The following is a 57,671-nucleotide window of genomic DNA, read 5'->3' as shown; positions in this document are numbered from 1 at the left end:
TTGAAAAGAGCTTTGGTGACCGTACCATATTTACGTTACCATCACTAGAAATTCACGCACACGATCGCATAGGAATCGTTGGAGTCAACGGAGCTGGAAAATCTACGTTGTTGCAAATATTAAGTAAAGAAATAGAAGCTGACAAAGGGACAGTAACTCATCATAGTTCTATCGCCATCATTCCACAGCTTAGCGATACAATACTGGAAACCGCTTCTTCTCTTGCAAAAGGAAAATGGAGTATTTCAAACGTCGCAAATTCAATGAGCGGCGGCGAACGAATGCGCCTAAAGATTGCCCATGCTCTCGAACAAGATGCAGGCATTTTATTCGCTGATGAACCAACGAGCCACTTAGATATGGCTGGTACAGAGCAATTAGAAAAAGCACTTTTATCTTATAAAGGGGCACTTGTTTTAATATCGCACGATCGTGATTTTTTAGATAATATATGCACAAAAATCATTGAAATTGAAGACGGCATGATTCAAGAGTATAAAGGAAACTATTCCAACTATCGAAAGCAAAAAGAACGTGAACGAATACAAAAGCAAGCAGAGTATGAGCAATATATACAAGAAAAAAATCGTTTAGAGCAATCAATTTCACAAAAAAAACAACGTGCTTCTAGCATGACAAAAATCCCAACTCGGTTCAGTTCATCTGAATCTAAACTTTATAAGTTAAGCGGGGCTCATGGGCAAGAACAGGTTAGCAAAGCAGCCAAAGCATTAGAAACACGTCTCGAAAAACTAGAAAAGAAAGAAAAGCCAAAAGATCTTTCTCAGGCTCAGTTTGACGTGCAATACCATACACCCATTCATAGTAAAGTGGCAGTACAGTTCAATAAAGCAACAAAGAAAATAGGCGACCGCACACTATTTAAAAATATGAATGGAACTATTGCCCCTGGTGCAAAATTAGCTATTTTAGGAGCAAACGGAAGTGGCAAAACAACTTTGTTCAATATGCTTCTCACAAACGAGCGTGGCATTCAGCTTTCAAAAAGTTGTAAAATTGGATACTTTGAACAAGCACTATCCATTTTAAAAACAGATAAAACCATTTTAGAGAACGTTCTAGAAGAAACCAACTATACAGAAGCATTCGTTCGCACAATACTTGCCCGGCTTCTATTCCGTCGTGAAGATGTTCATAAACCTGTGCACGTTCTAAGCGGGGGTGAACGAATGAAGGTTGCACTCGCAAAAGTATTTTTAGGAAACTATAATATGCTCCTGCTCGATGAACCGACGAACTATTTAGATTTAACAACACAGGAAGAATTAGAAAACATGTTACAAGAGTATCCTGGCACTATACTCTTCATTAGCCATGACCGTGCCTTTATTCGTTCTGTTGCAGACCATATTCTACAAGTAGATGAGAGCGAACCAAGAATATTCTATGGCAATTACGAGCAATACATTAAAAGAACCACTCAAGCTTCCGTAAACGTTACTGAACAAGAATTATTGCGATTACAAACGAAATTAACAGAAGTCATCAGCCGGATTTCTATACCCAATCATCAGGATGACATCACATTTCTTGAACAAGAATATGAAAAATTATTAGTTCAAATTCAGCGGTGTAAAGAAGCGCTCTAATGTCTTCCCTATATATCGACGGGGCCTTCCACATTTCCCAAGAAATATCGCGGCTTCGACATAAAGATAATATTAGACATCACAATAACAAAAAGCCGTGCACCAGCACGGCTTTTCACTTTATCTTGCTACTTGTGGGCATTAAATGCCCAGTTTGTGATGGCTAATAACTAGCCGGGATGCCCCCACTGATTAAAGTTTCACTTTATATACGGACAGCAGTCCCACTCACCGCAACCATTAGCATTCCTTCGCGAACTACTTCGTAATCCACGTCAATACCAACGATGGCATTCGCATTTTTTTGCCTTGCGAATGTTTTCATCTCTTCCATTGCGATGTCGCGCGCTTCTTTTAGTTTGCTTTCATAAGCGCCTGCACGGCCGCCGACAACGTCACGGACAGATGCGAAAAGGTCACGAACAATATTCGCACCCATAATCGCTTCTCCATTCACGATATCAATATACTCAATAATTTCTTTCCCTTGAATTGTAGATGTTGTTGTTACAATCATGCTTTATAGCCTCCCATATAAGATTTCCACTTACTTATGGTGCACGAATTCAGCAGAAATTATATTTACGAACTAAACTGTGCTTCGTATAATCGGCTATACCCTCCGCCTCGCTCAATTAATTCCTCATGCGAACCTTGTTCTGCAATACCATCTTTATTTACAACGACGATACGATCCGCATTTTTAATAGTTGCAAGCCTGTGAGCAATAACTAATGTTGTACGACCGACAGCTAGTTCTGCAAGTGATTTTTGAATAGCAAGTTCCGTCTCTGTATCTAATGCAGAAGTCGCTTCATCTAATATTAAAATTGGCGGGTTTTTCAAGAACATACGAGCAATTGCTAGACGCTGCTTCTGTCCCCCGGAAAGTTTCACACCACGCTCACCGATAACTGTATCTAAACCGTCTGGTTGCGAGTAAATTAAATCCTCCAACTGGGCACGTTTTACCGCCTGCCAAATTGCAGCCTCTGAAGCCTGTAAATTTCCATAAGCGATATTTTCGCGAATCGTTCCTGAGAATAAGAATACATCTTGCTGTACAATTCCAATTTGTTTACGAAGTGACGATAAAGTCATCTCTTTCGTATCAATGCCATCAATTTGGATTGACCCAGATTCCTGCTCATAAAAGCGTGGTAATAAACTACATAACGTTGTTTTCCCTGCCCCTGATGGCCCAACGAACGCAACTGTTTCACCTGCGTGTATTTTCAAGCTAATATCATTTAAAATCGGTTCTTTATTTTCATATCCGAACGTAATGTTGTTATAGTGAATATCACCGTGTACATGCTTTACTTCTATCGCATCTTTAGAATCCACAATATCAGGCTCTGTTTCAAGAAGTTCTACATACCTTTTAAAACCTGCGATTCCTTTCGGATAACTTTCAATAACTGCATTAATTTTCTCAATTGGTCGGAAGAAAATATTCGTTAATAAGACGAATCCGATAAATCCACCATACGTTAACTCACCTTGCAGAACAAACCATGTGCCACATATTAATACGAAGAGCGTTACGAGACGCATGAGCATATAACTAATGGATGAGTTTAGCGCCATAATTTTATACGCCATTAATTTCGTTGTACGGAAACGAGCGTTGTTCACAGCGAATTGGTCTTTCTCAAACTTTTCATTTCCGAATGCTTGTACAACGCGAATACCACCGACGTTATTTTCGATACATGCATTAAAATCAGCAACATCTGAGAATAAACGTCTAAACGTACCCGTCATTTTTTTATTGAAGTAAAGCGCCAACCATAATAGGAATGGAATTACAAAGAATGTTAGAAGTGCTAACTTCCAGTTAATCATCATCATAAATGAAAATGCCCCAACTAAAGTCATTACGGCGATGAATAAATCTTCTGGCCCGTGGTGAGCAATTTCTCCAATTTCCATTAAATCGTTCGTAAGACGTGAAATTAGATGACCTGTTTTATTATTATCAAAAAATCTGAATGATAGCTTTTGAATATGATCAAATAATTTCTGCCTCATATCTGTTTCAATGTTAACTCCTAGCATATGCCCCCAGTAGGTAACAACATATTGTAAACCTGCATTTAACATATAAACTGCAAGTAAACCAAAACAAGCCCATAAAATAAGCGTCCAGTTTTGTCCTGGTAATAACTTATCAATAAATTGATTTACGATAAGCGGGAAACCAAGTTCCAGTAATCCTGCGATAACCGCGCAAGAAAAATCGAGTATAAATAAACCTTTATACGGTTTATAGTAAGAAAAAAATTTACGTAGCATATATTTCCTCCCTTTTCCAAATTAAAAGACTCCCTAAATGATAACCATTATCAAATAATTATTCAAGTTATTCGACTACGAAACTGCAAATAAGGTTTGCGATATTTGTTGTTTTTTTCCAGAAAGTCGATATATTTTAATAATCGCCGATATAAATTTCATGTACTGCTGCTCCCAATCAAACAAAAAGGGTGTCACCTAGTGGTAACACCCTCATTTTTATTACATCGCTTCCGAATCCCACTCGTGCTCTTGCTGAACAAATACAACGCCTAACTCATGATGTCCTCCAGCATATAATGCTGTTTGAGCAAGACGAAGCTCACCATTTGTATCTACCACTTCTAATTTACAAAAAGCTCCTGTTGTTTTGGTTTGAAGTGCATCATAAAATTCTTCGGCACTCCTTGGAACGACTCCATTTACTTTCGTAATTATTTCTCCAGGCAGTAAATTCAGCTCGGCCCCAATTGTATTTGGAATTGTATCTAACACAACAAGTCCATCATTGCGTGCAGCGAAATATGCTGGTCTTGTCTCATCTACAATTTTTTCTTGCATCGAAATCGTAAAACGTCCAAGCATTGCGACTCCCATTGCAATAATAGCAAGTACGTGCCACCAATAACTCGCGACCCCTAAAACAAGTACAAGACCAGCTAATCCATAAACACGTCTTCCTGTAAAGAGTAAAGCTTCCGTCGGCTCATAACTTCTAATCTTTCGCATAAATCCAATTAAAAATGGAACGAGGAATAAAGAATATGTATTTGCCCCTATTGAAACGACAGGCCACCATGAAATAAACTGGGTTACCGCATCACCTGGTACAAGAATAAAAATCGGCACGATCCATAAACGCTTCGATTCGTGTAAACCAATCTTGAGCCCACGTTTCCCCTTCCTAATCCTCGGTGTAGAATATCTTACCGCGTTTTTAGAAATCAATAAGCCCTCCACAACAAGCATGATGCCTAGTAAAATAGCAAGAGATACAATCGTACCCTCTTCACCTTCTCCAAGCTGTAAGAAGGAAACTGGCAGCTTAGAAGATAATAAAACACATACAATTGCGATACTGAACGTATAAGCTGCCGATAAATATCGATACATAGCAGTTAATCCAAATAATAATGTCCAAAATAAAATGGCCCATAAGCTCGCCTTGGAAACAACAAGTCCAAGCCCAATCGTAATAATAGATACGATTAATCCATATCCAAGCCCTGCAAATAGAGATGTTCGCAATTCAAACCAAATATCATAAACTTTAAAAGAAAAATCTTTTCGTTCTCGTAATATACGTAAATATCCAACGAAGATACTACTTATTAAAAATACATAGACAGCAGGGTGCAAGAAAAAACGTCCAACTGCCCGCATTATTTCAAAAATCCATGCCTCCACGAACTCATTCACCACCATTTATATCATTCTTTCTTTTTATATTATCATAACTGGACAAACGTTTGTTTAACACAAAAAAATACAGGCAATAAAATGCCTGTATTTCTTCTTATTTCGCTATTAATTTTAATGCTGCCTGTAATTGTAGATCATTTTCTCCAGAACGGATTTTTTCAATGATTTTAGTTTGAATTGCCTCGGCTGTCTTTTTATCAAGCTGTCCTGTCGCTTCCATCTCATTCGCATTTTGGAATGCTTTCAGTGCTGATTCTGTCTCTTTACTAAAGTAGCCATCTTCACGCCCCGGTACATAACCTAAGCTTTTCAGCATCTCTTGCGCATGCTTCACTTGCACATCATTTGAATTGTATGAAAGTGTTTTTTCAATTTGAATTGGCGTCGCATGGTAGTAATCTGGTTGTTTCACTTCTACAGTTGGCTTGATTCCCTTTTTATGAATCCAGTTTCCATCTGGAGTTAACCATTTGAACATCGTTAATTTAATGTTACTGCCATCTTTAAACGGAACGGCTTGCTGAACAGTTCCTTTACCAAATGTTGTTTCACCAATTAGATCGTAACCTTCTCCTTCTTTCAATGCGCCAGCTAAAATTTCCGAAGCAGAAGCACTTCCTTTATCAATCAATACTGAAATTGGATATGGCTTCCTCTCTTTCAGCTCTGTAGAGATTTGCTTTTTCTCACCATTTCGCTGCTCTACTTGTAGCATCGGCTTTTTGTTCGTCATAATTTCTCCTAGTATATCTTCTACACTATTTAAATAGCCACCAGGATTACCACGAACGTCAATAACTAAACCTTTTATGTTTTTCTTCTCTAACTCTTTTAACTGATCCTTAAATTCTTTCGCTGTATTTTCAGCAAAAGAAGTAATTTGCATATAACCGATATCTTTTCCATTCTCTTGTTTCACAGTACTAACTACCGTGAAGATTGGGATTTTTTCACGCTTAATTTTGAATACAATCGGATCAGTTACTCCTGCACGTTTAATTTCAATCGCGACAGTCGTTCCCTTTTTACCACGAATTTTTAATACAGCTTCTTCACGCGATAAGTCTTTTACACTGTTTCCATCTACAGATAAAATTTGGTCATTCGGCTTAATTCCAATCTTTTCTGCTGGTGAACCTTTAATTGGCGATACGATAATAAGCTTACCGTCTGTTTTGTTCACCTCAGCCCCAATCCCCTCTAACTCAGGATCAAGTGATTCACTAAACTGTTTGGCTGTTTCTTTATCCATATACGTGGAATAAGGGTCCTTCAGCGTAGACAACATGCCTTGTATTGCACCTTCAACTAACTTGTCATCTTTCACGTCTTCCACATAACGTGAATCAATTAGTCCATATGCCTCATTAATTTTTGCCAAATTCCCTTGCGTCGTGCTAGCGTTCCCACTCGAAATTGTTTGCGTTACTTCTGCTGGGTTAACCCCAAATACAGACATTCCTGCAAACATTCCGCCAGCACCAATTAAAAATGCAACAACCATTCCAATAATTGCAACTCTACGTTTCAATGCGGAATTCCCCTTTCCAAAACACACAGGTGGTGTAGCAAAAGGCATCACACAGCGTGTGATGCCTTTACCTATTTCTACTATATGATAAGCTTGTACGAATTATGTTTGCAACTTTTTATACTTTTAAGAAGCGACGAATTGACATTACACTTCCCCACATACCGATTAACGCACCGATTAACACTAATAAACCAGCTAATTGGAATACGAATGGGCTGTATGGTAAAAGCTCGAAAATTGTTCCGCCAAGTTTTTCATTAAACACACTTTGCAGTGAATTATACGTAACTAGAATTAGACCAATTGGAATAATTGATCCTAATACTCCTAGGAATAATCCTTCTAGCAAGAACGGCCAACGAATAAACCAGTTTGTTGCACCTACAAGTTTCATAATTTCAATCTCAGTACTACGAGCATAAATTGTAATTTTAATTGTATTAGAGATTAAGAACATCGCTGTGAATAAAAGACCTGCAATTAATGCAATCCCGATATTACGTCCTGTTTTTACAGTATCAAATAATTTTTCAACTTGACCTTTACCGTATTGAACGTTACTTACAAACTGCATTTTTTCAATCTTTTTCGCAATTTGTGCTGTATCAGTTGGCTCTTTCGCTTTTACAATAAATACGTTTTTCAGTGGGTTATCTTGCTCAAATAACTCGAACGTTTTTCCACTATCGCCTAAACTTTTAATTAAACGTTTCAATTCTTCTTCTTTAGAAGAGTATTTAATAGAATCTACTTTCGCGACCTTACTCATATCTTCTTCTAATTTCTTTTGATCAGCTTCTTTTGCTGCTGGATCAATGTGTACACGAATTTCTACATCTTGCTCTACTTTTGTAGCAAAATGGTTCATATTCATAATCGCTGTTAAAAAGACACCTACAAGTAATAATGTAACTGTTACTGCACTTACAGAAGCAAATGTCATCCATCCGTTACGGGATAGATTTTTTACACCTTCTCGCAAATGTCGACTAAGGGTTTTAGCCTTCATATCCGTATCCTCCCTCAATCTCGTCTCGAACAATTTTTCCGCCTTCAATCGCGATTACACGATGACGGATTGTATTTACGATATCTGCATTATGCGTCGCCATAACAATCGTTGTACCACGCTCATTAATGCGTGTAAAGATCTTCATAATATCAAGAGCTGTTTCAATATCTAAATTACCAGTTGGCTCATCGGCAATTACAACCTTTGGTCTATTAACAATCGCTCTTGCAATAGCCACACGTTGCTGCTCTCCACCTGAAAGTTCACTTGGAAGTGCGTCTGCACGATCGTCTAGACCTACTAGTCCTAACACTTCAGTAACACGCTCACGAATCGCATCTGGTTCTTCTTCAATTACTTCTAAAGCAAACGCAACATTCTCATATACCGTTAATTTAGGTAATAATTTAAAATCTTGGAAAATCACGCCTAATTGACGACGGAAATATGGAACATCTCTTTCTGCCAATGATTCGATAGTAAGTCCATTTACATTAATAGATCCTGTAGTTGGCTTTTCTTCACGATACATCATTTTAATAAATGTAGATTTTCCGGCTCCACTCGGTCCAACTACGTATACGAATTCACCTTGTTTAATGTTAACTGTGAGACCAGCAACGGCTTTCATACCATTCGGGTACTCCTTATAAACATTCGTCATTTTTATCATTATTTATCACCCAATGCTTAATGATTTTTTTTTCGAAATACTTTTCTGTACATGTGAAAATAAAAAGGAATCCTTTATTTTCATTTAACCATTCTTGTTGAAGGCAGCTTACTTACATGCTTTTTATTCGCACCGCTACTCTATGTAATATATTTCAGCAAAATTCTACAAACCTCATTGTAACATCAAACGGTTTCCAGTTCGGATACATTTTTGTTACAGTTATGTTACATCCCAGAAAAAGGAGACGAGTTGTTATAACTCTTATCCAAAGTCATTTTTAGATAAGATTATATAATCAACTCGCCCATTTTTCTCTTTTTATTTATGTTCAGCTAACCACTCAGCTACTTTTTTCGCATCTTCACCTTGAATAATTCCCGGTGACATTGAACCGCGACCTTTTTCAATAATCTTTTCAATCTCTGCTGCATCATATTTCTGCCCTACTTTTCGTAAATCCGGTCCAGTTGCTCCTGATAAATCTTTCGCATGGCAGCCTATACAACTTTTTTGATAAATTTGCTCTGGGCTATCTGTGCTTGCAGATTGTTTCGAAGGCTTACTCTCTTCTTTATTTCCACATGCTCCTAAAGCAAAAACGACTGATGTACCTAGTGCAATAGCCAACAATTTCTTTTTCAATTCTATCGCTCCCCATTGTTGATATTCTTTTCATTCCTAACACACTCATTTTTATTATAAGCATTATCTTTATATAGAAAAACTAAGGTATATTTCATATTCTTGAAAAATACAGTGAGAACCCTGATAAAATAAAGCTTCCATAATTTGTTTCAATTCTGTGAACAACGTAAAAACTTCTATAAAGAATCTTTTTAAAAGGCAAATCAAAAAAGTTCTTTATAAAATCTTACTCTATTGCCGCTCTGTTTTACTATTCTCTACTTTTTACAAAACAATATACAACATTGTATTCTGCATATAACCCCATCAAAAAGAGAAGTTGTCGTTTCCAACTTCTCTTCCCCTGTACTTCATCCATATAAATAAAACGTTGTATATCCTCTATTTTCTCAGCATGGGCCAACAATTTTGTTGGCTTTTTCTCTTATCCCACTATTTACTGGGTAGTAAGACCCCTACCTCAAAATTCAACAAAAGCAAAGAAGTTAGGTGAGGGTCGGGCTGCCCGTAAAAGTCAGATTTGTTAAAGCTAATAATCAGTGGGGATTCCCCCACTGGTTATTAGATGCGAGAACGTAAGTAAGCATCAATAAATGGATCAATTTCTCCATCCATAACTGCTTGTACGTTACCAACTTCTGTATTTGTACGATGGTCTTTTACAAGAGAATACGGGTGGAATACGTAAGAACGAATTTGGCTACCCCATCCAATTTCTTTTTGTTCCCCGCGGATTTCATCTAATTGTGCTTGTTGCTCTTCTAATTTCTTTTGATATAATTTTGCTTTTAACATTTTCATCGCATGCTCACGGTTTTTAATTTGAGAACGCTCCGACTGACACGTTACAACCGTATTTGTCGGTGTATGTGTAATACGAACTGCTGAATCTGTCGTATTAATGTGCTGTCCACCAGCTCCACTTGCACGGTACGTATCAATTTTTAAGTCTTCTGTACGCACTTCAATTTCAACTTCATCATTGAACTCAGGTACAACTTCACAAGATACAAATGATGTATGACGACGGCCTGAAGAATCGAACGGTGAAATACGTACAAGACGATGTACACCTTTCTCTGCTTTTAAATAACCGTAAGCGTTATGACCTTTAATTAATAAAGTAACACTCTTAATACCAGCTTCATCACCTGGTAAGTAGTCAACTGTTTCTACTTTAAATCCACGTTTTTCAGCCCAGCGTGTATACATACGTAATAACATAGAACCCCAGTCTTGTGACTCTGTTCCACCTGCACCTGGGTGTAATTCTAAAATCGCATTATTTTTATCATAAGGATCACTTAATAGTAATTGAAGCTCATACTCATTCATTTCTTGAATTAAGCCTTTTACTTCCGATTCTAATTCCTCATGTAAATCTTCATCATATTCTTCTTTTAAGAGTTCATGCGTTACTTCTAAGTTTTCGAACGTCTCGTCTAACTGACGGAACTTTCCAACCATATCTTTTAACGCATTTGCTTCGTTAATTACAGTTTGAGCGCCTTGTTGGTCATCCCAAAATCCTGCGCCCATCATTTTTTCTTCTAATTCTGCAATTTGTTTCTCCTTAGTAGGGAGGTCAAAGAGACCCCCTAAAAGCCGCTAATCTCTTAGCCATTTTCTCTAATTCCTGTCTAATTTCTACTAATTCCATTTCCTTCACCTCTATGTAATTGCTATTACTTTCGTATGAAAACAAGGGAAACTCTCTCCACTTATTAGGGAGAGAGTTTAATCCTTTTTATTATAATTTGCAAAACAAGCTGAATTCAACAGCCGCAGTTTTTATTAGCTTACAATGCCACAGCAGTTTTTATATTTCTTGCCACTACCACATTTGCATAAATCGTTACGGCCCACTTGATCACCTTTTACAACAGGCTTTTTCTTCGCTTCTTCGCCATCGCTAGATGGATGAACAGCTTCACCTTGAACAACTTCTTGACGCTCTAAGTTTTGTTCAATTTCAGCTTTCATAATGTAACGAGAGATTTCCTCTTCAATAGAAGCAATCATTGACTCGAACATTGCGAATCCTTCCATTTGATACTCACGAAGTGGATCGATTTGACCGTAAGCACGTAAATGAATACCTTCACGAAGGTGGTCCATCGCATCAATATGCTCTGTCCATTTCGTATCTACTACACGGAATACAACAACTTTTTCGAACTCACGCATTTGCTCTTCTGGCATAAGCTTTTCTTTGTCGTTGTAACGCTCTATTAATTTCGCGATAATCGGCTCGCTCATTTCTTCTGGAGCAAGACGACGTAATTCTTCTTCTTTTATATCGCCTTCTTGCAGAAGGTTTGTATTTAAGTAGTCAACAAGACCTTTAATATTCCAATCTTCTTCAATTTCCTCTTGTGTATGAAGCGCAACAGCACGTTCTACTGTAGATTTCATCATACCTTCAATAATACTACGTAAGTTCTCAGAATCCATTACTTCTTGACGCTGTTTGTAAATAACTTCACGTTGCTGACGAAGCACATCATCGTATTGTAATAACTGCTTACGTGCATCATAGTTATTTCCTTCTACACGTTTTTGCGCAGATTCTACTGCACGAGAAACCATTTTACTTTCAATCGGCTGTGAATCATCCATACCAAGACGATCCATCATCGCTTTCATATTGTCAGAGCCGAAGCGGCGCATTAGTTCATCTTCCATTGATAAATAGAACTGCGTTACACCAGGGTCCCCTTGACGACCAGCACGACCACGTAACTGATTATCAATACGACGGCTTTCGTGACGCTCTGTACCGATAACCGCTAGACCGATATTTTTAATATCATCGCCTAATTTAATATCCGTACCACGACCAGCCATATTCGTCGCAATTGTTACAGCACCTTTAATACCAGCTTCTGCAATGATATCTGCTTCACGCGCATGGTTTTTCGCGTTTAAAATATTATGGCGTACACCTTTACGTGTTAACATTTTTGAAATAAGCTCTGACGTTTCAATTGCAACTGTACCAACAAGTACAGGTTGTCCTTGTTTATGACGATTTACAATATCCTCAACAACTGCATTGAATTTACCTTCCATTGATTTGAAGATTAAATCAGCACGGTCATCACGAATAATATCTTTGTTCGTTGGAATTACGATAACATTCATATTATAAATATTACGGAATTCTTCTTCTTCCGTTTTCGCTGTACCAGTCATACCAGATAACTTTTCGTACATACGGAAGTAGTTCTGGAACGTAATTGTCGCAAGCGTCATGCTTTCATTTTGAATTTCTACGCCTTCTTTTGCTTCAATCGCTTGGTGTAAACCTTCGCTATAACGACGCCCTTTCATAAGACGACCAGTGAATTGGTCTACAATTACGATTTCACCTTCTTGTACAACATAGTCTGTATCACGGTGCATAACAACATGCGCACGAAGTGCCTGATTAATATGATGAAGAAGTGCAACATGTTTTAAATCAAATAAGTTTTCAATATGGAAAGCTTTCTCTGCTTTCGTAATACCATCTTCAGTTAACATTACATTTTTCGTTTTCACATCGAATGAATACTCTTTTTCATTTTCTAATGTACGAACGAATGCATTTGCAAACATGTATAGCTCTGTTGATTTTTGAGCTTGTCCCGAAATAATAAGCGGCGTACGTGCTTCATCGACTAAAATAGAATCGACTTCATCGATAATAGCAAAATGAAGTGGACGCTGAACGCACTGCTCTCTATATAAAACCATATTGTCACGTAAGTAATCGAATCCAAGCTCATTATTTGTGCTATACGTAATATCAGCAGCATAAGCCTCTTGCTTCTCTTCGCGTGACATACTATTTAAGTTAATTCCTACTGTTAAGCCAAGGAACTCATGAAGTTGTCCCATTTCGCTCGCATCACGTTGTGCTAAGTATTCATTGACTGTAACAACGTGAACACCTTTTCCTGTTAAAGCATTTAAATATACAGGTAATGTAGATGTTAACGTTTTACCTTCACCCGTTTTCATCTCAGAGATATTCCCTTCATGTAAAGCAATACCACCCATTAACTGCACGCCATACGGACGCATTCCAAGAACACGAGTCGCAGCTTCGCGAACAACCGCAAAAGCTTCAGGAAGTAGATCATCTACTGTCTCACCTTTTGTTAGACGTTCTTTAAACTCAAGCGTCTTTCCTTTTAATTGTTCATCTGTTAGTGGCTTAATAGATGATTCTAATGCATCAATTTGCTCAACTGTCTTCTGCATACGTTTAATTTGGCGTTGATTTACATCAAATACCTTTTTTAAAATACCGATCATAGGAAATACGCTCCTCTTTTTTATTAAAATAAAACTTCCGATTGTTTTTTCTTTTTCTATTACAATCAGTCGTTATAAAAATCAAATGTATGTTATGCCAATTTTTCTCCTAATTAAAAAAACTAAAATGTATATACCTAATGATAATTGTAACACTTGTCTTATAACTATGACAACAATCGGCCGAATGTCTCGTTCTAAATTAGGAAAAGTTTTTTAAAAATCTATTTTCAGCAAAAAAAGCGCAGCCTCTTTCGGCTGCGCTTTCGAATTATTATTTAGTTTCGATTAAACCATATTTTCCGTCTTTACGGCCATATACAACATTAGTTTCATTTGTATCAGCATTTGTGAAGACGAAGAAATTATGCCCTAGCATATCCATTTGCAAGATCGCTTCTTCAACGTCCATCGGTTTTAAATCGAATCGTTTTGTACGTACAAGTTCTAATTCATCCTCTTCTACCTCATCCAGAACAGCTACTGCTTCTGGAAGAATAAAGTTAGTTTTCACAGAACCTTTCTCACGTAACTTACGATTTACTTTTGTTTTATGTTTACGAATTTGTCGCTCAATTTTATCAACTACTAAATCGATAGCAGCGTACATATCGCTATTAGTTTCTTCTGCACGAAGTAATAAATCAGTAAACGGAATTGTTACCTCGACACGTTGCTTGTCAGAGTATACTTTTAAATTAACTTTAATCTCTGGGAATGTATCAAAATAACGCTCTAACTTACTTAGTTTTTTCTCTACATATTCCTTTAATGCTGGAGTTACTTCAATATTTTCACCACGAATGTTGAATTTCATAGATGAATTCCTCCTTTCAAGCCTATGTACTATAATTTCGACATCGGCTTAAAAACTCCTTCTAACTTTTTTAAAAAAATTAGTGGAATTGCGATTTTTTTATCGTTTTTTGTTGAAATGAAAAGATGCATCGTTTCTACCTTTATTTTATCCTATTAACATCGTGAGTAACGAATATAACTGTGGACAATTCGTTACAGAAAAGAAACAACTTTTTGACAATTCACCCCATAACAAAAACCTCTTGCGAAAAACAAGAGGTTCTACTATATATAACGTTGCCACAAACGCAGCTTTCTCTTCCCAAAAACAATATCCCTACAGTTTCACAACATTAGCTGCTTGTGGTCCACGTGCTCCATCTACAATATCAAACTCCACTTGTTGCCCTTCTTCTAATGACTTATACCCATCTTGTTGAATAGCAGAAAAATGAACAAACACATCCTCACCATCTTCACGCTCAATAAACCCAAATCCCTTTTCTGCATTGAACCATTTCACTTTTCCTTGCATGTTCATTCCATTCCCTTCACTCTAAAAATCAGGGCATTCGCCCCATATTCTGACTATAACGAATGACAACTTACGAAGTCAAAGAAGACTTATCGTCTTTTTATTATCTCTTTCGACAGTTACAGATTAACTTCTACAGAGCGTCAAACTAGAAACTTCATTTGCCCCTCTATCATATAAAAGACTCCCAATTTGCCTAACTGTAATACCTGTCGTATACACATCATCAACGAGTAAAATATGTTGCCCATGAAACATCTCTTCACCCTGAAAATAAAAAGGATTGCTTCCCAACATCCTTTCTTTGCGCGTCTTCTTACTTTGTTTTTCTGTTTCCCTTCTTCTTAATGACGGATAAGAAAGACCAACAGGCAAACAAGCTGCTAATAGCTCAGCTTGATTAAAACCACGTTCATATTCCCTTTCCTTACTAAGCGGAACAGCGATAACGGTTGAAACGTTAGCAAAATACTGTTGAAATAAACTTCGAAAAGGAAGATGAAAAATACGAACTAACTCAGCATCACCACGAAACTTAAACTGCGCTAGTATTCCTTTCATCTCATTATCGTACATGTATAATGAACGATTTTTTAAAGGTCGATAACTCTCCACATTCATCCATCGTACACAATCCTTGCAAATGTCACCTTCTTTATATTCAGCTGGCAATGGATCTAAAGACCGTCCGCACTCTCTACAAATCTCTCCTATAATATAGGAAATCTTTTGCTCACATCTATCACATATATACTTTTTGTGAGCCTTAACAAAAAAATTGCACCAACTAATCGCGTATGAAATATCCTCCTCACAAAGTAAGCAATGCATTAATCGATCAACCCTTGTTCTTTCGCATTTTTGTTCATACTTCGAATGTGTTTTTTCGCGCGCACCATCGCCTCTGTCTTACCATAATGAAAATAAATGACCTCTCCATACGGCTCTTCAAAACTACGACCTACCCGGCCTGCAATTTGTACGAGTGCACTTTCTGAAAATATTTCTTCTTCCGTCCCTAAAACCGCAACTTGCAAATTTTTCACCGTTACTCCTCTCTCCAAAATCGTCGTTGTAACTAATAAAGGAATTTCTCCCTTTCTGAAAGCTGCAACTTTTTCTTTTCTCATTGGATCTTCTGCATGCACACCGGCAACTCTATCGTCTAACAGCTTCAATAACCGACTCATTTTTTCTATATATCGCACATGGGGAACAAATAAAAAAATGGGGTGCTTTTTATTTAAGTATACTTTTAACCATTGTAGTAAAACTTGAGGAATTCTTTTATTGATGAGGCTTTTCTTCCAGTTTCCGCAACAGCAAAATTTGGGGACTGGCAACGGATGACGGTGATACCGTCCAGAAACAACGATACCTTTTTGTTTCCCCTTTCTAAGGTTACGCTTCCACTCTTCATCTGGAGTTGCAGTTAAATAAATACATGCCGCCTTCTCTTTCATCGCTTGTTTTACCGCATACTGCAACATTTGATCTGCATGGTATGGAAAGGCATCTATTTCATCTACAATCATGACATGAAACGCTCTATAATAACGCAATAGCTGATGGGTGGTCGCAACGACTAACGCTGCATCTTTTTCCCGATCTAAACTTCCACCGTATAAAGCAGCTACATTTATATTCGGAAATACTTCTTTCAATCTCGGTGCTAATTCAAGTACAACATCCGTTCTCGGCGTTGCGATACAAACTCTTTCTCCTTTTTGAAGTGCCTCTGCAATACCATAAAACAACATTTCTGTTTTTCCAGCGCCGCACACAGCCCAAATAAAAAACGATTCTTTCTGTTTAACAGCCTCCATAACACCTTGCGCAGCCAACTCCTGGCCAGTAGATAAATTTCCTTTCCACTGTAACGGATTTACATCCATTTCTCCTTCTTTTTCGGCAATTCCGCGAACAAGTACAGCACATTCACTAACTCTCCCCATCGTTATGCACTTCCGGCAATATGTGCAGACTTTACTACACCTTTTACACAAAAATGACGAAAAGAGTCTTTGTGCTATATTTCCGCAACGCTGACACATATATGTAGAAGCCTTATTTTTTACACCTTGTACACATACGACCTCTCCCTTCTTCTTCAAATCATCTAAATTATCCCGTACGTCTGTAGAGAGTTCTTCTAATAATAACTGTTTCCCAGATAACATGGACCATCACCTCTAGCACACTATAAACCTTTCCCGTAATTTCGTAAAAACACAAAAAAGCCGATAACCTACTTATAAAATAGTAAGCTATCGACTTTATACACGTGTTTTATTCGTTTATAAATCCTAGAATCGACCGTATCCTAAGAAATGTTTTTTGTTGTATGAACTGTTAATATCACCGTACGCAATTCCTTTATCACTAGCATGAATCATTTGGCCATTACCAACGTAAATACCGATGTGAGATGGACCTGCTTTATAAGTACCTTGGAAGAATACTAAATCTCCAGGTTGTGGGCTACTTACTTTAGAAACTGAGTTCCAGTAACCGTTAACGTCTTGACGACCTACACCAAAGATGTAAGAAATGAATCCACTACAATCAAAACCACCTTTTGATGGAGATGCACTTCCCCAAACATATGGCATACCTAAGTATTGTTGTGCTTTACCAATTACGCCACCCGCATTTGAAGCTGGAGCTGGCTCTGGTTGTTTCTTCTCTTGTTTAGGTGTTTCTTGTTTAGGTGTTTCTTGTTTAGGTGCTTCTTGTTTAGGCTCTTCTTTTTGAGCTTGTCCACCGTTGTTCGCTGGTGCAACTTGTTGAGCAGGCGCTTGCACTTCTTTAGCAGCTTGTTCTGCTTGTTTTTGAGCAGCGGCTTCTTGTGCAGCTTTTGCTTGTGCTTCCTGTTCAGCCATACGTTGTAATTGTAATGCTTGTTTTTCAAGCTCTTTCAATTGATCTTCCGTACTTGTCATCGTCGTTACAACTGTATCCATTTTACCACTTAAATCGTTTACTGCTGTTTCTTTTTTCGCTTTTTCAGCGTCAAGTTCTTTCTTAGCAGTTTCAATTTGAGCTTGTGCTTCTTTTAATTCTTTTTGTTTTTCTTTTACTGTTGCAACATCCTTTTTCACGTTCGCTTGATCTTCTTGTTGTGTTTTCATGATATCTTCGTCAGACTCAAGAATTTTAGAAACAGAAGTTAAACGATCAACTAAATCTGCAACGTTTTTAGAGTTTACAAGAACTTCTGTTACAACGTTCGTATTCGGCTGTTCTTGAAGCGCAACTAAACGTTTTCTTAATAAGTCTTCACGTTTTGCGATTTTCGTTTGTAGTTCCGCAATGTCTTTATTTTTCTTTTCGATTAATTGCTCAGTATCAGCAACTTTTTTCGTTGTTTCATCAAGCTTTGAAGAATTTTCTTGAACAGACTTATCTAAACCTTGAATTGTTTTATTTAATTCGTTCATTTGTTTTTGTAATTCATCACGTTCTTGTTGTTGTTTATGTAAAGTGTCATTTTGTGTATTAATTTGTGATTTCACGTCAGAAATATTATCTTCTGCAAATGCATTTGGTGTTAATCCTGAAAACATTAACCCTGCAACTAATGCGCAAGACGCCATTTTTAGCTTTTTCATTTTATTTTTTACACCGCTTTCTTTTTCTTTTTTCCGTATATAACCTATAAAATTTATACCATAATTCGGGATTTTTTTTGCCAATGTTACGTTTTTGTAAAACAAATGTAATATTATATGTGCATCTAGCGCAAAATACGTATATTTTTGTATGTATGTGTAGAATTTTTTAATTTTTCCTCAATGTTATAAACAAAGAAAAAACGCAAGGTGTCCCTTACGTTTTATTAAATATGCAAATGCAAATATAAATGAAATTGAAACGCTATTTCATCCATTTCTCAGCCCAATTTTGGACTTCATCCATAACACTTTCTAACGCTTTTCCTTTGTCAGTTAAGCCATACTCGATTCGAACTGGTACTTCTGGATAAACATTACGAACTACAATGCCTTCGCTTTCCAATTCCTTTAAACGCTCTGACAACATACGATCGCTCATATTCGGTATAATATCTGCGATTTCTCTAAAACGTTTCGGCTCTTCTAGCAAAGATTTAATGATTAAGCCAGTCCATTTTTTACTAAGCAAAGTAAAAGCTGACTCAAACTTTGGACATAAACAAGAATTATGCTCCATATGTTTCACCTCTCTTCTATTATAATATAGTTTCTTGTAAAAAGTAAGTTATAAAACTTTCCTCATATTTTATTTTACGTACATTTTATCATTTCCAAATATTAACTTGTCAACTATACGTAACATTTCCGTAAAAAAACCCTCTTCAAAAAGAGAGCCTTTTCTATCTTATTACTTCGTATACCATCCAAGACCAAGTGCACCTTCACCTAAATGCGTACCAATTACAGCACCAAAATAACCCGTGCGAATTGCGACATGAGGATATTTTGCTTCTAATTCTTGCTTCCATTCATTCGCTTCCTCTTCACGTTGCGCATGAATGATAACTGCTTCCATAGGTACACCTTTACTTGCTTGTTCATCAAAAATTTCAACGATACGTTTTAGCGCTTTTTTACGTGTACGAATCTTTTCAAATGGAATAATGACTTTCTCTCTAAAATATAAAACTGGCTTCACTTGTAGCAAGCTACCGATGAAAGCTTGCGCACTATTTAATCTTCCACCACGTTGTAAATGATGTAAATCATCCACTACAAAATATGCGTCCATCGTTTGCTTCATTTCATCAAAACGAGCGGTAATTTCTTCTGGTGTTTTTCCTTCACTTGCTAATTTCGCGCCTTCACGTACATAAAATCCTTGTACTTCACAACTAATTTCAGAGTCATACGTATATACTTCAATACCCTCTACCATCTGTCCAGCTGTCGTCGCTGTTTGGTATGTACCACTAATTCCACTTGAAAGATGAATACTAATAACTGCATCATATTCTTTAGATAATTCTTCGTATAACTCTAAAAACTTTCCAATCGCTGGCTGCGAAGTTTTCGGAAGTTCTTCCTGCTCACGTACTTTTACATAAAAATCATCTACTGAAATTTCAGCTTCTTCTTGATAAGATTCTGTTCCAAATACAACGTTTAATGGAATCATATATATATTTAGTTCGTCACGAATATGCTTCGGTATATATGCTGTACTATCAGTAACAATAGCTGTTTTCATTCTCGTACCTGCCTTATAAAAAATTTTTATCCCCTAATTTTACACGAAAACTAAAAAAGGTGCATCCATACATAAAAATACCGGTTGAAAATTATACTCAGCATCTCGACAAATTACAACAAAAAGATAAAATACCCATCAAAAATTTCAGCTTATTTATAAAAAATGTTTGAATATAAAAACGCCCGCTTTTAAAATGTAAAGTACTAGTCATTTTGACAGATAGGGGCGTATACCATTGTTATTACAATATTTAACAATAAAAGACTATGGCGAACACGAAATTGTCATTCAAAAATCAAGATTTATTTGTTATGTAAATAGAGCTACAACTGAAGAAGAAGCGCAAGCGTTTATACAAAAAATAAAAAAACAGCATTGGAATGCAACACATAACTGTTCAGCGTATTTAATTGGCGAACAAGATCAAATTCAAAAAGCGAACGATGACGGTGAACCGAGCGGCACAGCTGGTGTACCTATGTTAGAGGTATTAAAAAAACGAGGTTTAAAAGATACTGTTGTTGTCGTTACACGCTATTTTGGTGGCATTAAACTCGGTGCAGGTGGATTAATTCGCGCATACGGAAAATGTACAAGCGAAGGTATTAATCACGTCGGCATTGTCGAACGAAAACTAGTGCGGGTTATACAAACCGGGATTGATTACACTTTACTTGGCAAGTTAGAAAATGAATTACGCCATTCAAAATATGTCATTAAAGATATACATTATTTAGAAAATGTCACATTTGATACGTTTGTAGAAGAAGATGGGAAACAAGCATTCACAGATTGGATGATTGAATTAACAAATGGGAAATGTACAATTACAGAAGGAGATATGTTGTACTTAGAGCAAGATCTTATCTAAGAATAATGAAATTATCACCTTTAAAGATTAATGTAGTGAAGAACTTCTCTACAATGAACTAAGGAGATTATATATGGAAGAACGTTATCATCATCTCCAAAATCGCAGAATAAAAAAGAAGCGAAGAAGAAAACTTTTCTACTTCTTTATTTTCGCATTTTTATTTGGCAGTGTAGGAGTCTATATATTAAATTCCTACACTTCTCTTATGGGGATGTATAGTGGATTTAGTCGTGAAAAATCAGATTTAAGAACTAAAGATGTAGAAATTACAAAGGAACCTTTTACAATCCTCATTATGGGTATAGAAGATTATGCAACAGATGGTCAAAATGGGCGTACAGACTCATTAATGTTTGCGACAGTCAATCCGAAAACTCAAAGGATTTCACTTATGAGTATTCCTCGGGATAGTCGCGTTCCAATTGTCGGAAAGGACAAAGAAGATAAGATTAACGCTGCGCATGCTTATGGTGGAGAACAAATGGCAATCAAAACTGTCGAAGGTTTTCTAAAAGTTCCTGTAGACCATTATATTAAAATTGATTTCCAAGGCTTTAAAGGTATCGTTGATGCTGTTGGCGGTGTTACCGTTGATGTCCCTTTCGATTTTTGGGAGCGCTCTGACGTGGATTACTACAAAAAAATCCAATTTAAGCAAGGGCAACAAAACTTAAACGGTGAAGAGGCACTCGCTTACGTCCGTATGCGAAAGCAGGATCCAAACGGCGATTATGGCCGAGCCGCTAGACAAAGACAATTGCTAGCCGCTGTTGCTCAAAAACTGAATTCTGCCTCTACTGTATTTAAAATTAAAGATTTAACGACTGTCGTTGGAAAATATATAAAAACCGACATTCCTATTTCAGACGGACTTGCTCTTTACAATAAACTTTCTGGTTTTGATCCTTCTACAATACAAACGTTAAAACTTGAAGGAGAAGACAAAAAAATAGGCGGTATTTATTACTTCCTTCCGGATCCAATCGGTGTAGAGACGGTACGTAATGAAATAGAAAAAGAACTAGGGGAAAAAGCAAAAACTCCAACAAATCCAAATACAAAAACCGATTCATCAAATCCTGACTCAAATTCTAACTCTAACGAAAAAGCAAAGAAAGAAACAAACCCGAACAAAACACCAACTGAGCCGCCCCCTTCCACAAATGCTCATGCAGAGTGGATTATGAGAAATCAGGAATAACAAAAAGAGCCAACTCTTATACGATTTGGCTCTTTTTTATTTACTTATTAAAGTGTTGTAAAATTGATTCAACAATACGCTCTGATGCACGACCATCACCGTAAGGGTTAGATGCTTGCGCCATCTTATCATGAGCTTCTTTATCAGATAGTAACTCATCAGCAAGATTAAAGATTGTCTCTTCATCTGTTCCTGCTAATTTTAACGTACCTGCTTCAATACCTTCTGGGCGCTCTGTTGTATCACGTAGAACAAGAACTGGCACGCCAAGTGATGGTGCTTCTTCTTGAACACCGCCAGAATCAGTTAACATTAAGTATGAACGAGCTGCAACATTATGGAAATCAATCACATCTAGCGGCTCGATTAAATGAATACGGCTATGTTCTCCTAAAATATCATTTGCTGTTTCACGAACAACAGGGTTCATGTGAACAGGGTACACAACTTGCACATCTTCATGTTTATCAACAAGGCGCTTAATTGCACGGAACATATTACGCATTGGTTCACCTAAGTTTTCACGGCGATGCGCTGTCATCAGTACAAGGCGATTATTTCCAAGCTTCTCTAGTACCGGATGACTATATGTTTCTTTTACAGTCGTTTTCAGTGCGTCAATCGCTGTATTTCCTGTTATGAAAATGCGTGACTCATCTTTATTTTCTCTCTGTAAGTTCGTTGCTGATTTCGCTGTCGGTGAGAAATGAAGGTCTGCCATTACACCTGTTAATTGACGATTCATCTCTTCTGGATATGGAGAATACTTATCCCATGTACGAAGTCCAGCTTCAACATGACCTACTGGAATTTGATTATAAAAAGCAGCTAAGCTAGCAATAAATGTTGTTGTTGTATCACCATGTACAAGGACGATATCAGGCTTTGCTTCTTTCATTACTTTGTCTAAACCTTCTAAACCGCGCGTTGTAATATCAATTAAAGTTTGACGATCTTTCATAATATTCAAATCGAAATCTGGCGTAATTCCAAAGATGCTTAATACTTGATCTAACATTTGACGATGTTGTGCTGTTACAGTCACAATTGATTCGATTTTTTCTGGATGCTTTTGCAACTCTAATACAAGAGGTGCCATTTTAATTGCTTCTGGACGTGTCCCGAAAATTGTCATTACTTTTAAACGTTCAGTCATTTTATTGCCTCTTTTCTCTCACTAGTTACAGTTTCTATTATGACGTATAAGAATAAACAAGGAACTTGCTCTTTTTATCGAATAGTAGCAACATGATTATTACAAACATTCTTTCGTCCCACTGAGTAGTAATCTATCCCTTGCTTTCTAGCATCCTCATTAGTATAACAATTTCTCCCATCAAATAGAATAGCCTCCCCCATAAGTTGTACATACTTTTCTAATGGATATGTTCGAATAGATTCCCATTCCGTTACGATAAAAACTGCACTCGCGCCTCTAATCGATTCATCTATACATTCAGCATATTGTATCGTCTTTCCAAATGTTTGTTGTACATGCTGAATTGCTTTCGGATCGTATACAACTACATCCGCACCTATATTAATCAATTCTTGTATGATAATAAGAGATGGTGCTTCTCTAATATCGTCTGTATTCGGTTTAAATGCTGCTCCAAGAACTGCAACCCGTTTCTTATTCATATTTATTACTTTTTTCGCTTTTTCAACTAATAACAACTGCTGCTTATTATTCACTTCAATGACCGCTTTTAACAAACGAAAATCATGAGAAACATTTCCTGCCATTTGCACAAGTGCTTTCGTATCTTTCGGAAAACACGATCCCCCATATCCAATGCCCGCCTGTAAAAAATGGGTACCAATTCTCTTATCCATCCCCATTCCTTTTGCTACATCTAATACATTTGCTCCTACCTTCTCACATATATTTGAAATTTCATTAATAAAGCTAATTTTTGTAGCCAAGAATGCATTAGACGCGTATTTAATCATCTCTGCACTCTTAATATCTGTAATATACGTTTGCAAGCATAATGCGCTATACAAATCCTCTACTTTCCGTGCAACTTTCTCATCATCCGCTCCAATTACAATACGATCACCATGGAAGAAATCATAAATACCGGAACCTTCTCGTAAAAACTCTGGATTCGATACGACATGTAATTTGTGCCTCCCTTGTAACTTCGCCTCAATCCATCCCTGCATCGCTTCATTTGTACCTACAGGAACTGTACTTTTCGTAACAACAATAATATCGTTATGCACGTATGTCCCAATATCCTCACACGCACGCTTAATATACGTTAAATCAGCTCTCCCATTTGCTAATGATGGTGTTCCAACCGCAATAAATATAAATTCAGCATTTTTAAAAGCTTTTAATTTACTTGTTGTAAAAGTTAACTTTGCACACTTATACGCATCATGTATTAATTCATGTAAGCCACATTCATAAATAGGTAAATCCCCTTGTTTTATCCGTTCAATTTTTTCATAATCTGTATCAAAACATGTGACCGAATGTCCCAGTTTTGCCAAACCTACTCCTGTAATTAATCCAACATATCCAGTACCAATTATCGTAATTTTCATTTCCCCTTCGCACAGGAATATACAATAGAAAATATACGAATACATAGAATTCCCCTGTGCTTCCTCCTCTCATATTAAAAATGAGAAAACATTTTACTTCTCTATTATATGAATTACCTTTTCCATACTTTTTTAAGTTTTTGTAAAATTACATAAGAGAATATAAATTACCATATTTTAACACGAGACTTACTCATTTCTACGTGTAACACTTATAATACTGAAATAAAAATACTCACTATAGGAGAGGCGCGAAAATGGTCTATTATAAATACCAACAAACGCAACCTTCTTAAATGAGCTAACATTCCATATACAATTGTCATATCTTCTATTCACTTCCACTTACTACAAAAAGAAAAAAAGATTGAATTCTAATCTTTTTGTGATACCATATGTTATGAGCCTGCAAATAAACATCATAATTTTCAGATAAATAAACTAAAAAATTATGTTAGACTATAAAAAGGTGGGGTATTAATGGACTCACAAGTGATTTATGCCATTTTGGCATCTTTCATCACTGTACTCGTCGTTACTCCTTTAGTTATTAAATTAGCTTTTAAAATAGGAGCAACAGATAAGCCAAATGCGCGTAAAGTACACCAAAAGATTATGCCTCGTCTTGGCGGATTAGCAATATTTATCGGTGTAGCTGTAGGATTTGTTGTTGGCGGGTTATATGAACAAAGAATGTTATCGATAACATTAGGTGCGATTATCATTGTAATCATCGGGATTTTAGATGATATGTACGAACTATCTGCGAAGGTAAAATTCGGTGGACAACTATTAGTTGCAGCTATGATTGTAAAAAGTGGATTATTAGTGCAAGTATTATATATTCCAATCCTCGGGGATACTGAACTTGGATGGCTTGCTTATCCAATTACAGTGTTTTGGATTGTAGGTATTACAAATGCAATCAACTTAATTGACGGATTAGATGGATTGTCCGCTGGAATTTCATCTATCGTACTTGCAACGCTGGCATATATGGCCTTCACTAGCCCATGGGGTACTGGAACAGCTATCATTTTGCCTCTAGCACTAATTGCACTTGCAAGTACACTTGGATTTTTATTCTATAACTTCCATCCAGCAAAAATTTTCATGGGAGATACAGGAGCACTATTTTTAGGATACTGTATTTCTGTCATATCGTTACTTGGATTATACAAAAGTGTAACGTTATTCAGCTTCATCGTTCCAGTTATCATTTTAGGTGTACCTGTATTTGATACGGCATTCGCAATTATCCGCCGTATCGTAAATAAAAAACCTATTTCAGCACCAGATAAATCGCATTTACATCACCGTTTGCTTGCAATGGGATTCTCTCATCGTAAAACGGTACTAATTATATACGCATTCGGTATCTTCTTTAGTGTAAATGCCATTATTTTCACTAGTGCAACATTATGGTTATCCATTATTCTTCTTTTCATTTTAATCTTCTTCACAGAAATCATTGCTGAAATAATCGGCCTTGTACACGAACGTTACAAACCAATTATTTCCTTCTATAAAAAAATGAAAAAACGCGAAGACTAATTGTAGTATAGCCTTTACAATTATGAAATATTCAAATAGCATCCTCTTTCTTTGAAGAGGATGCTATTTTTTATTTTTTTACTCCTTATTTGACATTTCCAAAATATAGATTGTTTGAGAGTCCCTTTATTGGAGAAAGATATACATAATAAAAAAAGTATCAAATTTTATTTTTTACATCTTGATTGTCAAACTGAGGGTGAATGTTATGATCAAGCGAGTATTTCAATGTATCATTTTATTTTTCACAATTACTATATACACGTCATCTAATCCTGAAGCAACTACAATTATTCCTGCTGAACATCATCCAAATGCTGAAACGACCTCTCCTACACAAAAGATTGCGTATTTAACATTTGATGACGGACCAAACAAATATACGATGCAAATTTTAAACATTTTAAAAGAAAAGAATGGAAAAGCAACCTTCTTTGTTATTGGCGGAAAAGTACCGCATTACCAAAAGACGATGCAGCGATTAATTAAAGACGGACATTATATTGGACTTCATAGTATGTCACACGATGTAAAACGCCTTTATACTGGCGATCCTTCCACTTTAATTACAGAAATGGAACAAACTCAAAACATTGTCCAGCAAGTTACAAAATTAAATACACACCTCGTCCGCGTTCCATACGGTAGCATGCCTTACTTAAAAAAAAATTATCGTGATGCTCTTGTATCAGCTCGATATAAAATGTGGGATTGGACAATTGATACATATGATTGGAAAAGCTATGACAATCCTTCTGCCATACTAGAAAGAGTACGTAATCAAAGTGATGAACAAGTCGAAGTTATTTTAATGCATGATTCAAGTGTCACTGTACAAATACTGCCAAAAGTAATCGATTATTTACAGTCACAAGGATACAAACTTCTTCCTTATAATCCCTCTTCCCATCTCGAAGTTAATTTTTGGAAAGACACAAGATTGTAACAGCTTTAGTTCCTATATGCTAAAGCTGTTTTATTTTTCTCTTCCCACCCTTCTCATTTTTGTGTAAAATTTTAAATAGTGATGAAGTTTCGAGGTGAATAGAAATGAAACGAATAGATCTCATTTTTAACGCAATACAAGAAGGAAATTATACAGAAGGTATAACCGCATTAGAACTCGCTACCCTGTTGCAACTAGATCGTGCCAATGTAAGTAGCGACTTAAACAAACTTGTAAAAGATAAACGTTTATTAAAAACAAATACGCGCCCTGTTCGTTTTTATATAGAAACGAACACTCCGTTGGAAACGCATTCAAAAGACGTGACTTCACTAGATACATTTGCAATTGAAAATACGAGCCTTAAAATCGCAATTGAAAAGGCGAAAGCTTCTATTCTCTATCCTCCAAACGGTATGCATACTTTACTGCTAGGAGAAACAGGAGTCGGAAAATCTATGTTTGCTTCTTTAATGCACGAATATGCAATTGAAGTTGAACAGCTTCCAAAAAAGGCACCATTTATCGTCTTTAACTGTGCTGATTATGCAAACAATCCACAGCTACTACTAGGACAGTTATTTGGGATCAAAAAAGGAGCTTACACAGGTGCGAATGATCAAAAAGGGTTAATTGAAAAAGCACATGAAGGAATTCTTTTCTTAGATGAAGTACACCGCCTTCCTCCAGAAGGACAGGAAATGCTCTTTACTTTTATTGATCGCGGAGTATATCGCCGCCTAGGAGAAACAGAAAACGAGCGTAAAGCACAAGTATTAATCATTACTGCAACAACAGAAGAACCAAATTCATTTTTATTAAAAACATTTACAAGACGTATACCGATGACTGTCACGCTTCCACCACTTCGTGAGCGTACACATAAAGAACGCTTTGCTTTACTACAACTATTTTTCACAAATGAAGCAATTCGGCTAAGGAAAGAAATTCACGTTAGCCCGAACGCAATGCGTGCTTTCGTCTTTTACAATTGTCCCAATAACATCGGTCAATTAAAAACAGATGTACAAATCGCCTGTGCGAAAGCTTATTCTGATTTTGTAACAAAGAAACGTGATTCTGTCTATGTTTCAAGTACAGATTTACCTTGGTATATGAAAGAAGGGCTATTTATTGAAAGAAAGAGCCGTCACCTATACCAAATACCAAATGAAACATTTGTATTTACGGGAGATGAAGGTTGGAGTCAACATAAAGCAGAAGATGAAAAACGGTCTTCTATTTACGACTATATTGATTATAAATATGAAGAACTTCAAGCACGCGGTATTGAAGAGGAAGAATTAGAATTACTAATAGAAAATGATATTCAAAGCTTTTTCGTACAATATTTTAACCAAATGTCCAAAAAGACAAGTCATGAAAATGTTTTTAAAATTGTTGATCGTAACATCGTTTCCGTATGTGAAAAAATTGCGGAGCTCGCTGAAAAACATTTATCTAAGACGTTTGATGAAAAAGTCTTTCTCGCATTAAGTTTACATGTACAGACAACTCTACAACGTTTACAAAGCGGGAAGCAAATTCATCACCCACAATTGAATCAAATTCGTACGAAATATAAAGAAGCTTTTTCCGTAGCTATGCAATGCATTCAACTACTGGAAGAAGAATTACAAATAACCATGCCCATGGATGAAGCTGGCTTCTTAACAATGTTCTTCGTTGTTGATCCAATTCCTGCTTCCCAAACAGAAGTAAAAGTATTAATATTAGCGCACGGTAATGGCATCGCAACAGAAATGGCAAACGTTGCAAATGAACTCCTCGGTATTGATGAATTGACCGGTATTGATATGCCGCTACATGAATCACCGAAAGATTTTTTAGAACGGGTTAAAGTGTATATGAAAACACTTCAAAATGTAAACGGGCTTCTCTTACTTGTTGATATGGGGTCTCTTGCCTATATCGGTGATATATTAGAAACTGAATTCAAAATTCCTGTACGTGTCCTTTCCATGACAAGTACTCCACACGCACTAGAAGCAGCTCGAAAAGCTCAGCTCGGTTATTCATTAGATGCACTATATGAAACAGTAAAGAACTTAACGCCGTTCTATTTAAATGTACAAGAAGAAAAGAAAAAGCCACTATCACCAATGAAGTCTGTTATTTTAACAGCTTGTTTAACTGGTGAAGGAAGTGCCTTAGCTATTCAAAAAATGTTAGAGAACTATTTACGATTTGATAAAGACTTAATTGAGATTATTCCAATTAGTATCGTCCATGAAAAAGATTTAACGAAAATGATTGAGAACATAAAAAAAGAGCGTAATATCATTTGTATCGTTACAAATTTCGATGTGCAAGTTCCATGTTTAACATATCATTTCCAAGATATTGTGAACTACACAGCGATTCAGCCAATTCAAGAATTAATTACGTATGAAGAAACATATGCGAAAATGGCCGATATTCTTGAACAACAAATGCAGCGTAACGACGGGGCATTACTAATTAAAACAATTCGTTACGCACTAAATACAATTCAAGAATTAATTTCCTTGCAGCTAACTCCTGATAGCTTAATGGGTGTTATTTTGCATATGAGCTGTATGGTTGATCGTCTTCAAAAAGGAGAAAAACTTCTTCCTCATCCTGATAAAGAAAAAAGAAGACAAGATGAGTACTGGATGTATATGAAAGTGAAAAAAGCATTACAACCAATTGAAAATACATTTGAAATACAAATACCAGATGATGAAGTATTTTATATCATGGACTTCTTTATTAAAAATCAGCCTGTTAAAAGTTAAACAAGTAACCTTTAGCGACACTCCTTCGAATAAAGTGAAGGCTTTTACGGGCAGTTAATGCAGGATAAATTTATATCGACGATTTTCAAAATATATGAATGTATCGTCAATACACATCATCCTATCTAATTCGAAAAGGCTGTTCCAATTTTTTGGAGCAGCCTTTTCATTTACTTCTTTACCTTTCTAATCCGCCCTCTTATTTCTCCTTTTTTATGTGATTTCGTATGAATATTTACATATACATTAGCTTGAATAATTTCTTGGAGAAAATGAACAAGGGATTTTCCTTGTAAAGGCCCTTCGAATTCCTCCACATTTACGGCACCAGTAATGCTTCCCTCATTCAAACTAATCCCTTGCTCTAGCGGACCGTATAAATAGAAAACAACGGGACCAATTTGACTGGACTTCCCTAAATGAATTTGACACGATGTGACCTTTTCTATATTTTTTAATATTACCCTGTAATGCAACTTCGTTAAATCATCACTAAAAATAAACTCTGCTACCCCAAAAGCTTCTGTATTTACAGGAGGCAATTCCCTCTTCCCTGTTAACCTAGCAAAAAAGTGTGTTGTCATAGGGCATTCTCCTTATATCAATTTCCCAGCACTTCTTTTACTACTTTATGGTTTACACATAATCATTTATGACTTTTTCAACTTTTAATTACGAAGAAAAGATTCACAAAATCTTTACATAAGAATCATTTCTTTTGCTTTACCGCCTCTTGTATAATGCACATAGAAAAAACTTTCTAGGAGGTTACTTTGAAAAATAACAACTATTCTTTTCGATTATTAGTCGAGATTTTTCTCGTCTCATTTAAATTAGGACTTACTTCATTCGGCGGTCCTGTCGCTCATCTTGGTTATTTTCATCATGAATACGTGCAAAAAAGAAAATGGATGGATGAAAAAAGTTACGGAGACTTAGTAGCACTGTGTCAATTCCTTCCTGGTCCCGCTAGTAGTCAAGTCGGTATGGGCGTTGGATTATTAAGGGGCGGGCTATTAGGAGCAATTATCTCTTGGATTGGTTTCACCCTTCCCTCTGTTCTCGTTTTAGTCTTTTTTGCTTCATTCCTTAATCAATTCGAAATTGGAAGTACAGGATGGATTCATGGACTCAAACTTGTAGCAGTCGCAATTGTCGCTCATGCAATATGGGGAATGGCTCAAAAGCTAACTCCGGACCGAAACCGTGCAACAATCGCCATTGTAACTGCCGCGATTGCCTTGTTATGGCCAAGTAGCTGGACACAAATCATTCTCATTTTACTTTCAGGGCTGATCGGCTGGCTTTTATATAAAACTCCTCAAAACGCCCAAGTCTATAAAATACAAATTTCTATTTCAAAAACGATGGCTAGTTCTTGTCTCATTTTATTTTTCGGACTATTACTATTGCTACCAATACTGCGACCGCTCTCTCCTCATATCGCATTATTTGATAGCTTTTACCGTTCTGGTTCTCTCGTATTTGGCGGAGGGCACGTCGTACTCCCTCTTCTTGAAAGTGAGTTTGTACAGAACGGGCTGATGACAAAAGAACAATTTTTAGCTGGATACGGATTAACACAAGCGGTGCCAGGGCCTCTCTTTACATTTGCTTCTTATATAGGGGCAGTGCTAAACGGAACCACTGGAGCAGTAATCGCAACAATCGCTATCTTCCTTCCTGCCTTTTTGCTCGTTATTGGTGTTTTACCATTTTGGGACAGTGTAAGAAAGGTACCCGCTATACAAGGCACATTACTCGGTGTTAACGCCGCAGTTGTCGGTATTTTAATTGCCGCTTTTTACGATCCAATTTGGACGAGTACAATTATGAATGCTTCAGATTTTGTCTTTGCATCTCTTCTTTTTGGCTTACTAACTTTTTGGAAAACACCGCCTTGGATTATCGTTATACTCGGGGCTTTTGGTGGATATGTTATATCTATTTTATAAATATAAAAAACGACGGCCACTTAGCCGTCGTTTTCCTATTAAAACTTCACAAGCTCTATTCCTTCAGGTAACTCACTCTCCGTTAAAATACGCAATTCTTTCACACGATCCATTACGTAAGAAGAACGTTTCACAAGCTCTGGATCAATATACGCTGGATGTACCATAATTTCTATCGTTTGTTCATCCTTCACTCTTCCTTTTAACTTGGAAAAGTAATCTTCCGTCACACCATCCGCGTAAAAATCGCTATAAAACACATCAGAAAATGGGCGCACTGCTCTATCTTCCTCACAACGACGAATCGGAACGTTATATTTACTTGCTAACATCTCAAGAACATCGTGTAAAACCTTTAATCCATGCACATGATGATGACTATCTAAATGAGTTGGTGTTAATCCGTAAGATAAAAATTTCTCAATTTGAGCAGTCCATTCTCTCTCAACTTCTTCAGGATTTATATTCCCTTCCCTTACAACACGTTGTTTATGGAACGCCCCATCTTTCCCTACAAGGGATGGTACATCCTTTAAAAGTGGTTCTCCTGCCGTTAATACGAGATGCACACCTACTCCTAACGTTTTATAATCTTTCGCTAAGCGTACGGCATGTTCTGTTCCTGGCATATTCATCATCATTGTCGTTGAATTTACAAGTCCATTTATATGTCCATCAATAATACCATAATTTGTACCTTCTGTAAGACCGAAATCATCTGCATTTACAATCAACTTAATCATCATAATACCTCCTAATAGAATAAAAAAAGCGGGCTAAATAGCGCCGCTTTTTACTTCTCTACCTTTTTAAAGAACTGTGGAAGATATTCTTTATGTGCTTCCAACATTTCATCTAAAATTTGTTTTGCAACTTTATCTGACGGTACAAGTGGATTAATTGTCATAGCAAGCAGCGCCTTATGATAATCCCCTGTAACAGCAGCTTCAATTGTTGTGCGCTCGAATGATTTAATTTGTTGTACTAAACCGCGAACTGGTACTGGAAGATCTCCCACTGCAATTGGTTTTGGACCTTCTTTCGTAATAATACAGTTCACTTCAACAGCAGAATCATGTGGTAAACTTGCAATTGTTCCGTTGTTTCTTGTATTAACAGGCTGGATATCGCCTTTATTATTGTAAATAGATGTAATTAAGCTACATGCTGCATCACTGTAATAAGCTCCGCCACGTTTTTCTAATTGTGGTGGCTTAATATCTAAATTCGGGTCTTTATATAACTCGAATAAATCATTTTCTAATTGTTTTACTACTTCTGCACGTGTACCTTTTTCAATTGAAGCTTCTTTCTCTTCTTCTAACATTTCACGTGTTTTGTAGTAATAACGATGATATGGACATGGAATTGCGCGAAGACCGCGAATAAAGTCTGGCTCCCAATTAAGAGCAGCGATATTTTCCATCGTAATTTGCTTTTCTGGATCTGTTACAAGCTCTAACACTCGATCCATTACACTTACGCCATCTAAATATACGTCTAATCCGTATACCATATGGTTTAAACCTGCGAAATCAACATGTACACGACTTGCATCTACTTCAAGTAATCTCGCAAGACCCATGCGAATTCCGATTGGAACGTTACATAGACCAACTACTCTTTGAATATTTGTATAGCGAAGGACAGCTTCTGTTACCATACCTGCTGGGTTAGCAAAGTTAATTAGCCATGCATTTGGACAAAGTTCCTCCATATCTTTACAAATATCTAAAATAACAGGAATCGTTCTCAGCGCTTTAAATAAACCACCAGGACCATTCGTTTCCTGACCGATTACATCATATTTTAACGGAATTGCTTCATCTTTTGCACGTGCTTCTAATAAACCAACGCGAAGTTGTGTTGTTACGAAGTCAGCATCTTTTAATGCCTCACGGCGATCAAGTGTTAAATGCACTTCGATTGGTAAACCTGATTTTTTCACCATACGTTTCGCTAAATTACCAACGATTTCTAACTTTTCTTTTCCTGCCTCAATATCTACTAACCAAATTTCACGAACAGGAAGCTCATCATAACGTTTAATAAATCCTTCAATTAACTCTGGTGTATAACTAGATCCACCGCCGATTGTAGCAATTTTAATTCCAGTCATGCTTTATTCCCCTTTCGCTTCAAGCTTTTTATAAAGATCGATAAACTCTGCTGCTAATTCTTTTACTGTAATCGCATTCATTAAATGATCTTGTGCATGGATTAAAAGAACACTAATCTCTGTTTTTTCTCCTCTTGCTTCTGATTGTATGAGCTCTGTTTGGAAATGATGCGCTTCATTAATCGCTTCTTTCGCCTTTACCATCGCTTCATCTGCTTCTGCCATTTTCCCCTGTTTGGCAAATTGAAGTGCCTCCATTGCAAAGCTTCTTGCATTACCACTATTTAAAATCAATTGGAATGGAATTTGTTCTGCTGTAGTCATCATAATTACCGCCCTCTCTATTATGGTTCAACCGATTTAAATACCCCTTCAGTTTGAACATGTCTATTAAATTATTATTTTATGAATGATAGTTTGGTGTTCTTATAGATGTTTTTCATCTTTTTGAACATGATATAAAGGTAATTGTTCTGACGAGCTATACAAACTCGTCAGAACAACACTTTTTAAAGTGATACTGAATTGTCGTTTCCTTTTGTTTCAGCTTTCGCAGCCTGTACATACGTACGGTCACACATTAATACGAATGGATAGTAAATAACTACCGCAATTGCAAAGTTTACAAGCTGTAGTACAGCACCAGCAATACTTCCGCCCGCTACAAGATAACCACTAAAGATTGGTGGCATTGTCCATGGAACTAAAGCAACTGTTTTTGGTACCCATCCTAAAGAAATTGCTGTATAAGAAGTAATTACTAATACAACTGGTGTAAGTACGAATGGAATGATTAACGCTGGGTTTAATACAATTGGTGTACCGAAAATAACTGGTTCGTTAATATTGAAGAAACCAGGACCGATAGATACGCGACCTACACCACGAAGTTGCGCACTTTTTGCAACAAGCATTACCGCTACTAAGAATGCTAATGTTGCACCTGATCCACCGATGTATACGTATACATCAAAGAATGGCTTTGTGAAAATGTGCGGTACATCATATGCAGACATACCATCGTTAAATAATTTAATGTTCTTTTCTAGTGCTGGTAAATAGATTGGGTCGATAATACCACCGATAATATTAGGACCATGTAATCCGAAGAACCATAATACGTGAATAAGTAATGCGATAATAATTGCACTTGGTAACGTACCTGCTAAACCTTGTAATGGTAATTGAATTGTTTCAAATACGATTTTATGAATACTTGTTCCCGCTAATTTCACAGCTAATTGAATACTTGCTGTTGCGATTAAAATAACGAATGCTGGAACTAATGCTGCGAAGGATTTCATTACTGCTGGTGGAACACCATCTGGCATCTTAATTGTAATATCTCTTTGAACAAAGAACCTGAATACCTCGGTTACAAGAAGAGCTACAATGATAGAAACGAATAAACCTTGTGATCCTGTCCAAGCTAAATCAATACCGCCTTCTTTTGGCGTTGTCGGAGATATAATAATTAATGCACCGAATGTAATAATTGCTGCTGACAACGCGTCTACACCGTAAGATTTCGCTAAATTATAACTTATTCCAACTGCGGCTATGAGAGCTAATATTGCAAAGGACCCTGTCCACATACCACCGCCGATATCTTTCCAAACATCCCCAAATGCACCCTTCATAAGTTTTTGGAATGCATCAACTGGTAGATTATTTATAAGTACTGCAAACGATCCAACTAAAATAAGAGGCATAACTGCGATAAAACCATCACGGATTGCAACTAAATGACGCTGCGATCCGATTCTTCCTGCGACTGGAACTAAATATTTCTCCATAAATGCAATAAATTTTTGCATTTCGCTTCCCCCCTAATTATTTTTTAAGTGTTAGTGCGTGATCTAAAACTGCTTCTCCATTCATCATGCCGTAGTGCATTGGATTAATAACATCAATTCCAACGTTTTTCTCATCAGCAAGCGTTTTCATTGAAGAGAGCATGTAACGAACTTGTGGTCCTAATAATAGTACATCTGCTTGATCGATATTGTTTTTTACTGCATCCCCAGATACAGCCCAAATCTTTCCTTCTAAACCGCGAGCTTTTGCAGCCGCTTCCATTTTTGTAACTAGTAAACTTGTAGACATCCCTGCTGAGCAACATAATAAAATATTCATTTGAAAATCCCCCTTGTGTAGTATAAAAAGTTTATGTTATTTATTTTTCTTTACGCTATTTATTAATGCAATTAGCGTGCCAACTTTTTAAAATCACTAAAATCAGCGCTTTTTCGAGCATTTTCTTTGTGTGTTAACGCTTTCAATTAGTGTGTCCCCCAAAATAACACACAGTGTGTTATAAAACAACACACTTTTAACACATAACTGTATGAAAATAGATTAGTGTTTAGTTGTCTAGTTGTATTTAAAATAAAAAAACACTAAAAAATTTTTTCAGCTTGAAAATCCAGTAAAAAAATAAACCTCTCTTGAACACACTCTTCTATCTATTGTCCAAGCAAACTCTACTAGATTACATAGAATAAAATAAAATAACACAATTCGAAAGGGGATTCCTATGCCAAAACATAGAAAACAAAGCAAAATAAAGATTTATAGAATAACAAGCTATAAAAAAGACGAGCGCTCTGAATTAGACTCTGACAAATTTGAACTAGAACAGCAGGAAATAGAAAATAAGCAGGACAAGCACGACAAACAAGACAAACAGGACAAACAGGACAAACAGGACAAACAAGATAAACCAGGTAAACCAGATAAGCACGACAAGCAGGATAAACAAGACAAACAGGACAAGCAAGACAAACAGGACAAACAGGACAAACAAGACAAACAGGACAAACAAGACAAACAGGACAAACAAGACAAACAAGACAAACAGGACAAACAAGACAAACAAGACAAGCAGGACAAACAAGACAAACAGGACAAACAAGACAAACAAGACAAACAGGACAAACAAGATAAACCAGGTAAACCAGGTAAACCAGGTAAACCAGGTAAACCAGATAAGCACGACAAACAGGACAAACAGGACAAACAGGACAAACAGGACAAACAGGACAAACAGGACAAACAGGACAAACAAGATAAACAAGATAAACAAGATAAACAAGATAAACAAGATAAACAAGATAAACAAGATAAACAAGATAAACAAGATAAACAAGATAAACAAGATAAACAAGATAAACAAGATAAACAAGATAAACAAGATAAACAAGATAAGCAAGACAAGCACGTACAATCGGAAAATGTAGTCATAGTACCCACAGATTCACACAGCTTAGATATATGGGATGAAATTTCTCTAAAAGAAATACAAGCTGGGGAACACACAAATTTATTTGAAGAAAAAAGTAATTATCAAAATATTAATTTAGTACAAGTCAGCGATGTTCGCCTCTATTTGGACAAACAACTACAATTTAGTTCCGTTGATGAGCAAATTTATCATGAAGCACTTGTGCATCCGATTATGTCAAAGGTAATTGATCCAAAACGTGTTCTCATATTAGGCGGTGGCGATGGTCTTGCCTTACGAGAGGTATTGAAATATGAAACAGTACTACATGTAGACCTTGTTGATCTAGACGAGGCAATGATTAATATGGCGCGTAACGTTCCTGAATTAGTTTCTTTGAACAAAAGCGCATTTTTTGATAATCGTGTGAATGCACACGTATGCGATGCAAAAGAGTTTTTGAATTCTCCTTCCTCTTTATACGATGTAATCATCATTGATTTCCCTGATCCAGCGACAGAGTTATTAAGTACTTTATATACAAGCGAACTTTTTGCTCGTATAGCTACATTCTTAACAGAAGATGGTGCTTTCGTCTGCCAATCTAATTCACCTGCTGATGCACCTCTTGTATATTGGAGTATCGGTAATACAATTGAAAATGCCGGCTTAATTGTAAAAAGCTATCATATAATTGTTCCTTCTTTCGGAACTGACTGGGGATTTCATATTGCAGCTAATTCTGCCTATGTACTCGATCAAATTGAGCAATTATACGTAGTACCAACGCCTCGAACATTACCTTCTCTTCTTTTTCCTTTATTTCAATTTAAAGAAGAACATTTAGATCACCGTAATCTCGCTCTTCTAAACTCAGAATCCAATCTTATCCTACATCAATGTTACAAAAAGGAAATGGAGTTTTGACGATATTATAGTAAGGAGTGCTAACCTATGGAATATTCTACTTTCGGTAAGCATATAATAGTAGATTTGTGGGGAGTGGATTTTTCCCTCTTAGATGATATTCACTTTTTAGAACGCCATTTAGTTGTCGCTGCCGACCATTCTGGCGCACATGTTTTAAATGTAAGTACAAAAGAATTCCATCCTTATGGCGTTACAGTATTAGTGTTACTATCAGAAAGCCATCTTTCTATTCACACTTATCCAGAAAAAAACTTTGCAGCAATTGATTGCTATACATGCGGTACAACTGTTGAACCACAAATGGCGATTGATTATATCGTAAATATATTAAAACCGGAGCAGATACAAATAAAAAAATTGATTCGTGGTATAGGAGAAATTGTTACTATCGATTAACTATTTCTCTTACTCATCCGTAAAAAGGAGGATTGCAACTACCATCAGTGGGATGAACACCCCACTGATGGTGCGGGCAAATACATAAAAAAACCTTGCATACGCAAGGTTCATTCATTCACTGACATCTTCCTATATAACTCTACAAATTCACTCGCTAATTCCTTTACTGTAATCGCATTCATTAAATGATCTTGCGCGTGCACCATCAGTAAGGTAACCTCTGTCTTTTCGCCACCAGCCTCTTTTTGTATAAGCTCCGTTTGTACACGATGCGCCTCTTTTAATTCTTCTAGTGCTTCTTGTAATTTGGCTTCCGCTTCTGTAAACGCCCCACGCTTCGCGCAATCAATTGCTTCCATTGAACAACTTCTTGCATTTCCCCCATGCAAGATTAGATGAAAAGCTTTCGTCTCTATCGTATCCATTTTAGTTCTTTACTCCCCCTTTTCTTCTGCTAATTTTTGTTTATCCCATATTTTTAAGAATGGTAAGTAAATAAAGAATGCTAGTGCAAAGTTAACAAGTTGCAAAATAACCCCTGAAATTTCCCCACCCGATCCTAAATATCCACTAAAAAGAATAGGTGTCGTCCAAGGTACAGCCGCTCCGCTCGGACGAGCAACTAATCCCCATTCCATCGCAAAGTAAGAAACAAGCGTTAACACAACTGGAACTAATATAAATGGAATAAGTAAAAGTGGATTCATTACAATCGGCATGCCGAACGTCACCATTTCATTAATATTAAAAATACCAGGTGCAATGGACAATCGACCAATACTTTTTAATTGCTGACTTCGTGCAAACAATAACATTCCTACAACTAAAGCAAGTGTTGCACCGGAACCGCCCATATAAATCCATAAATCAAAAAACTGTGCGGTAATCGTATTTGGTACATCTTGCCCTGCTTGAAAAGCAACTCGGTTTTGATCCATTAACGATAACCAAATCGGGCTCATTACACCACCAACAATTGCAGCACCATGAATTCCGCACGCCCAAAGAACATGGACAATAATAACTGCAATTACAGCGCCCCAAAGACTAGCACCAAGTACACTAAGTGGCTCTTGTAGCAGCTTCCCTACAACATTATGAATACTTCCGAAAGTTGTGTGTTCAAAAATCAATCTAATGATCCAAACAACTGTCACAACAATAAATCCTGGAATAAGAGCAGCAAATGAACGTGTTACTGCAGGTGGAACTGTCTCAGGCATCTTTATAATCATTTTTTTCTGTACAATAAATCGGTATATTTCAGTAGATATAATTGCAATAATCATCGCTACAAATAAACCTTGGCTTCCCATTAACGCCGCTGGGATTGCTCCATCTACAATCACACTTTCCTTCGTGCTTGGTATAATATATGCAACTTGAAATGGAGTCGCAAGTAAAAATGTCACAAGCGACAATGCCCCGGATGCTAAAGCATCCACTTTATAATACTCTCCAAGTCTGTAAGCGATTCCAAAAACAGCTATTAAAGCCATTATATTAAAAGTTGCACTAACTGGATACCCCAAAGCTTTCTGCCAACTCTCACCAAACAACCCTGCCATAAAATCATTATAACCTGGTATTGGTAATGCACTAATAATAAGAAAAAATGATCCAATAATTAAGAAAGGCATCGTTAAAATAATTCCATCACGTATAGCTTGCAAATGCCTCTGCTCTGCTACCTTTCCTGCTATTGGCATTACATATTTTTCTAAAAACCGTATCATCTATCCCACTCTCCTCATGGTTTCATTGACAAAGCTGCTTGCAAGATAGCCTCCCCATTACAAAGTCCGTAATGGACGGATTGAATGACATCAACAGGTATCCCTTTCCCCTTACATAGTTCTTTCATTTTCGGTAATAAATAACGTACTTGCGGTCCAAGTAAAAGTACATCTGCTTCATCGATGTGACTATTCACTTCAGAACCTGATACAGCCCAAATCTTTACCTCTATCCCTTTTGCCTGTGCTGCTTTCTCCATTTTTGTAACAATCAAACTGGAAGACATTCCCGCTGCACAGCAAAGCAAAATATTCATCCCGCATCCCTCCCCTTTTTTCTAAACCTAAGTTATGGTACATCCCTTGCTACCACTAGGTTACAAATATATATGTCTAGATTTCTAACTGTATGCCGAGCTTAAAAACAAAAAATTCTCGGTTTTCACGCTATTCCATCTATCGGTATTTTCCTAGTAAAGGGGACTCTAACTCGCTATAATAATTCAGTATGATTTTTTTAATTGATAGGAGGATATATTTATGAAGGCATATCGCTTTCCACTTATTTTATTATCTTCTATCCTAATTGGTGGTTTCATTGGTTATTTCATGGGTGCCGATGCAGTTGCTTTAAAGCCGCTTGGTGACATTTTCTTAAACTTAATGTTTACGATTGTTGTACCGTTAGTGTTCTTTAGCATCGCGTCATCTATTGCTAATATGGATGGATTAAAACGTTTCGGTAAAATTATGTCTAGTATGGCTGGGACTTTCTTATTTACGAGTATTTTAGCTGCTATTTTTATGATTATTGTCGTGAAAGTATTCCCGCCAGCACAAGGTGTTGTATTAGAATTAACACAACCTGACAAAGCTGAAAAAGCAGTTAGTGTTGCAGATCAAATCGTTGGTATTCTAACAGTATCTGACTTCTCGAAGTTACTATCTCGTGAAAATATGTTAGCTCTTATTTTCTTCTCTATTTTAATGGGGATTGCAACTTCAGCAGTTGGTGAAAAAGGAAAACCATTCGCTACATTCTTACAAGCTGGTGCAGAAATTTCAATGAAAGTCGTATCTTTCATTATGTACTACGCTCCAATCGGACTTGCTGCTTACTTCGCAGCATTAGTTGGCGAATTCGGACCACAACTTCTTGGAACTTACTTCCGAGCAGCAATGGTATACTATCCAGCATCTCTAATTTATTTCTTTGTATTCTTCACTTTCTATGCATACCTTGCAGGTCGCAAACAAGGTGTTCAAATATTTTGGAAGAACATGGTCTCTCCTACAGTTACATCTCTTGCAACTTGTAGTAGTGCCGCAAGTATTCCAGCGAACTTAGAAGCAACGAAGAAAATGGGTATTTCTTCAGACGTTCGTGAAACAGTTGTCCTTCTCGGATCTACACTTCATAAAGACGGCTCTGTTTTAGGCGGGGTATTAAAGATTGCTTTCTTATTCGGTATTTTCAACATGGAATTTGAGGGACCAAAAACATTAGCAATCGCACTTGTCGTTTCTCTATTAGTAGGAACAGTAATGGGTGCTATTCCAGGCGGAGGTATGATTGGGGAAATGTTAATCGTTTCTCTATATGGATTCCCGCCAGAAGCACTGCCAATTATCGCAGCAATTAGTACAATTATTGATCCTCCTGCAACGATGTTAAACGTAACAGCAGATAATGCTTGTGCCGTAATGACAGCTCGCCTTGTAGAAGGTAAAAACTGGATCAAAAATAAATTTGCTTAATAAATAAAAAGAGGATGCTCTAAACGAGCATCCTCTTTTTGTCGTTATTTGTTGATAAGTCGTTATCCCTTGTCGAAACGTCGATATATTGAAAAAATCGTTGATATATTTGAAGTTATGATAGATATATTCGAAGAATCGTTGATATATTTGAAGTTATAATAGATATATCCGAAAAATCGTTGATATCTCCTCTTGCCACAAATTTGTTAAAATCTTCACAAATATTCCACACCTCTCATCCTTACTCCGTACTATAATCATGTATGGAAAAGGAGATGGAAACAATGACACAAAGCGCACCGGAATTTAAAGTTTTGCAAAGCATTGCATTTCTTGCTGTCGTTTTGCAAAGTTCCTTATTATATACAATGAATCAAGGAAATGTCTTACTTGAACAATCCCTCATTATGGGTATGCTATTTAATCTCGCAAAGTTTTCAGCACCTGCATTCATATTTATCGTTGGGTTTCACCTAATTCGTCACTATACAAAGCAATTAGTATACAAAGAATATATTTCTGAAAAAGCTACACACTTACTCATTCCTTATTTCTTTTGGTCTATTCTTTACTTATTAACAACAAACGATATTATGACATTACAAGGCGGGATAAAAAGTTTACTACTCGGAACAGCCGCACCGCATCTTTGGTACGTTATTATGATGTTCCAAATTCATTTATTATTCCCTTTACTATGCACACTATTTTATTGGTTTCAAAAACGAACAGAAAATAAAAAAGACATATATAAATATATGACCATCTTTGCTTGTCTATATTTCCTTTTAATGTGGTACTCCTCTCACTACATTTTTAATGGAGAGAAATTGACTAGTTCAACCATTTTACATTATACAGATCGTTCCTTCTTCTTCTACTCGTTCTATTTCGTTATGGGCGGAATCGCTGCTGTATCATTAAAAACTTGGCGTATATTTGTCATGAAACATATCCCGCTTATCACAATATTATTTTTCATCTTATTTTTATTCATCAATTATGAGTTATTTAGTTTTTACGGAGCAAACTCTATTCATTTAACCGTTTCTACTTATTTAAAACCGTCTATGTTTTTATATATCGTTTGTGAAATTATGATACTGTACGTGCTATCTATTACAATCGTACAGCGACGCGGTTTCTTATATAAAGCTTTACGATTTATCGGAAATTACACGTATGGTGCTTATTTAGCTCACTTTTTCTTCTTGCAACTATGTACAAAATTCCTTTCTTTATTCACACTGCAAGAAAACACAATATTATATAGCCTATTATTATTTACAATAACGGCTACAATCTCGATTTCAGCAATGGCCATTTGCAGTACACTACCACTTCATACGTGGATTACAGGACCTTCTCCTACAACAAATATAAAGTGGGCGAAGATCATACTTCGGAAAAATCACGAAAAAGTATGCAAACCATATCTTTGATATAATAGAATTCCATACAAGAAAAGAAAGTAGGATACACCTATGATTAATCAAATTGGACAAATTATGTTATATGTAAATAATCAAGATGAAGCCGTACAATTTTGGACTGAGACAGTAGGATTCCAAATTATTGCGGAAGAAAATAACGGAAAAGGATTCCGCTGGATTGAAATTGCACCGGCGAAAGAAGCAGGAACAAGCATCGTCCTTCACGATAAAGCGTTAATCGCGAAGATGCAACCTGAACTAAATCTTAATACACCTTCACTTATGTTCTTCTCAAATAACTTAGACCGTCTATATAAAGACCTTTCTGAGAAAAATGTCACAGTTGGACAAGTTGTAAATTTACCTACTGGTAAAGCATTTAATTTTGCTGATAATGAAAATAATTACTTTGCGGTAATGGAACGAAAATAAAAAAGAAGCTATCCGAAAAAATCGGATAGCTTCTTTCATTTTAAGAAACTTGTTCTGTATTCGTTTCTCTATGCTGTATATGACTCGTAATCCAAGCAATTCCACCAGCAACAACGAGGTAACATAACAATATTAAAATTTGCATTCGTAATTGCGACCAATCCCCTAAAGAAATAACATCTTGTAATCCTCTAAGAGAATGTGACATTGGAAGAAACTGTCCGATTTTGCTAAGAACAGCTACGTTTAATTCTCCTGGGAAAGTCCCCCCACTCGTCGCTAATTGCAAGACGAGAAGTGTTACTGCCGCGAATTTCCCAACAAGACCAAATACCGTTACTAACATAAGAATAAACGTCATGAACGTAAAGGAAATAACAATACTTGATAAAACAAAGAGCGGTACACTTGCAACTTCTAATTTCATGGCTCCTAGCACAACAACATCTACAAGTAGCACTTGAATGAGCCCAATTAAATATACTAATCCTAGTTTATTAATAAAGTGTACCGTTCCACTTACCTTCATATTTTGTCTACGGCCAAGCGGTAAAATATTTGATGCCATAATTCCGCCGACATAAAATGCAAGTGATAAGAAATATGGTGCAATACCTGAACCGTAGTTAGGTACGTCAGAAACTGTTGACTTCACTAATTGAACTGGCTCCGAGAACATCGTATTGCGTGCATCATCATTGCGAACATCCGCTATCTTCTCTGCGCCCTCTCCTAATTTCATAGCAAGTTCTTTCGCACCGTCGTCAAGTTTAACAAGGCCATTCACTAACTTGCCAGCGCCATTATTCAGCTCTGTTCCACCACTCGCAAGCTGATTTACACCTTCTTGTAATGATGTAAATCCATTGCCCCACTTCGTAAATCCATCAGCTAGATTTGCCGCACCATCTGCTATCTTTTTCGTTCCAGCAGTAGCTTCATTTAACTTAACTCCGAATGTATTCATGCCTTCTTCAACTTTACGCTGACCGTCAGCAAGCTTCTTCGCGCCTTGTGTCAATTGTTGTTGGCCATTATTTAAAGTATTTGTTGCTTTAGCTAACCCATTAGAAGTAGCAACGATTTTTTGAAAAGCAGGATCTTGCTGTGCTTCTGGATGACTTTTCATGTACTCCTCTAATTGCTTCTTCACACTACTTGCCGCATCATCCGCTTTCACTTGTCCCTCAGCAAGTTTCTCGCTTCCGTTCACCCATTCATTTGTACCAACACTTAATTCACTAACTCCTGATTGTAAAGTTCCTTCACCTTGCGCTAGTAATTCCAAACCACTATGAAGTGATGTCGCTCCTTGACTTAGCTCATTTGCTCCCCCGGTTAAAGCAGATTGACTGGATGCAAGCTTGTCACTTCCCTCTTTCAATTTCGATGTCCCGTCACTTAAACGATCAATACCATCCGCAAGCCGATTTGCTCCATTTTTTGCATCGGTCGTTCCTTCATGTAACTTCTCAGCCCCATTACTTGCATCACTCAATCCTTGTGCCAAATCTTGAAACTTTGAAAAGACACCTTCTGTATAAGATTTCGTAATACTGTTTGAGATTTTTGTTTTCATATTTTCCACAGCTGTCGTTCCAATTTGAGCTGCTACAAAGTTTTTACCTGGATTTACTTTGTAATGCAATTGTGCCGGTTCTGGTTTCTCATCCATAAGTGTACTTACTTTTTTAGAGAAATCTTCCGGAATCGTAACAACCATATAATACTTATCTTCTTTTAACCCTTCATCAGCATTTTTTTCTGATACGAAATGAAAAGCCAGTTCCTTATTCTCTTTTAAATTTTTAACAAAGTCGTCTCCTGCATGAATTGTTTTTTCATCCATTGCAGCACCTTTATCTAAATTCACAACTGCAACAGGTAATTTATCTAATCGTCCGTATGGATCCCAATATCCAGCTAAAAAGAATCCCGAATAAATTAAAGGAACGATTAACAAAAAAATTAAAGCGATACGTCCATGTTTATGGTGCCACATCGCTTTCCAATCTTTAAATACAAGTTGAATTCCCTTCATGAAACATACTCCTTCTCCGAATTTAACACCATTAGAATGGTTTAACAGATTTACTATACACGTCCATTTTCATACTGTATAATACATCTTTAATTATCAATCCATTCCTTTTGGTCTATAGAAAGGAGAGTCAAAATGGAACTTCTTCAACTAAAATACTTTCAAACAGTTGCACGATTAGAACATATGACAAAAGCCGCTGAAGAATTGCATATCGCACAGCCTTCGCTCAGCAAAACAATTGCTAGACTAGAAAAAGACTTAGGCGTCCCGTTATTTGATCGCCAAGGTCGACAAATTACATTAAACTCTTTCGGGAAAGTATTCTTAAAACGAGTAGAGCGCATTTTTCATGAATTAAGTGAAGGCGAACGAGAAATTAAAGATTTAGCTAACTTACAACAAAGCTCTATTACGCTGGCCGTTTCTATTCCAAGAATATTACCAGAACTACTCGGTTCTTTTTTACTAGAACATCCTAACGTTCGGTTCCAACAATTTCTCGCATCTACTCCTTCTATGAAACGACAACTAGATAATATAGAAATTGACTTTTGCATTTCTTCTGTGCCAATTGAAGGCGAGGAGATTATTTGGGAACCACTTATTACAGAAGAAATTTTCTTAGTCGTCCCTTCAGGCCACCGTTTATCAGGACGTGAAAATATCTATCTTCATGAAGTAAAGAACGAACCGTTTATTAGTATGAACACTGGTTATGGATTTCGACACTTAACAGATGAATTTTGTAAAGAAGCTGGCTTCACTCCACATATCGCTTTTGAAGTAGATGAACCAACCGTGATTAGCGACCTTATTAAGCAAGGTCTCGGCATCGCTTTTGTACCAAGTTTAACTTTATTAAAAAACTCTACTTTAGCATTAAATAAATTACGTATTATTGAACCGAATTGCGAGCGAACCATCGGCTTAAGTTGGTCGAAGAAACGCTATCTATCAAAAACTGCCCAGCAATTCCGTGAATTCGTGATTGACTACTTCTCCAATATTAGGTCATAAAATTATATCGATCATAACTTCAAATATATCGACGTTTCGCCAAGAAATATTGATTTATCAACAAATAACGACACAAATAGAAGGTGCCACCCCCATAGGGTGGCACCTTCTATTTCTTACTCTTCTCTAATTCCATTTCAGCTAAAAGTGGTAGTACATTATCAAAAATATGCGTATTATTATTTTCGCCTGTTACGTACCCACCGTAATATCTACTAAATACATTATCATTTCGGAATGTGGCCATATGTTCATACAATTCCGTCGCAAACTTTGTATCACCTGTTTGTAGTACGTACAAAATCGTTAATCCGTAAGCAGCTGGTGATTCATAATCCACAGTTTGTTTTCCCGTTTCTAAATTATAACGGCCGTATAACTTTCCGTCCTTCTGGAACTTCTTCTTTATGAATTCCAAATAAGCATCTGATGAAAGCCCCCCTAAACTACGATGATATGCAACGTATGATTGGTCAATAAGATTCACTTCTTTATCGTACGTAAATGTACCATCTTCCTTATACTCTTTCGGGAATACCCAGCCATGCCTTGGATAATTCGCTAGAAATTGAACCACTTCTTGATACTGCTCAGCAGAAACTTTTCCATACTTTTTCATGTACGAGAATGCATGCGGATTTATGTATGATGTTGTTGCAAAACCACTTTGCTTCCCTGCATCCGCGTCATAATAATCAACGTAATAATTATCTTTCTTATTGTAACGAAGTACAGCATCACTCAATTGATCTGCAAGGTTTTTATAACGATCTTCCTTATACATTTCATAAGCACGATATAATTGTTCTATAATACGAAGATCATCTATAAGTGCATTTGTAGCTGACTGCATTTCTCCCTTTTCAGAGACTTTCCATAAAACGATACGATCCTTATGTACAAAGTTATTTTGAACGACCTTTACTTGTTCATCAAATAACGCTTGATCATCTTTATCCAATGTATATTGTAGCCATAGCCCTGCCGATTCTGATAAAGCTTCACGGCCTTTCGCTTCCCCAGTACCTGCCTTTGTATCTTCTAAACGGTAGGTGGCAAGTGTCCCATTTTCATTCACCATATGTCTTAAAATAAAATGTTCCGTACGGTTTCCTTGTAAGGCTGACCAAAATACAATTCCACCTAAGGCGATTAAGAGAATAACTCCAATCCCTATATATAAACGTTTCCGCAATCTTTTCACCTCCCTAATAAGGCTAACCTTAATTTTACCAGAACATACGTAAATTAAAAAAGACAATCTATTAGATTGTCTCCCGCATTTCTACCCCTCACAAACCTCTTTAGAAGGTCTATATAGTGATTCCACAAGTCGGTCATATTCACGACGTGTAATTTCTTTATTATACAACTTCAATAATAAATCTCTATGCTCTTTTGAAAACGCCATCTTTTTAATGACTTCAGGATACATAAAACACCCTCTCCATTTCACATAAACTTCTCCAACCACAAAATGGAACTTATGTTCGTATAAAAGATTATAAAATATTCCTAGATAAAAAACAAACAAAATATTATTAAACGTTAATTTCTTTCTATTTATAATATTCAAACATCATATTACCATATTCACTTTTTAAATACATATATATTTTTGGCAGTTTATTGAATAAATCTTCCAATTCAATCAGAAAATAATGGCAAAAAAGAAGAGGAGTATATATATGGATACCGTAACATTAGCAAGAGCGTTTTTTGGTTCTTCATTAGCATTCCACATTATCTTTGCAACACTTGGAGTCGGGCTATCTTTGATGATTTTTATAAGTGAGATACTCTATCACTGGAAGAAAGATTCCGACTATGCCATTATGGCAAAAAGATGGACAAAGGCTTTTGCTATTCTTCTCGGTGTAGCAATTCCAACTGGAACAATTGTTGGTGTACAAATCTCACTTCTTTGGCCTGGTTTCGCCAAAATTGTTGGGCAAGTTATTTCTGTTCCCTTTCAAATTGAAATTTTCGCCTTCTTTTTAGAAGCTTTATTCATGTCTATTTATGTATATGCGGCTGATAAATTACCTCCATTCATGAGATTAATCTCACTCTTTTTCGTCATGATTGGTGCCACGGCATCCGCCGTGCTTATTACATCAGCAAATACATGGATGAATACACCCGCAGGCTTTTCCATGGGGCCAGATGGATCGGTTTTTAACGTTGATCCGTGGAAAGCTTTCTTTAATCCGAGCTTTGGCACAAGCGCATTCCACGTCGTTATTACAGCCTATGCGACTGGAGCAGCCGTCATTGCCTCTATCGCTGGATTTAAATTATTAAAGAAGAATGTAAGTGAGCGTGAAGTGGCTTATCATAAAAAGGGACTACTGTTAGGACTCGTCGTGACATTTATTACAGGTGCTACGATGTGGCTTTCGGGGCACGAATCAGCAATCGCCTTACATAAGCATTCACCTGAAAAACTTGCATCTGCTGAAGCTTTATTTGAAACGACATCACATGCTCCCTTATCAATTGGCGGGGTTGTGGATCCTAACACACTTGAACTAAACTATGCGCTGGAAATTCCGAACATGCTTAGCCTTTTAGTGGGACTAGACCCTAGCACCGTCGTAAAAGGTTTAAAGGAATTCCCACAAGAAACATGGCCACCATTTTACACACATACGCTGTTCAACTTAATGGTCGGCACCGCTGCCTTTACCTTTGCAGTTGCAGCAATCGCTCTCTTATATTGGTACTTCGTTTACCGAAAAAAAGGAACCGAGTTACCGAAATGGCTTCTTTTGGGAGCTGCCGCATGTGGACCAGTTATGATGCTCGGTATTGAATTCGGATGGATTTTCAGCTGTAGCGGTCGTCAGCCGTGGACAATTTATGGTATGCAGCGTACAGTCGATGCTTCTACACGCGCTGATTTCGTCGGTCCTTTATTTATTCTATTCATTATTTTATATATCGGACTCGGTATTTTAACAGTCTTTGTACTACGGACATTCTTTAAGAGACATCCGCTAAAGAATGATTTACATCACCAAGGAGGCGATTCTCGTGCATGAGGAAAGCATTGCAATCATCATCTTATGGGCTCTTATTTTCGTATACAGTATATTAGGGTCCATTGATTTTGGAGCGGGTTTTTGGGGCATGGTATATGCGAAACATCCAACACTTGCTGCCAAGCTTGCCAATCGATACTTATCACCAACTTGGGAAGTAACAAATACGTTTCTTGTCTTTGTCGTTGTCGCTTTCCTTGGTTTCTTTCCGAAAGCAGCCTTTACCCTTGCAACCGTTATGTTCGTACCAGTCATGCTAATTCTAGTACTCGTTGCAATTCGTAGTACATTTATGGTATTTGCTTACTCTCTGCCGAAGTACCAACATCTTCTTCGGATTATTTCAGGTATTACAGGGCTCTTAATTCCAGCCCTATTAATTACCGTTTTACCTGTTACAGAGGGTGCCTACATTACAATGGCTGAAGGAAAAGAAGTACTCCTTTACGGAAAACTTCTTTCTAGTCCTGTTATTTATTGTTATATGCTATTCGGACTAACTTCGGAACTGTTTCTATCTTCTCTCTTTCTCGCGGATTTTGCGAGAGAGCAAGGTTCAGAAGATGCATATAGAATTTATAGAAGAAATGCCATCATACTTGGTCCTGCAACGCTCGTTACGGCAATTATAGCTCTCGTTGTAATGGACCCACAAACACACTGGCTAATGCAAGGATTAATAAAGCAATTCCCATGGTTTACAGTCTCTATCATTTTATTTGTTATCGGCTATTCCTCCCTTTGGTGGACAAATAAGAAATATAGCACACTAGGGTTTCCTCGCATTGCAGTTTTAGCTGTCGTCGCTCAATATGCATTTGCAAGCTACGCTTACGGCGTCGCTCATTTACCGTATATCATTTACCCGGATGTAACTGTATTTACAAGCTTTACAACAGTCGAAACATTCTATGCGCTTCTTATCCTCTACGCAATCGGGATTGCAATTTTACTACCCGGATTCATTTTCTTCTGGAATTTATTCTTGAAGGATCGAACTTTTTTGAAGGAAAAATAACAAAGTGAAACTTTAATCAGTAAGGGTTTTGTTCATCCCCACTGATTATTAACCTTCACCAATCAGGCGTTTACGGGCAGCAGGACTTCCACCTAACTTCTTTGCTCCAGCCGAATTTTGAGGTAGGAGTCTTACTGCCCACAAATAGCGGAATAAATGAGGGGCATTCGTACATAGAATGCCCCTCATTTATTAGACTCCTCTCCTAATAGTTATTTCACTAGTATGTATACTTGTCCTATAGCTTGAAAAACACATATTCACTTTCTTCTATTATACGTCTAGTTCCTCTTATTCTTTTTCGAATATACTACCAATACAGACCTTGAGACAAGCTACATTGATTCAAGGAAAAATAGAAAGGTAGGTAAAATATGAGCATTGAGATATGGATTACTATTATTGTATTCTTCTTAACGATGATTGTTATCTTTTGGCGACCTCGTGGCTTAAATGAGGCATGGCCAGCAGCAATTGGCGCTGGTATTATCCTCATTACTGGACTTGTCTCAAGGCCAGATGTCATAGACATTATAAGTAAAATCGGAGGCGCTTCCATAACGATATTGGCGACCATCGTTATGGCAGTTATATTAGAAAGCTTCGGCTTCTTCCATTGGGCTGCAGCAAAACTCGCAAATTTAGCGAAAGGTTCTGGACGCCGCCTATACTGGTATATTCAATTACTATGCTTTCTTATGACTCTTTTATTTAATAATGACGGTAGTATTTTGATTACAACCCCAATTCTAATCCTTCTTCTGAAAAATCTTCAATTAAAGCCTCATCAACAAATTCCTTATTTATTAAGCGGTGCTTTAATCGCCACTGCTTCTAGTGCACCAATCGGTGTAAGTAATATCGTAAACTTAATCGCATTAAATATCGTTAATATGACTCTTTATATGCATACTGCTATGATGTTTGTACCTGCAACATTAGGATTATTGTTTATGTCATGGCTCATGTACACTGTTTTAAAGAAAAAATTACCAGAGAAATTACCGGTTTCTTCATATGATATTGAAGAAATTTTCTTCACGAAAAACTTCCATCCGTTAAAAGGAAACAATTCTGTTGATACGAAACAAAAACGTACAAAATTCATGTTAAAAGTATTAGGTTTTGTCTTCCTTATGCGCTGTCTTCTGTTCGTTGCATCCTTCTTATCTATCCCAATCGAAATCGTTGCAGTGCTAGGTTCCCTCGTTCTTCTTATCTGGAGATGGTACTACTTACGAACAAACCCTGTCGATATTTTAAAAAAGACACCGTGGCACATTTTAATCTTCGCCTTCTCTATGTACGTCATTATTTACGGGCTTCACAACGCAGGATTAACAGCCGCACTTGTGCAATGGCTCGAGCCACTTGTAAGTCAGCATTTACTCTATGCTAGCTTTGCAATGGGCGGACTTGTATCCATCCTCTCTAACGTCTTCAATAACCACCCTGCCCTTATGATTGGTACAATCACATTAACAGAAATGGGGCTAGATCCAGTCACATTAAAAACAATCTACCTCGCAAACATTATTGGTAGTGACATCGGTTCACTATTATTACCAATCGGTACACTAGCTTCCCTCATCTGGATGTATATTCTGAAACAAAACAAAATTAAAGTAAAATGGAAAGATTATTTAAGCGTATCTCTCATCGTTATTCCTCTCACAACAGTCGTCACATTATTCCTCTTATACTACTGGGTACACCTCTTCTTTGCCTTATAAAGAAAACAGAAGCCCCCTTTGCTACCGTCTTAGCAAAGGGGGCTTTTTCTATAATTAAGTTAGGTACTACAGTGTGATCAATCAAGTAAAGAGGTGTAACGTGTTATTGGTATAAATGACTACCAGTATCTTTAAATTCTTTCGCCTTCTCTTTCATTCCTTTTTCAATTGCTTCTGTCGTTTCTAAGTCATTTTCTTTCGCATATTCACGAATATCATGTGAAATTCTCATACTACAAAACTTCGGTCCACACATTGAACAAAAATGAGCTGTTTTCGCTCCTTCTGCTGGTAACGTTTCATCGTGATACTCCATCGCACGTTCAGGATCTAAAGACAAATTAAATTGATCGCGCCAACGAAATTCGAAACGTGCTTTTGAAAGTGCGTCATCACGCTGATGAGCCGTTTTATGCCCTTTCGCAAGATCAGCCGCATGTGCTGCAATTTTATACGTAATAACCCCTTCTCGAACATCATCTTTATTTGGTAAACCTAAATGTTCTTTCGGCGTTACATAACAAAGCATCGCCGTTCCAAGCCAGCCGATCATTGCTGCTCCAATTGCGGATGTAATATGGTCATATCCTGGTGCAATATCTGTCGTTAGCGGCCCAAGTGTATAAAATGGCGCGCCCTGACAAATATCAAGTTCTTTCTCCATATTTTCTTTAATTAAGTGCATCGGTACATGTCCAGGTCCTTCAATCATAACTTGCACATCATGTTTCCAAGCGATTTTCGTCAATTCACCAAGCGTTTCAAGCTCCGAGAACTGCGCTTCGTCATTTGCATCTGCAATCGAACCTGGACGTAATCCATCTCCAAGCGAGAATGAAACATCGTACTGCTTCATAATTTCACAAATCTCTTCAAAATGAGTATATAGGAAGTTTTCTTTATGATGGAATAAACACCACTGCGCCATAATCGAACCACCGCGTGAAACGATACCTGTCGTACGTTTTGCAGTAATTGGAATGTAACGAAGTAATACACCAGCGTGAATCGTAAAGTAATCAACGCCTTGCTCCGCTTGCTCAATTAACGTATCACGGTACACTTCCCACGTTAAATCTTCTGCAATTCCGTTTACTTTCTCAAGCGCTTGATAAATGGGCACAGTTCCAACCGGTACAGGAGCATTACGAATAATCCATTCGCGCGTCGTATGAATATTTTTACCTGTAGATAAATCCATAATCGTATCTGCACCCCAGCGCGTTGCCCATGTCATCTTCTCTACTTCTTCTGCAATAGAAGAAGATACAGCAGAGTTTCCGATATTTGCATTTACCTTCACATGAAAGTTACGTCCGATAATCATCGGTTCTGCTTCCGGATGGTTAATATTCGCTGGTAAAATCGCACGACCTTCTGCAATTTCCTTACGAACAAACTCAGGCTCCACTCCTTCACGAATCGCAACATACTCCATCTCAGACGTAATAATGCCATTACGCGCATAGTGCATTTGCGTAACATTTGCACCTTCCTTCGCTCTAAGCGGCTTACGATCCATTTGCGGGAAAACAGGTGTATGTTTCGAAGCCACTTTCACACCGTCATCCTCTGGTTTTACTTCACGCCCTTCGTATGCCTCTACATCCCCGCGCTCCATGACCCAAGAATGACGCGGCGTTGGAATCCCCTTTTCCAGCTCCACTTTATAGGCCGGATCCGTATAAGGACCACTCGTATCATACACACGGATGGGCGGATTTTGGACACCATTCGTATCGCTTTGTGCAATCTCACGCATCGGTACTTTCATACCTTCCCGTGGTCCATCTACATACACTTTCTTACTTCCTGGTAAACTCGATTTCAATTCAATTTGTTCAGCTGAAACAGATTGTTTCATAACCTTTGTTGCCCCCCTGTACGTGACAAGGACGAGATATGGCCAGCGTATGCCAAAACAAAAAGAGCCAGGTCCATAAAAAAATAAGGACCTGGCTCATAAAAGACATCATTATGTAAAGCCGCTAACTTCCCTACGCTGGTACGAGCCAGATCAGGTCCAAAGGGTTAAGAAGTTCACGCGCTTCTCTCTCAGCCTACGCATACGTTAGGCACCCCTAGTTTATCACTGATTTAATTTTCAATACTTTCTCATCATACACGATAATCTGAAAAATGAAAAGTTTATTTCTTTTATTGTTTATGGAATCATCCACGTTAAATAATATGCCTGTACATACGTCATAATACCAACGATAATAACGAAGAACAAACTATGCTTCACTGTAAAACGGAACAAATCCGACTCTTTTCCGGCAAGTCCAACTGCAGCACAAGCAATTGCAATCGATTGCGGAGAAATCATCTTACCTGTTACACCACCTGTTGTATTTGCCGCAACGAGAAGTACTTCAGATACGCCAACTTGCTGTGCCGTAATTGCTTGTAAATTCGAGAACAGTGCGTTCGCAGACGTATCGGATCCTGTTAAGAATACACCAATCCAACCTAGGAATGGTGAGAAGAAAGGGAATAGTCCGCCAGTTCCTGCTAGCGCTAGCGCTAATGTAGAAGATAGACCAGAATAGTTTGCGATAAATGCGAATCCTAATACGAATCCGATAGATAGAATTGGCATCTTAAGTTCGTTTAACGTTTCTTTAAATGTCGCTACTGCATCTTTTGCACTCATTTTCAAAATAAAGATAGAAATAATACAAGCAATTAAAATTGCCGTTCCAGTCGCTGATAAAACATCTAATTTCAAAATTGCTTCATAAGGCGTTGGTTTATTTACTATCGGCTCTGCTTTCATTACTAAATTGTGTAAGCCTGGAACTTCAAACTTAAATACAAGACTTTCTAAAGCGCCTCCTGGAGCAAATAAAGATTTAAAGAAGCTTTGGCTCCAAACAACTACCATAACCGTTAAAATAATGAACGGAGACCATGCTTTCACTACTTTTCCTATTGTGAGTTTTGGCATAGATGTCGTCGTTGTTGCCGCTACTTCACTATTTGCTTGTTTAGATTGATAGATTTCTTTCGGCTGCCAAACTTTTAAGAACAGCGCTAAACTCACTAAACTTACAAGTGCTGACGTAATATCCGGAAGCTCCGGCCCTAGAAACGTTGCTGTAATAAACTGTGTAATTGCAAATGAACTACCTGCTACAAGTAACGCAGGCCACGTTTGTTTTACCCCTTTAAACCCATCCATTAAAAATACGATGAAGAACGGAACAAATAATGATAGAAACGGTAACTGATGTCCAGCCATTTGTCCGATTTTATGTGGATCAATACCCGTTACTTGTCCAGCAACTGTAATCGGAATTCCCATCGCTCCAAATGCTACCGGTGCAGTATTTGCGATTAAACAAAGACCAGCCGCATATAAAGGATTTAATCCGAGACCTGCTAGAAGCGCTGCCGTGATTGCTACTGGTGCACCGAATCCCGCAGCCCCTTCTAAAAATGCTCCGAATGAAAAACCAATTAAAATAACGAGTAAACGGTGATCATTTGTAATAGATAATACAGATGCACGAATGACATCGAATTGACCTGTTTTTACGGAAATTTTATACAAAAATACCGACATAATGATAATCCAAGCAATTGGCCATAGTCCGTATAAAAAACCGTATCCGGTTGCTGCCATCGCCATCGTAAACGGCATTTTATAAGCGAATAACGCTACTAAAATTGTAAGTACAACTGTAATAAATCCTGCCACATACCCCTTCATGCGGAAAACTGCTAAAGCTAAGAAAAAAAAGATGATTGGAATAAGTGCGACTGCTGCCGAAATCCAAATGTTACCGAACGGATCATAAACTTGTGTCCATGTGTTCATTGTTCTCTCCCCCTAAAGAATCCCCTTTTAAATAGAATAACCTCATCAATAGACTATCAGGTCATCATACCTTTAAGTCTAAAAATAAAAAACGTTCAAGAAAACGTTTTCATCTAATCCCATTTATACTTTATCACAGCGTTTTCCATAAAAAAAGATTTTTTTGAAAATTTTATTATTTAAAGAAAAAATCTTACAAAATCGTCACGTTCTTGTAATGTTCATCGATAGTAAGCTTGTAAAAATTACTGCATAATAATAGTATAACAACGGAAATTATTTATGAGGTGATATATATGAATGGAAACAAAATACTAGCTGCTTTATCATACTTTAGTGTACTATTTGCCCCTATCTTATTCCCAATCATCGTTTGGATTGTGGGGGATGCTGAAACAAAGCCACATGCAAAACGTGCTCTATGGACACATATCATTCCAAGTATCGCTACATTTATCGGCGTAGCTATTTTAGGAATTATGGGCATCGGATCGGACCAACCAGATGTAACACTTGGAATTGGAGCAATGATTGTCTTAGCTATTTGCGGAATCATCAGCTTATACTACTTCATCTGGAACATTGTAAAAGGAATTAAAGTGCTGAAAGCTTAATTTTAAACAAACGTTTGTTTAAAAAAAGGACACTTGCAATTTGCAAGTGTCCTTTTTCCGATTAGTGTGAGCTAATAATTAGCGGGGGATGCCCCTACTGATTAAAGTTTCACTTTATCTTCTTCGTTTCTTCTTTTTTCTCATCATTTTCTTTCGGCGCGTATTCGTTTTATCCGCTATAATGTGAAGCGTGCTCGCCACAACAATTCCCATTAGGAACGTTTTAATTTCCACCTCATGTTTTTTCGCAATTTCTATTAAGTTCCCGTCCAGTGCTATTACATTTAATAGAAATAAAAACGGAGAAAATACGATTAACATGTATGCAATACGAATTACATCACCAAGTATAATCGTATGTGTAAGAAAGGAACGATGTGGCATTACTTTCTTATACGGATACCAAAATATACGCAGGAATCCCCATTTATTATACGCA

At 37.1% G+C, this 57,671-nt stretch carries 51 protein-coding genes and 1 riboswitch (2 of these 52 running past the window's edge); of the genes, 17 read left to right on the top strand and 34 right to left on the bottom strand.

The features are described 5' to 3' along the window. On the top strand, positions 1-1,610 hold the 3' portion of the coding sequence (gene abc-f / locus A6J74_RS18645; RefSeq protein WP_000153742.1) for a ribosomal protection-like ABC-F family protein. Its footprint begins 25 nt before the window's first position; the window shows 1,610 of its 1,635 coding nt (coding positions 26-1,635); its start codon lies beyond the left edge, outside the window; it ends in the stop codon at positions 1,608-1,610. 205 nt (positions 1,611-1,815) lie between these two features. Here abc-f and A6J74_RS18640 read toward each other — a convergent pair whose 3' ends face one another. From A6J74_RS18640 to A6J74_RS18560, 16 genes are all read right to left on the bottom strand, one after another. After that, positions 1,816-2,127: a heavy metal-binding domain-containing protein gene (locus A6J74_RS18640; RefSeq protein WP_000637523.1), complete on the bottom strand. Its 312-nt coding sequence runs from the start codon at positions 2,125-2,127 to the stop codon at positions 1,816-1,818. Between the two features lie 65 nt (positions 2,128-2,192). Next, on the bottom strand, positions 2,193-3,908 hold the full coding sequence (locus tag A6J74_RS18635; RefSeq protein WP_000944601.1) for an ABC transporter ATP-binding protein: 1,716 nt from the start codon (positions 3,906-3,908) through the stop codon (positions 2,193-2,195). 222 nt (positions 3,909-4,130) lie between these two features. Continuing rightward, the gene (locus A6J74_RS18630; RefSeq protein WP_000388628.1) at positions 4,131-5,315 is read right to left on the bottom strand and encodes a PDZ domain-containing protein; all 1,185 of its coding nucleotides are present in this window, start codon (positions 5,313-5,315) and stop codon (positions 4,131-4,133) included. Between the two features lie 109 nt (positions 5,316-5,424). Then, positions 5,425-6,861 (bottom strand): S41 family peptidase, encoded by a 1,437-nt coding sequence (locus tag A6J74_RS18625; protein ID WP_000830311.1) that lies wholly within the window; start codon positions 6,859-6,861, stop codon positions 5,425-5,427. A gap of 118 nt (positions 6,862-6,979) precedes the next feature. Continuing rightward, the gene (gene ftsX / locus A6J74_RS18620; protein WP_000645031.1) at positions 6,980-7,873 is read right to left on the bottom strand and encodes a permease-like cell division protein FtsX; all 894 of its coding nucleotides are present in this window, start codon (positions 7,871-7,873) and stop codon (positions 6,980-6,982) included. Then, positions 7,863-8,507 carry a cell division ATP-binding protein FtsE gene (gene ftsE / locus A6J74_RS18615; RefSeq protein ID WP_002093048.1) on the bottom strand — a complete coding sequence of 215 codons (645 nt, stop codon included), beginning with the start codon at positions 8,505-8,507 and terminating at the stop codon, positions 7,863-7,865. Before ftsE ends, ftsX begins: the two co-directional genes overlap by 11 nt. 363 nt (positions 8,508-8,870) lie before the next feature. Then, the gene (gene cccB, locus A6J74_RS18610; RefSeq protein ID WP_000727967.1) at positions 8,871-9,194 is read right to left on the bottom strand and encodes a cytochrome c551; all 324 of its coding nucleotides are present in this window, start codon (positions 9,192-9,194) and stop codon (positions 8,871-8,873) included. A 564-nt stretch (positions 9,195-9,758) separates the two neighbouring features. Beyond that, a protein-coding gene (prfB, locus tag A6J74_RS18605) for a peptide chain release factor 2 (RefSeq protein ID WP_096001583.1) occupies positions 9,759-10,857 on the bottom strand; the annotation gives its coding sequence in 2 pieces (ribosomal slippage) (positions 9,759-10,784 and positions 10,786-10,857; 1,098 coding nt in all). A gap of 134 nt (positions 10,858-10,991) precedes the next feature. After that, complete coding sequence (gene secA, locus A6J74_RS18600; protein ID WP_000579396.1) at positions 10,992-13,499, bottom strand: preprotein translocase subunit SecA; 2,508 nt, start codon at positions 13,497-13,499, stop codon at positions 10,992-10,994. Between the two features lie 274 nt (positions 13,500-13,773). After that, positions 13,774-14,316, bottom strand: a complete 543-nt coding sequence (hpf, locus tag A6J74_RS18595) for a ribosome hibernation-promoting factor, HPF/YfiA family (protein WP_000671188.1) — start codon at positions 14,314-14,316, stop codon at positions 13,774-13,776. 318 nt (positions 14,317-14,634) lie between these two features. Continuing rightward, the gene (gene cspC, locus A6J74_RS18590; protein WP_002045823.1) at positions 14,635-14,832 is read right to left on the bottom strand and encodes a cold shock protein CspC; all 198 of its coding nucleotides are present in this window, start codon (positions 14,830-14,832) and stop codon (positions 14,635-14,637) included. A 126-nt stretch (positions 14,833-14,958) separates the two neighbouring features. Beyond that, positions 14,959-15,663, bottom strand: a complete 705-nt coding sequence (locus A6J74_RS18585; protein ID WP_000543526.1) for a ComF family protein — start codon at positions 15,661-15,663, stop codon at positions 14,959-14,961. After that, positions 15,663-17,012 carry an ATP-dependent helicase ComFA gene (comFA, locus tag A6J74_RS18580; RefSeq protein ID WP_000948469.1) on the bottom strand — a complete coding sequence of 450 codons (1,350 nt, stop codon included), beginning with the start codon at positions 17,010-17,012 and terminating at the stop codon, positions 15,663-15,665. The genes A6J74_RS18585 and comFA overlap by 1 nt, the downstream gene beginning before the upstream one ends. A 126-nt stretch (positions 17,013-17,138) precedes the next feature. Further along, positions 17,139-18,548, bottom strand: coding sequence for a C40 family peptidase (locus A6J74_RS18575; protein ID WP_000499464.1), 1,410 nt, complete (start codon positions 18,546-18,548; stop codon positions 17,139-17,141). A gap of 160 nt (positions 18,549-18,708) precedes the next feature. After that, positions 18,709-19,023 (bottom strand): winged helix-turn-helix transcriptional regulator, encoded by a 315-nt coding sequence (locus tag A6J74_RS18570; protein WP_000400852.1) that lies wholly within the window; start codon positions 19,021-19,023, stop codon positions 18,709-18,711. 171 nt (positions 19,024-19,194) lie between these two features. Then, entirely contained in the window at positions 19,195-20,037 is an 843-nt protein-coding gene (locus A6J74_RS18560; RefSeq protein ID WP_000844774.1) for a DegV family protein, read from the bottom strand. Between the two features lie 238 nt (positions 20,038-20,275). On the opposite strand from A6J74_RS18560, the gene A6J74_RS18555 reads away from it, so the two are divergent. Then, positions 20,276-20,911: a YigZ family protein gene (locus A6J74_RS18555; protein WP_000926676.1), complete on the top strand. Its 636-nt coding sequence runs from the start codon at positions 20,276-20,278 to the stop codon at positions 20,909-20,911. A gap of 73 nt (positions 20,912-20,984) precedes the next feature. Beyond that, positions 20,985-22,115 carry an LCP family protein gene (locus A6J74_RS18550; protein WP_000392749.1) on the top strand — a complete coding sequence of 377 codons (1,131 nt, stop codon included), beginning with the start codon at positions 20,985-20,987 and terminating at the stop codon, positions 22,113-22,115. Positions 22,116-22,155: 40 nt separating this feature from the next. Here the strand turns inward: A6J74_RS18550 and wecB are convergent, their stop codons facing one another. Continuing rightward, on the bottom strand, positions 22,156-23,271 hold the full coding sequence (wecB, locus tag A6J74_RS18545; protein WP_000140137.1) for a non-hydrolyzing UDP-N-acetylglucosamine 2-epimerase: 1,116 nt from the start codon (positions 23,269-23,271) through the stop codon (positions 22,156-22,158). 74 nt (positions 23,272-23,345) lie between these two features. Next, the gene (locus A6J74_RS18540; RefSeq protein WP_000287626.1) at positions 23,346-24,716 is read right to left on the bottom strand and encodes a UDP-glucose dehydrogenase family protein; all 1,371 of its coding nucleotides are present in this window, start codon (positions 24,714-24,716) and stop codon (positions 23,346-23,348) included. 435 nt (positions 24,717-25,151) lie between these two features. On the opposite strand from A6J74_RS18540, the gene A6J74_RS18535 reads away from it, so the two are divergent. From A6J74_RS18535 to A6J74_RS18525, 3 genes are all read left to right on the top strand, one after another. Then, positions 25,152-26,225 carry a glycosyltransferase family 4 protein gene (locus tag A6J74_RS18535; protein ID WP_000378305.1) on the top strand — a complete coding sequence of 358 codons (1,074 nt, stop codon included), beginning with the start codon at positions 25,152-25,154 and terminating at the stop codon, positions 26,223-26,225. Positions 26,226-26,433: 208 nt separating this feature from the next. Further along, a complete protein-coding gene (locus tag A6J74_RS18530) occupies positions 26,434-27,171 on the top strand; it encodes a polysaccharide deacetylase family protein (RefSeq protein ID WP_000597144.1) in 738 nt (245 codons plus the stop codon). A gap of 104 nt (positions 27,172-27,275) precedes the next feature. After that, positions 27,276-29,951, top strand: coding sequence for a sigma-54-dependent transcriptional regulator (locus A6J74_RS18525; protein ID WP_000820941.1), 2,676 nt, complete (start codon positions 27,276-27,278; stop codon positions 29,949-29,951). A 170-nt stretch (positions 29,952-30,121) separates the two neighbouring features. On the opposite strand, the gene exsM is transcribed toward A6J74_RS18525, so the two are convergent. Next, the gene (exsM, locus tag A6J74_RS18520; RefSeq protein WP_000207040.1) at positions 30,122-30,535 is read right to left on the bottom strand and encodes an exosporium regulatory protein ExsM; all 414 of its coding nucleotides are present in this window, start codon (positions 30,533-30,535) and stop codon (positions 30,122-30,124) included. Positions 30,536-30,724: 189 nt separating this feature from the next. On the opposite strand from exsM, the gene A6J74_RS18515 reads away from it, so the two are divergent. Beyond that, entirely contained in the window at positions 30,725-31,906 is a 1,182-nt protein-coding gene (locus tag A6J74_RS18515; RefSeq protein ID WP_000794692.1) for a chromate transporter, read from the top strand. A gap of 38 nt (positions 31,907-31,944) precedes the next feature. Here the strand turns inward: A6J74_RS18515 and chbG are convergent, their stop codons facing one another. The 5 genes from chbG to A6J74_RS18490 form a co-directional block, all read right to left on the bottom strand. Then, entirely contained in the window at positions 31,945-32,649 is a 705-nt protein-coding gene (gene chbG / locus A6J74_RS18510) for a chitin disaccharide deacetylase (RefSeq protein WP_000593458.1), read from the bottom strand. A 50-nt stretch (positions 32,650-32,699) separates the two neighbouring features. Continuing rightward, positions 32,700-34,025, bottom strand: coding sequence for a 6-phospho-beta-glucosidase (gene celF, locus A6J74_RS18505; RefSeq protein ID WP_000145755.1), 1,326 nt, complete (start codon positions 34,023-34,025; stop codon positions 32,700-32,702). A gap of 3 nt (positions 34,026-34,028) precedes the next feature. Next, the gene (locus A6J74_RS18500) at positions 34,029-34,352 is read right to left on the bottom strand and encodes a PTS lactose/cellobiose transporter subunit IIA (protein WP_000989050.1); all 324 of its coding nucleotides are present in this window, start codon (positions 34,350-34,352) and stop codon (positions 34,029-34,031) included. A gap of 182 nt (positions 34,353-34,534) precedes the next feature. After that, positions 34,535-35,842 (bottom strand): PTS cellobiose transporter subunit IIC, encoded by a 1,308-nt coding sequence (gene celB / locus A6J74_RS18495; protein WP_001168852.1) that lies wholly within the window; start codon positions 35,840-35,842, stop codon positions 34,535-34,537. 16 nt (positions 35,843-35,858) lie between these two features. Beyond that, positions 35,859-36,161 (bottom strand): PTS sugar transporter subunit IIB, encoded by a 303-nt coding sequence (locus A6J74_RS18490; RefSeq protein WP_001023563.1) that lies wholly within the window; start codon positions 36,159-36,161, stop codon positions 35,859-35,861. 400 nt (positions 36,162-36,561) lie between these two features. Between A6J74_RS18490 and A6J74_RS18485 the strand changes: the two genes are divergently transcribed. Beyond that, positions 36,562-38,175, top strand: coding sequence for a polyamine aminopropyltransferase (locus A6J74_RS18485; protein ID WP_080609559.1), 1,614 nt, complete (start codon positions 36,562-36,564; stop codon positions 38,173-38,175). 27 nt (positions 38,176-38,202) lie between these two features. Further along, positions 38,203-38,574 (top strand): adenosylmethionine decarboxylase, encoded by a 372-nt coding sequence (gene speD / locus A6J74_RS18480; protein ID WP_000456812.1) that lies wholly within the window; start codon positions 38,203-38,205, stop codon positions 38,572-38,574. Between the two features lie 110 nt (positions 38,575-38,684). On the opposite strand, the gene A6J74_RS18475 is transcribed toward speD, so the two are convergent. From A6J74_RS18475 to A6J74_RS18465, 3 genes are read right to left on the bottom strand one after another with little or no spacing between them, the layout of a single operon-like run. Beyond that, entirely contained in the window at positions 38,685-39,002 is a 318-nt protein-coding gene (locus tag A6J74_RS18475) for a PTS sugar transporter subunit IIA (protein WP_000379629.1), read from the bottom strand. Between the two features lie 9 nt (positions 39,003-39,011). Beyond that, on the bottom strand, positions 39,012-40,313 hold the full coding sequence (gene celB, locus A6J74_RS18470; RefSeq protein ID WP_000617764.1) for a PTS cellobiose transporter subunit IIC: 1,302 nt from the start codon (positions 40,311-40,313) through the stop codon (positions 39,012-39,014). A 14-nt stretch (positions 40,314-40,327) separates the two neighbouring features. Then, positions 40,328-40,630, bottom strand: coding sequence for a PTS sugar transporter subunit IIB (locus A6J74_RS18465; RefSeq protein ID WP_001023559.1), 303 nt, complete (start codon positions 40,628-40,630; stop codon positions 40,328-40,330). A gap of 223 nt (positions 40,631-40,853) precedes the next feature. On the opposite strand from A6J74_RS18465, the gene A6J74_RS18460 reads away from it, so the two are divergent. The 3 genes from A6J74_RS18460 to A6J74_RS18450 all read left to right on the top strand — a co-directional run bounded on the left by A6J74_RS18460 (position 40,854) and on the right by A6J74_RS18450 (position 43,939). Further along, the gene (locus tag A6J74_RS18460) at positions 40,854-42,071 is read left to right on the top strand and encodes a dicarboxylate/amino acid:cation symporter (protein ID WP_000649369.1); all 1,218 of its coding nucleotides are present in this window, start codon (positions 40,854-40,856) and stop codon (positions 42,069-42,071) included. A 287-nt stretch (positions 42,072-42,358) separates the two neighbouring features. Continuing rightward, on the top strand, positions 42,359-43,516 hold the full coding sequence (locus A6J74_RS18455) for an acyltransferase (RefSeq protein WP_000194326.1): 1,158 nt from the start codon (positions 42,359-42,361) through the stop codon (positions 43,514-43,516). 42 nt (positions 43,517-43,558) lie between these two features. Further along, positions 43,559-43,939: a VOC family protein gene (locus A6J74_RS18450; RefSeq protein WP_000609842.1), complete on the top strand. Its 381-nt coding sequence runs from the start codon at positions 43,559-43,561 to the stop codon at positions 43,937-43,939. Positions 43,940-43,979: 40 nt separating this feature from the next. Here the strand turns inward: A6J74_RS18450 and A6J74_RS18445 are convergent, their stop codons facing one another. Next, a complete protein-coding gene (locus A6J74_RS18445; protein ID WP_000676372.1) occupies positions 43,980-45,980 on the bottom strand; it encodes a YhgE/Pip domain-containing protein in 2,001 nt (666 codons plus the stop codon). Between the two features lie 135 nt (positions 45,981-46,115). Here A6J74_RS18445 and A6J74_RS18440 point away from each other — a divergent pair, with 135 nt between their 5' ends. After that, positions 46,116-47,000, top strand: a complete 885-nt coding sequence (locus A6J74_RS18440; RefSeq protein ID WP_000421931.1) for a LysR family transcriptional regulator — start codon at positions 46,116-46,118, stop codon at positions 46,998-47,000. Positions 47,001-47,109: 109 nt separating this feature from the next. On the opposite strand, the gene A6J74_RS18435 is transcribed toward A6J74_RS18440, so the two are convergent. Both A6J74_RS18435 and A6J74_RS30055 read right to left on the bottom strand, forming a co-directional pair. Beyond that, the gene (locus tag A6J74_RS18435; RefSeq protein ID WP_001231685.1) at positions 47,110-48,195 is read right to left on the bottom strand and encodes a hypothetical protein; all 1,086 of its coding nucleotides are present in this window, start codon (positions 48,193-48,195) and stop codon (positions 47,110-47,112) included. 90 nt (positions 48,196-48,285) lie between these two features. After that, positions 48,286-48,435, bottom strand: coding sequence for a hypothetical protein (locus tag A6J74_RS30055; RefSeq protein WP_000283176.1), 150 nt, complete (start codon positions 48,433-48,435; stop codon positions 48,286-48,288). Between the two features lie 253 nt (positions 48,436-48,688). On the opposite strand from A6J74_RS30055, the gene cydA reads away from it, so the two are divergent. Both cydA and A6J74_RS18425 read left to right on the top strand, forming a co-directional pair. Next, positions 48,689-50,044, top strand: coding sequence for a cytochrome ubiquinol oxidase subunit I (gene cydA, locus A6J74_RS18430; protein ID WP_000381963.1), 1,356 nt, complete (start codon positions 48,689-48,691; stop codon positions 50,042-50,044). Further along, a complete protein-coding gene (locus A6J74_RS18425; protein ID WP_000544171.1) occupies positions 50,037-51,062 on the top strand; it encodes a cytochrome d ubiquinol oxidase subunit II in 1,026 nt (341 codons plus the stop codon). The genes cydA and A6J74_RS18425 overlap by 8 nt, the downstream gene beginning before the upstream one ends. 48 nt (positions 51,063-51,110) lie before the next feature. On the opposite strand, the gene A6J74_RS30050 is transcribed toward A6J74_RS18425, so the two are convergent. Next, a complete protein-coding gene (locus A6J74_RS30050) occupies positions 51,111-51,251 on the bottom strand; it encodes a hypothetical protein (RefSeq protein ID WP_001214071.1) in 141 nt (46 codons plus the stop codon). A gap of 185 nt (positions 51,252-51,436) precedes the next feature. On the opposite strand from A6J74_RS30050, the gene A6J74_RS18420 reads away from it, so the two are divergent. Beyond that, positions 51,437-52,795 carry an arsenic transporter gene (locus A6J74_RS18420; protein WP_000021138.1) on the top strand — a complete coding sequence of 453 codons (1,359 nt, stop codon included), beginning with the start codon at positions 51,437-51,439 and terminating at the stop codon, positions 52,793-52,795. 103 nt (positions 52,796-52,898) lie between these two features. On the opposite strand, the gene thiC is transcribed toward A6J74_RS18420, so the two are convergent. After that, positions 52,899-54,659: a phosphomethylpyrimidine synthase ThiC gene (gene thiC, locus A6J74_RS18415; protein WP_000814457.1), complete on the bottom strand. Its 1,761-nt coding sequence runs from the start codon at positions 54,657-54,659 to the stop codon at positions 52,899-52,901. Positions 54,660-54,772: 113 nt separating this feature from the next. Continuing rightward, a riboswitch (TPP riboswitch) is annotated at positions 54,773-54,888 on the bottom strand. 71 nt (positions 54,889-54,959) lie between these two features. Beyond that, positions 54,960-56,618 (bottom strand): L-lactate permease, encoded by a 1,659-nt coding sequence (lldP, locus tag A6J74_RS18410; protein WP_001099311.1) that lies wholly within the window; start codon positions 56,616-56,618, stop codon positions 54,960-54,962. Between the two features lie 296 nt (positions 56,619-56,914). Here lldP and A6J74_RS18405 point away from each other — a divergent pair, with 296 nt between their 5' ends. Beyond that, entirely contained in the window at positions 56,915-57,232 is a 318-nt protein-coding gene (locus A6J74_RS18405) for a magnetosome magnetite crystal formation protein family (protein WP_001014094.1), read from the top strand. A gap of 114 nt (positions 57,233-57,346) precedes the next feature. Here the strand turns inward: A6J74_RS18405 and A6J74_RS18400 are convergent, their stop codons facing one another. Next, a protein-coding gene (locus A6J74_RS18400) for a metal-binding protein (RefSeq protein WP_001139015.1) crosses the window boundary here: on the bottom strand, positions 57,347-57,671 show its 3' portion. 167 nt of this gene lie beyond the right edge of the window; the window shows 325 of its 492 coding nt (coding positions 168-492); the start codon falls outside the window, past its right edge; its stop codon occupies positions 57,347-57,349.

Origin of the sequence: Bacillus sp. FDAARGOS_235, assembly GCF_002073415.2 — a bacterium.
In the GTDB taxonomy this organism is placed as follows: Bacteria; Bacillota; Bacilli; order Bacillales; family Bacillaceae_G; genus Bacillus_A; species Bacillus_A toyonensis.
Note: the sequence above shows the minus strand (reverse complement) of the source record. Positions and strands in the feature narration are given on the sequence as shown.

Bases quoted from the DNA above. Each gene is read 5' to 3' on its own strand.
- A6J74_RS18525 (WP_000820941.1), top strand. From the start codon at position 27,276: ATGAAACGAATAGATCTCATTTTTAACGCAATACAAGAAGGAAATTAT.
- A6J74_RS18440 (WP_000421931.1), top strand. From the start codon at position 46,116: ATGGAACTTCTTCAACTAAAATACTTTCAAACAGTTGCACGATTAGAA.
- comFA (WP_000948469.1), bottom strand. From the start codon at position 17,012: ATGTTATCTGGGAAACAGTTATTATTAGAAGAACTCTCTACAGACGTA.
- cspC (WP_002045823.1), bottom strand. From the start codon at position 14,832: ATGCAAGGAAAAGTGAAATGGTTCAATGCAGAAAAGGGATTTGGGTTT.
- A6J74_RS18540 (WP_000287626.1), bottom strand. From the start codon at position 24,716: ATGTATTCGTATATTTTCTATTGTATATTCCTGTGCGAAGGGGAAATG.
- exsM (WP_000207040.1), bottom strand. From the start codon at position 30,535: ATGACAACACACTTTTTTGCTAGGTTAACAGGGAAGAGGGAATTGCCT.
- thiC (WP_000814457.1), bottom strand. From the start codon at position 54,659: ATGAAACAATCTGTTTCAGCTGAACAAATTGAATTGAAATCGAGTTTA.
- A6J74_RS18570 (WP_000400852.1), bottom strand. From the start codon at position 19,023: ATGGAGCATAATTCTTGTTTATGTCCAAAGTTTGAGTCAGCTTTTACT.
- A6J74_RS18535 (WP_000378305.1), top strand. From the start codon at position 25,152: ATGGACTCACAAGTGATTTATGCCATTTTGGCATCTTTCATCACTGTA.
- A6J74_RS18460 (WP_000649369.1), top strand. From the start codon at position 40,854: ATGAAGGCATATCGCTTTCCACTTATTTTATTATCTTCTATCCTAATT.
- A6J74_RS30050 (WP_001214071.1), bottom strand. From the start codon at position 51,251: ATGAGGGGCATTCTATGTACGAATGCCCCTCATTTATTCCGCTATTTG.
- lldP (WP_001099311.1), bottom strand. From the start codon at position 56,618: ATGAACACATGGACACAAGTTTATGATCCGTTCGGTAACATTTGGATT.
- A6J74_RS18455 (WP_000194326.1), top strand. From the start codon at position 42,359: ATGACACAAAGCGCACCGGAATTTAAAGTTTTGCAAAGCATTGCATTT.
- A6J74_RS18530 (WP_000597144.1), top strand. From the start codon at position 26,434: ATGATCAAGCGAGTATTTCAATGTATCATTTTATTTTTCACAATTACT.
- A6J74_RS18635 (WP_000944601.1), bottom strand. From the start codon at position 3,908: ATGCTACGTAAATTTTTTTCTTACTATAAACCGTATAAAGGTTTATTT.
- wecB (WP_000140137.1), bottom strand. From the start codon at position 23,271: ATGACTGAACGTTTAAAAGTAATGACAATTTTCGGGACACGTCCAGAA.
- celB (WP_001168852.1), bottom strand. From the start codon at position 35,842: ATGCAAAAATTTATTGCATTTATGGAGAAATATTTAGTTCCAGTCGCA.
- chbG (WP_000593458.1), bottom strand. From the start codon at position 32,649: ATGATTAAGTTGATTGTAAATGCAGATGATTTCGGTCTTACAGAAGGT.
- A6J74_RS18500 (WP_000989050.1), bottom strand. From the start codon at position 34,352: ATGATGACTACAGCAGAACAAATTCCATTCCAATTGATTTTAAATAGT.
- ftsX (WP_000645031.1), bottom strand. From the start codon at position 7,873: ATGAAGGCTAAAACCCTTAGTCGACATTTGCGAGAAGGTGTAAAAAAT.
- A6J74_RS18550 (WP_000392749.1), top strand. From the start codon at position 20,985: ATGGAAGAACGTTATCATCATCTCCAAAATCGCAGAATAAAAAAGAAG.
- A6J74_RS18465 (WP_001023559.1), bottom strand. From the start codon at position 40,630: ATGAATATTTTGCTTTGCTGTGCAGCGGGAATGTCTTCCAGTTTGATT.
- A6J74_RS18585 (WP_000543526.1), bottom strand. From the start codon at position 15,663: ATGCATTGCTTACTTTGTGAGGAGGATATTTCATACGCGATTAGTTGG.
- A6J74_RS18445 (WP_000676372.1), bottom strand. From the start codon at position 45,980: ATGAAGGGAATTCAACTTGTATTTAAAGATTGGAAAGCGATGTGGCAC.
- celF (WP_000145755.1), bottom strand. From the start codon at position 34,025: ATGACTGGAATTAAAATTGCTACAATCGGCGGTGGATCTAGTTATACA.
- A6J74_RS30055 (WP_000283176.1), bottom strand. From the start codon at position 48,435: ATGTATCCTGAAGTCATTAAAAAGATGGCGTTTTCAAAAGAGCATAGA.
- A6J74_RS18475 (WP_000379629.1), bottom strand. From the start codon at position 39,002: ATGGATACGATAGAGACGAAAGCTTTTCATCTAATCTTGCATGGGGGA.
- ftsE (WP_002093048.1), bottom strand. From the start codon at position 8,507: ATGAAAGCCGTTGCTGGTCTCACAGTTAACATTAAACAAGGTGAATTC.
- A6J74_RS18485 (WP_080609559.1), top strand. From the start codon at position 36,562: ATGCCAAAACATAGAAAACAAAGCAAAATAAAGATTTATAGAATAACA.
- A6J74_RS18560 (WP_000844774.1), bottom strand. From the start codon at position 20,037: ATGAAAACAGCTATTGTTACTGATAGTACAGCATATATACCGAAGCAT.
- celB (WP_000617764.1), bottom strand. From the start codon at position 40,313: ATGATACGGTTTTTAGAAAAATATGTAATGCCAATAGCAGGAAAGGTA.
- secA (WP_000579396.1), bottom strand. From the start codon at position 13,499: ATGATCGGTATTTTAAAAAAGGTATTTGATGTAAATCAACGCCAAATT.
- A6J74_RS18420 (WP_000021138.1), top strand. From the start codon at position 51,437: ATGAGCATTGAGATATGGATTACTATTATTGTATTCTTCTTAACGATG.
- cydA (WP_000381963.1), top strand. From the start codon at position 48,689: ATGGATACCGTAACATTAGCAAGAGCGTTTTTTGGTTCTTCATTAGCA.
- speD (WP_000456812.1), top strand. From the start codon at position 38,203: ATGGAATATTCTACTTTCGGTAAGCATATAATAGTAGATTTGTGGGGA.
- A6J74_RS18450 (WP_000609842.1), top strand. From the start codon at position 43,559: ATGATTAATCAAATTGGACAAATTATGTTATATGTAAATAATCAAGAT.
- A6J74_RS18640 (WP_000637523.1), bottom strand. From the start codon at position 2,127: ATGATTGTAACAACAACATCTACAATTCAAGGGAAAGAAATTATTGAG.
- A6J74_RS18490 (WP_001023563.1), bottom strand. From the start codon at position 36,161: ATGAATATTTTATTATGTTGCTCAGCAGGGATGTCTACAAGTTTACTA.
- hpf (WP_000671188.1), bottom strand. From the start codon at position 14,316: ATGAAATTCAACATTCGTGGTGAAAATATTGAAGTAACTCCAGCATTA.
- A6J74_RS18405 (WP_001014094.1), top strand. From the start codon at position 56,915: ATGAATGGAAACAAAATACTAGCTGCTTTATCATACTTTAGTGTACTA.